Annotated in this window: 56 protein-coding genes, 1 pseudogene and 1 riboswitch (1 of these 58 cut by a window edge); of the genes and pseudogenes, 30 read left to right on the top strand and 27 right to left on the bottom strand. The window is 62.6% G+C overall.

Translation table 11 applies throughout. The features are described from left to right. Positions 1-1,460 carry the 3' portion of a peptidylprolyl isomerase gene (locus AB3X39_RS01040; protein WP_369415499.1) on the top strand. It extends 79 nt beyond the left edge of the window, so 1,460 of the gene's 1,539 nt are visible here — the last part of the coding sequence; its start codon lies beyond the left edge, outside the window; its stop codon occupies positions 1,458-1,460. A 15-nt stretch (positions 1,461-1,475) separates the two neighbouring features. Here the strand turns inward: AB3X39_RS01040 and AB3X39_RS01035 are convergent, their stop codons facing one another. From AB3X39_RS01035 to pmbA, 5 genes are all read right to left on the bottom strand, one after another. Next, entirely contained in the window at positions 1,476-2,123 is a 648-nt protein-coding gene (locus AB3X39_RS01035; RefSeq protein ID WP_369415498.1) for a methyltransferase domain-containing protein, read from the bottom strand. Positions 2,124-2,149: 26 nt separating this feature from the next. After that, positions 2,150-3,061, bottom strand: a complete 912-nt coding sequence (locus AB3X39_RS01030; protein WP_369415497.1) for a DMT family transporter — start codon at positions 3,059-3,061, stop codon at positions 2,150-2,152. A 59-nt stretch (positions 3,062-3,120) separates the two neighbouring features. Beyond that, positions 3,121-4,203, bottom strand: a complete 1,083-nt coding sequence (locus tag AB3X39_RS01025) for a TRAP transporter substrate-binding protein (protein WP_369415496.1) — start codon at positions 4,201-4,203, stop codon at positions 3,121-3,123. 21 nt (positions 4,204-4,224) lie between these two features. Continuing rightward, positions 4,225-5,307, bottom strand: a complete 1,083-nt coding sequence (locus tag AB3X39_RS01020; protein ID WP_369415495.1) for a TRAP transporter substrate-binding protein — start codon at positions 5,305-5,307, stop codon at positions 4,225-4,227. Positions 5,308-5,385: 78 nt separating this feature from the next. Continuing rightward, positions 5,386-6,777, bottom strand: coding sequence for a metalloprotease PmbA (gene pmbA, locus AB3X39_RS01015; protein ID WP_369415494.1), 1,392 nt, complete (start codon positions 6,775-6,777; stop codon positions 5,386-5,388). A 106-nt stretch (positions 6,778-6,883) separates the two neighbouring features. On the opposite strand from pmbA, the gene yjgA reads away from it, so the two are divergent. Beyond that, positions 6,884-7,438 (top strand): ribosome biogenesis factor YjgA, encoded by a 555-nt coding sequence (yjgA, locus tag AB3X39_RS01010; RefSeq protein ID WP_369415493.1) that lies wholly within the window; start codon positions 6,884-6,886, stop codon positions 7,436-7,438. Next, on the top strand, positions 7,431-8,081 hold the full coding sequence (gene mog / locus AB3X39_RS01005) for a molybdopterin adenylyltransferase (RefSeq protein WP_369415492.1): 651 nt from the start codon (positions 7,431-7,433) through the stop codon (positions 8,079-8,081). The genes yjgA and mog overlap by 8 nt, the downstream gene beginning before the upstream one ends. Here the strand turns inward: mog and cysE are convergent. The 13 genes from cysE to AB3X39_RS00940 form a co-directional block, all read right to left on the bottom strand. After that, the gene (cysE, locus tag AB3X39_RS01000) at positions 8,062-8,826 is read right to left on the bottom strand and encodes a serine O-acetyltransferase (RefSeq protein WP_369415491.1); all 765 of its coding nucleotides are present in this window, start codon (positions 8,824-8,826) and stop codon (positions 8,062-8,064) included. The two genes, mog and cysE, sit on opposite strands and share 20 nt — an antisense overlap. Before the next feature lie 68 nt (positions 8,827-8,894). Beyond that, entirely contained in the window at positions 8,895-9,164 is a 270-nt protein-coding gene (locus tag AB3X39_RS00995) for a DUF1161 domain-containing protein (protein ID WP_369415490.1), read from the bottom strand. A 94-nt stretch (positions 9,165-9,258) separates the two neighbouring features. After that, entirely contained in the window at positions 9,259-9,564 is a 306-nt protein-coding gene (locus AB3X39_RS00990; RefSeq protein WP_369415489.1) for a Dabb family protein, read from the bottom strand. After that, positions 9,561-10,358 carry a ParA family protein gene (locus AB3X39_RS00985; protein ID WP_369415488.1) on the bottom strand — a complete coding sequence of 266 codons (798 nt, stop codon included), beginning with the start codon at positions 10,356-10,358 and terminating at the stop codon, positions 9,561-9,563. Before AB3X39_RS00985 ends, AB3X39_RS00990 begins: the two co-directional genes overlap by 4 nt. Positions 10,359-10,416: 58 nt before the next feature. Further along, positions 10,417-12,039, bottom strand: a complete 1,623-nt coding sequence (thiD, locus tag AB3X39_RS00980) for a bifunctional hydroxymethylpyrimidine kinase/phosphomethylpyrimidine kinase (RefSeq protein WP_369415487.1) — start codon at positions 12,037-12,039, stop codon at positions 10,417-10,419. A gap of 8 nt (positions 12,040-12,047) precedes the next feature. After that, complete coding sequence (locus AB3X39_RS00975) at positions 12,048-12,839, bottom strand: thiazole synthase (RefSeq protein WP_369415486.1); 792 nt, start codon at positions 12,837-12,839, stop codon at positions 12,048-12,050. A 35-nt stretch (positions 12,840-12,874) separates the two neighbouring features. After that, positions 12,875-13,096 carry a sulfur carrier protein ThiS gene (gene thiS / locus AB3X39_RS00970; RefSeq protein WP_369415485.1) on the bottom strand — a complete coding sequence of 74 codons (222 nt, stop codon included), beginning with the start codon at positions 13,094-13,096 and terminating at the stop codon, positions 12,875-12,877. Beyond that, on the bottom strand, positions 13,093-14,157 hold the full coding sequence (locus AB3X39_RS00965; RefSeq protein WP_369415484.1) for an FAD-dependent oxidoreductase: 1,065 nt from the start codon (positions 14,155-14,157) through the stop codon (positions 13,093-13,095). The genes thiS and AB3X39_RS00965 overlap by 4 nt, the downstream gene beginning before the upstream one ends. Then, positions 14,154-16,040: a phosphomethylpyrimidine synthase ThiC gene (thiC, locus tag AB3X39_RS00960; RefSeq protein ID WP_369415483.1), complete on the bottom strand. Its 1,887-nt coding sequence runs from the start codon at positions 16,038-16,040 to the stop codon at positions 14,154-14,156. The genes AB3X39_RS00965 and thiC overlap by 4 nt, the downstream gene beginning before the upstream one ends. A 56-nt stretch (positions 16,041-16,096) precedes the next feature. Next, positions 16,097-16,229: riboswitch (TPP riboswitch) on the bottom strand. A 32-nt stretch (positions 16,230-16,261) separates the two neighbouring features. Next, positions 16,262-16,498 (bottom strand): SlyX family protein, encoded by a 237-nt coding sequence (locus tag AB3X39_RS00955; protein WP_407069689.1) that lies wholly within the window; start codon positions 16,496-16,498, stop codon positions 16,262-16,264. 68 nt (positions 16,499-16,566) lie between these two features. Beyond that, positions 16,567-17,460: a succinate--CoA ligase subunit alpha gene (gene sucD, locus AB3X39_RS00950; protein ID WP_369415482.1), complete on the bottom strand. Its 894-nt coding sequence runs from the start codon at positions 17,458-17,460 to the stop codon at positions 16,567-16,569. A 20-nt stretch (positions 17,461-17,480) separates the two neighbouring features. Next, positions 17,481-18,641 carry an ADP-forming succinate--CoA ligase subunit beta gene (gene sucC / locus AB3X39_RS00945; RefSeq protein ID WP_369415481.1) on the bottom strand — a complete coding sequence of 387 codons (1,161 nt, stop codon included), beginning with the start codon at positions 18,639-18,641 and terminating at the stop codon, positions 17,481-17,483. A gap of 125 nt (positions 18,642-18,766) precedes the next feature. Beyond that, a complete protein-coding gene (locus AB3X39_RS00940) occupies positions 18,767-19,417 on the bottom strand; it encodes a GntR family transcriptional regulator (RefSeq protein ID WP_369415480.1) in 651 nt (216 codons plus the stop codon). A gap of 84 nt (positions 19,418-19,501) precedes the next feature. Between AB3X39_RS00940 and scpA the strand changes: the two genes are divergently transcribed. From scpA to tolQ, 16 genes are all read left to right on the top strand, one after another. After that, positions 19,502-21,664 carry a methylmalonyl-CoA mutase gene (gene scpA / locus AB3X39_RS00935; RefSeq protein ID WP_369415479.1) on the top strand — a complete coding sequence of 721 codons (2,163 nt, stop codon included), beginning with the start codon at positions 19,502-19,504 and terminating at the stop codon, positions 21,662-21,664. 30 nt (positions 21,665-21,694) lie between these two features. Beyond that, positions 21,695-22,726, top strand: coding sequence for a methylmalonyl Co-A mutase-associated GTPase MeaB (meaB, locus tag AB3X39_RS00930; RefSeq protein WP_369415478.1), 1,032 nt, complete (start codon positions 21,695-21,697; stop codon positions 22,724-22,726). Positions 22,727-22,770: 44 nt separating this feature from the next. Continuing rightward, positions 22,771-24,303: an acyl-CoA carboxylase subunit beta gene (locus AB3X39_RS00925; protein ID WP_369415477.1), complete on the top strand. Its 1,533-nt coding sequence runs from the start codon at positions 22,771-22,773 to the stop codon at positions 24,301-24,303. A gap of 57 nt (positions 24,304-24,360) precedes the next feature. Continuing rightward, a complete protein-coding gene (locus AB3X39_RS00920; RefSeq protein WP_369415476.1) occupies positions 24,361-25,965 on the top strand; it encodes a sulfatase-like hydrolase/transferase in 1,605 nt (534 codons plus the stop codon). Between the two features lie 79 nt (positions 25,966-26,044). Beyond that, positions 26,045-28,120, top strand: coding sequence for an acetyl-CoA carboxylase biotin carboxylase subunit (locus tag AB3X39_RS00915; RefSeq protein WP_369415475.1), 2,076 nt, complete (start codon positions 26,045-26,047; stop codon positions 28,118-28,120). 9 nt (positions 28,121-28,129) lie between these two features. Continuing rightward, positions 28,130-28,594, top strand: coding sequence for a VOC family protein (locus AB3X39_RS00910; RefSeq protein ID WP_369415474.1), 465 nt, complete (start codon positions 28,130-28,132; stop codon positions 28,592-28,594). A gap of 108 nt (positions 28,595-28,702) precedes the next feature. After that, positions 28,703-30,598 carry a propionate--CoA ligase gene (locus tag AB3X39_RS00905; protein ID WP_369415473.1) on the top strand — a complete coding sequence of 632 codons (1,896 nt, stop codon included), beginning with the start codon at positions 28,703-28,705 and terminating at the stop codon, positions 30,596-30,598. Between the two features lie 36 nt (positions 30,599-30,634). Beyond that, entirely contained in the window at positions 30,635-30,976 is a 342-nt protein-coding gene (locus AB3X39_RS00900; protein ID WP_369415472.1) for a CidA/LrgA family protein, read from the top strand. Next, complete coding sequence (locus tag AB3X39_RS00895; RefSeq protein WP_369415471.1) at positions 30,969-31,688, top strand: LrgB family protein; 720 nt, start codon at positions 30,969-30,971, stop codon at positions 31,686-31,688. Before AB3X39_RS00900 ends, AB3X39_RS00895 begins: the two co-directional genes overlap by 8 nt. Further along, on the top strand, positions 31,685-32,119 hold the full coding sequence (locus AB3X39_RS00890; protein ID WP_369415470.1) for a PaaI family thioesterase: 435 nt from the start codon (positions 31,685-31,687) through the stop codon (positions 32,117-32,119). Before AB3X39_RS00895 ends, AB3X39_RS00890 begins: the two co-directional genes overlap by 4 nt. A 74-nt stretch (positions 32,120-32,193) precedes the next feature. After that, the gene (gene ribBA / locus AB3X39_RS00885) at positions 32,194-33,282 is read left to right on the top strand and encodes a bifunctional 3,4-dihydroxy-2-butanone-4-phosphate synthase/GTP cyclohydrolase II (RefSeq protein WP_369415469.1); all 1,089 of its coding nucleotides are present in this window, start codon (positions 32,194-32,196) and stop codon (positions 33,280-33,282) included. A 41-nt stretch (positions 33,283-33,323) separates the two neighbouring features. Then, entirely contained in the window at positions 33,324-33,788 is a 465-nt protein-coding gene (gene ribH, locus AB3X39_RS00880; RefSeq protein ID WP_369415468.1) for a 6,7-dimethyl-8-ribityllumazine synthase, read from the top strand. After that, complete coding sequence (nusB, locus tag AB3X39_RS00875; RefSeq protein ID WP_369415467.1) at positions 33,785-34,318, top strand: transcription antitermination factor NusB; 534 nt, start codon at positions 33,785-33,787, stop codon at positions 34,316-34,318. The genes ribH and nusB overlap by 4 nt, the downstream gene beginning before the upstream one ends. A 29-nt stretch (positions 34,319-34,347) precedes the next feature. Then, positions 34,348-35,490 (top strand): serine/threonine-protein kinase, encoded by a 1,143-nt coding sequence (locus tag AB3X39_RS00870; RefSeq protein WP_369415466.1) that lies wholly within the window; start codon positions 34,348-34,350, stop codon positions 35,488-35,490. A gap of 16 nt (positions 35,491-35,506) precedes the next feature. Next, positions 35,507-35,977 (top strand): tol-pal system-associated acyl-CoA thioesterase, encoded by a 471-nt coding sequence (gene ybgC / locus AB3X39_RS00865; RefSeq protein ID WP_369415465.1) that lies wholly within the window; start codon positions 35,507-35,509, stop codon positions 35,975-35,977. Continuing rightward, complete coding sequence (tolQ, locus tag AB3X39_RS00860) at positions 35,974-36,684, top strand: protein TolQ (protein ID WP_369415464.1); 711 nt, start codon at positions 35,974-35,976, stop codon at positions 36,682-36,684. The genes ybgC and tolQ overlap by 4 nt, the downstream gene beginning before the upstream one ends. On the opposite strand, the gene rsmI is transcribed toward tolQ, so the two are convergent. Next, the gene (rsmI, locus tag AB3X39_RS00855; RefSeq protein WP_369415463.1) at positions 36,681-37,652 is read right to left on the bottom strand and encodes a 16S rRNA (cytidine(1402)-2'-O)-methyltransferase; all 972 of its coding nucleotides are present in this window, start codon (positions 37,650-37,652) and stop codon (positions 36,681-36,683) included. The two genes, tolQ and rsmI, sit on opposite strands and share 4 nt — an antisense overlap. A 42-nt stretch (positions 37,653-37,694) precedes the next feature. Between rsmI and AB3X39_RS00850 the strand changes: the two genes are divergently transcribed. The 3 genes from AB3X39_RS00850 to AB3X39_RS00840 all read left to right on the top strand — a co-directional run bounded on the left by AB3X39_RS00850 (position 37,695) and on the right by AB3X39_RS00840 (position 39,409). Continuing rightward, positions 37,695-38,075, top strand: coding sequence for a YraN family protein (locus AB3X39_RS00850; RefSeq protein ID WP_369415462.1), 381 nt, complete (start codon positions 37,695-37,697; stop codon positions 38,073-38,075). A 62-nt stretch (positions 38,076-38,137) separates the two neighbouring features. Next, positions 38,138-38,737 (top strand): phosphoheptose isomerase, encoded by a 600-nt coding sequence (locus tag AB3X39_RS00845; RefSeq protein ID WP_369415461.1) that lies wholly within the window; start codon positions 38,138-38,140, stop codon positions 38,735-38,737. Between the two features lie 24 nt (positions 38,738-38,761). Next, positions 38,762-39,409, top strand: coding sequence for a BON domain-containing protein (locus AB3X39_RS00840; protein ID WP_369415460.1), 648 nt, complete (start codon positions 38,762-38,764; stop codon positions 39,407-39,409). Positions 39,410-39,438: 29 nt separating this feature from the next. Here the strand turns inward: AB3X39_RS00840 and AB3X39_RS00835 are convergent, their stop codons facing one another. The 3 genes and pseudogenes from AB3X39_RS00835 to AB3X39_RS00825 form a co-directional block, all read right to left on the bottom strand. Further along, positions 39,439-40,332 carry an NAD(P)-dependent oxidoreductase gene (locus tag AB3X39_RS00835; protein WP_369415459.1) on the bottom strand — a complete coding sequence of 298 codons (894 nt, stop codon included), beginning with the start codon at positions 40,330-40,332 and terminating at the stop codon, positions 39,439-39,441. A 122-nt stretch (positions 40,333-40,454) separates the two neighbouring features. Continuing rightward, positions 40,455-41,540 (bottom strand): annotated as a pseudogene (locus tag AB3X39_RS00830) (PilT/PilU family type 4a pilus ATPase); the annotation flags it as partial. A 63-nt stretch (positions 41,541-41,603) separates the two neighbouring features. Further along, positions 41,604-42,647: a type IV pilus twitching motility protein PilT gene (locus AB3X39_RS00825; RefSeq protein WP_369415457.1), complete on the bottom strand. Its 1,044-nt coding sequence runs from the start codon at positions 42,645-42,647 to the stop codon at positions 41,604-41,606. 69 nt (positions 42,648-42,716) lie between these two features. Here AB3X39_RS00825 and AB3X39_RS00820 point away from each other — a divergent pair, with 69 nt between their 5' ends. From AB3X39_RS00820 to proC, 3 genes are read left to right on the top strand one after another with little or no spacing between them, the layout of a single operon-like run. Next, a complete protein-coding gene (locus tag AB3X39_RS00820; RefSeq protein WP_369415456.1) occupies positions 42,717-43,406 on the top strand; it encodes a YggS family pyridoxal phosphate-dependent enzyme in 690 nt (229 codons plus the stop codon). 34 nt (positions 43,407-43,440) lie between these two features. Continuing rightward, positions 43,441-46,425, top strand: coding sequence for an L-glutamate gamma-semialdehyde dehydrogenase (locus AB3X39_RS00815; RefSeq protein WP_369415455.1), 2,985 nt, complete (start codon positions 43,441-43,443; stop codon positions 46,423-46,425). After that, positions 46,422-47,258: a pyrroline-5-carboxylate reductase gene (gene proC, locus AB3X39_RS00810; RefSeq protein WP_369415454.1), complete on the top strand. Its 837-nt coding sequence runs from the start codon at positions 46,422-46,424 to the stop codon at positions 47,256-47,258. Before AB3X39_RS00815 ends, proC begins: the two co-directional genes overlap by 4 nt. Here proC and AB3X39_RS00805 read toward each other — a convergent pair. Genes AB3X39_RS00805 through AB3X39_RS00790 form a run of 4 tightly spaced genes read right to left on the bottom strand, consistent with a single transcriptional unit; the run spans position 47,234 to position 49,634 of the window. Next, positions 47,234-47,872: a GNA1162 family protein gene (locus AB3X39_RS00805; RefSeq protein ID WP_369415453.1), complete on the bottom strand. Its 639-nt coding sequence runs from the start codon at positions 47,870-47,872 to the stop codon at positions 47,234-47,236. The genes proC and AB3X39_RS00805 overlap by 25 nt on opposite strands. Beyond that, the gene (locus tag AB3X39_RS00800; RefSeq protein WP_369415452.1) at positions 47,869-48,213 is read right to left on the bottom strand and encodes a DUF4810 domain-containing protein; all 345 of its coding nucleotides are present in this window, start codon (positions 48,211-48,213) and stop codon (positions 47,869-47,871) included. The genes AB3X39_RS00805 and AB3X39_RS00800 overlap by 4 nt, the downstream gene beginning before the upstream one ends. A gap of 60 nt (positions 48,214-48,273) precedes the next feature. Next, positions 48,274-48,624 carry a hypothetical protein gene (locus AB3X39_RS00795; protein ID WP_369415451.1) on the bottom strand — a complete coding sequence of 117 codons (351 nt, stop codon included), beginning with the start codon at positions 48,622-48,624 and terminating at the stop codon, positions 48,274-48,276. After that, the gene (locus AB3X39_RS00790) at positions 48,624-49,634 is read right to left on the bottom strand and encodes a CsgG/HfaB family protein (protein WP_369415450.1); all 1,011 of its coding nucleotides are present in this window, start codon (positions 49,632-49,634) and stop codon (positions 48,624-48,626) included. Before AB3X39_RS00790 ends, AB3X39_RS00795 begins: the two co-directional genes overlap by 1 nt. Before the next feature lie 62 nt (positions 49,635-49,696). Here AB3X39_RS00790 and AB3X39_RS00785 point away from each other — a divergent pair, with 62 nt between their 5' ends. From AB3X39_RS00785 to AB3X39_RS00775, 3 genes are read left to right on the top strand one after another with little or no spacing between them, the layout of a single operon-like run. Next, positions 49,697-50,980 (top strand): Glu/Leu/Phe/Val family dehydrogenase, encoded by a 1,284-nt coding sequence (locus AB3X39_RS00785; RefSeq protein WP_369415449.1) that lies wholly within the window; start codon positions 49,697-49,699, stop codon positions 50,978-50,980. 43 nt (positions 50,981-51,023) lie between these two features. Next, positions 51,024-51,440: a hemerythrin domain-containing protein gene (locus tag AB3X39_RS00780; RefSeq protein WP_369415448.1), complete on the top strand. Its 417-nt coding sequence runs from the start codon at positions 51,024-51,026 to the stop codon at positions 51,438-51,440. Continuing rightward, entirely contained in the window at positions 51,437-52,699 is a 1,263-nt protein-coding gene (locus AB3X39_RS00775) for an ATP-binding protein (protein ID WP_369415447.1), read from the top strand. Before AB3X39_RS00780 ends, AB3X39_RS00775 begins: the two co-directional genes overlap by 4 nt. On the opposite strand, the gene AB3X39_RS00770 is transcribed toward AB3X39_RS00775, so the two are convergent. Next, positions 52,686-52,886, bottom strand: a complete 201-nt coding sequence (locus AB3X39_RS00770; protein WP_369415446.1) for a heavy-metal-associated domain-containing protein — start codon at positions 52,884-52,886, stop codon at positions 52,686-52,688. The two genes, AB3X39_RS00775 and AB3X39_RS00770, sit on opposite strands and share 14 nt — an antisense overlap. Positions 52,887-52,957: 71 nt before the next feature. Between AB3X39_RS00770 and AB3X39_RS00765 the strand changes: the two genes are divergently transcribed. Together AB3X39_RS00765 and AB3X39_RS00760 are read left to right on the top strand one after the other, a co-directional pair. Next, positions 52,958-55,234 (top strand): heavy metal translocating P-type ATPase, encoded by a 2,277-nt coding sequence (locus tag AB3X39_RS00765; RefSeq protein ID WP_369415445.1) that lies wholly within the window; start codon positions 52,958-52,960, stop codon positions 55,232-55,234. After that, a partial coding sequence (locus tag AB3X39_RS00760; RefSeq protein ID WP_369415444.1) for a LysR family transcriptional regulator occupies positions 55,231-55,453 on the top strand: 223 nt, incomplete at its 3' end. The genes AB3X39_RS00765 and AB3X39_RS00760, both read left to right, overlap by 4 nt.

Raw genomic sequence — 55,453 nt, 5'->3', positions numbered from 1 at the left:
GGGGTGGCACACCACAAGCCACCACAGCGCCACTACTGAGTCTTGATAAAACGGCACTCAGTTTTGGTCCCACCATGCTGGGCAGCAGCAGTGCCGACCAAATCATTCAGGTCACTAACACCGGCAATGCGGACCTGCACATCAGCGCATTCACCGCCACGAATCCAGCGTTCGTTATCGGAGCCAACACCTGCGCATCCGCCATACCCCCCGCCGGAACATGTACGGTTGCCATGCATTACGTACCAACAGGGGTAGGCACAAATACTGCAACGCTGAGCTTGCCATCAGATGCAACGGGAGCTACAGCTCTGGTCTCGCTGAGCGGCACGGCCATCAACCCGGCACCCGTACTCAATGCCAACACAACAGCACTTAGCTTTGGCTATATCCCCATCAGCACCAGCAGTGCCGATAAAACGATCCAAATCAGCAATACAGGCCAACTAGCCCTGAACGTGGGGCTGGTAAGTAGCAGTGACCCAAGTTTTGCGATCACTGGCAACACATGCACCACGCCTATCGCGCCTACAGGCGTCTGCACCCTGACCGTTCGTTATAACCGGACAGCAACCAGCCCCCTCACCGCCACACTGAGTATCCCGTCGAATGACCCACAAACCCCGAACACCACGATTGGGCTCAACGCAGCGACCATCACCGGCATACAAGCAACCAGTGCGTTGAATTACTACCACTACGGTATGTTCATGGTGACTGGTCAAGGTTTATTGGGTTTGGGGTTAACGATTTCGGATAGCACCGGCAAATGCACCTCGCCCAGCGTGCAAACCGGCACGACGCCCACAGACACCAACGTGTCATTCCAATGCGCCGTGCTGGGCAGCGGGTCTATCACCTTGAACGTGAAGGATGCCACCGGAACGGTCCTCACCACCCAAGCCTTCACCATCCCCGAGCCCAAAGTCCGCATCGCCACCAGCAAGGGCAACATCGACCTTCAGTTGAACCCGACAGCCGCGCCGATCACGGTGCAGAACTTCTTTGGCTACGTCTACGGCACCGCTGCGAGCCCCAATTTCTACGCCAACACCATCTTTCACCGTGTGATCTCGAACTTCATGATCCAAGGCGGTGGGTTCACCACCGGGGTCACTGGCCCCGTGCAAAAAGCACCCCTGTTCAACCCGATCACGCTCGAATCCAACAACGGTTTGAAGAACCTGCGCGGCACGATTGCGATGGCGCGCACCAACGTGGCCAACTCAGCGACCTCGCAGTTCTTCATCAATCACATCAACAACACCAGCTTGGACTACACCTCGGCCGTGACCACGCCCAACGGCTACGCCGTCTTCGGCACCATCTTGGCGGGTGACACCGCGAGCTTTGCAACGCTGGATGCCATCGCGGCCGTGGCAACCCAAACGACGGCCAACGGCTACGCCAACGTTCCCGTCACCGACGTGACGATCACCTCGGTGACGCAGACCCAGTAAGCCGGCGTTCTCCGTTCAGCGGCGTTGCAGGTGCAGCGCCAGCTCGAAGCGGCCGCCCTTGTGATCGACACGCGTGTAGGGCGGCGCAGGCCAGTGCCAATGGCTGGCGGGCAACAAGGCGCGCAGCATGTGGACATCCAAGTGATAGGGCGGACCTTCGATGAAGCCCTCGGCAGCGTTGTCGCGCAACGCTTGCATGGCCATCAGGCACAGGCTGCCGCCCGGGCGAATCCAGCGGTGCAGTTGCGCGGCCCAATCCGACCAGCGGTCTGGATGCAACGCGCACCAGCAAGTTTGGTCATAGACCGCGTCCAGAGGCGCCGGCGGCTGCCATTGCAAGACATCGGCGCAGAACAACTCAGCCGCTGCGGCTTGGGCGGCACTGGAGCCAGCGCCCAGCAGCCGCGCACGGCTCAGGTCCACAGCACCTTGGGCGTAATCAATCCCGACCACATCACAGCCCGCTTGGGCCAGCGCCAGCACCTCATGACCGCTGCCACAGCCGGGCACCGCCACACGCTGAGCCGGTCGAAGCACACCCTCATCCAGCCAGCGCTGCACTTGGGGGCTGACTTGGCCCCGGTCCCAAGGCAGATCACCGCTGTCAAAGCGACTTTGCCAAAACGCCCGGGTCGGGCCAGCGACTTTCTCCATCTCACGCATGACATCCTCTTTCTGATCAACGGTCTTCAACGACTGCGGGCCAAAAGACCCACGCCAAGCAACACCAACAGCGTGCCCGCAGCGATCCAAAGCGTGAAGGGTTCATCCAAGATGAACACGCCCATCAACAAGGTCGCCAGCGGCCCGACCATGCCGGTTTGAGCGGTCATGGAGGCGCCAATGCGCTCAATGGCCATCATGACCATCACCACGGGCAACAAGGTGCAAAGCAGCGCGTTGAGCAGGGACAGGCCGATCACGGCACTGGGCACCAAGGCTGCGGACAGCGGTCGCAGCCACAAAAATTGAAGCACGCACAGCATGCAGGCCACGCTGGTTGCCAACCCGGTCAACCGCAAGGCCCCAAGGCGCTGCACCACATGGCCGCTGCCGGCCAGATAGATGGCGTAGCTGATGGCACTGGCAAACACCAAGCCCGCACCCAAGGCCACATCGTGAAGTCCTGAGTTGCCGCCCGCTCCGCTTTGCGCAGGCTGAAAGCCATGACGCCAGAGTTCATGGCCAAAAACCACCAACACCCCGGCATAACTGACCGCAAAAGCCAGCCACTGACGCGGCTTCACTTTGTGCCCGAGGAAGAACACCCCGATGAAAAGCACCAAGGTTGGATTGAGATAAAGGATCAAGCGCTCGAAGCTAGCGTTGATATAGGCCAGCCCGGCAAAGTCGAGAAAACTCGCCAAGTAGTAACCCGTGAACCCCAAACCCGCCACCACCCACACATCGTGGCGTGTCAAACCGGGCTTGCCCCGCCCCGACCACCAAGCCAGCCCCAGAAAGAACGGCAGGCCAAAGAGCATGCGATACATCAGGAGCGTGACGGCATCCACCCCGTAGCGATACGCCAGCTTGACGATGATGGCTTTGCCGGAGAAGGCGGCGGCCCCCAAAACCGCCAGCCCCAGCCCGAGGGCCAAGGAGCGGTCATCAAGGCTTGCCGCCGACGCAGCAGCATCGGGCGGTTTTTCGGCCGAGCTCAGAGTTTTTGTGCCTGCATAAAGTCGTCGAATCCGGCTTCAGCGAAGCGGAACCACAGGTTTTGGTCAGCGCGGAACTTGGTGTAATCCTCGTAAACCTTCTTCCAGCGCGGGTTCTTGGCCGACAGTTCGCTGTAAAGCGCCATGGATTCTTTGAAAGCCGTCTCCATCACGTCTTTCGGAAAACGGAACAATTTCGTCCCCCCCGCGACCAGCTGCTTGAGCGCCGCAGGATTGCGCGCATCGTACTTGGCTTGCATATCGACGTGCGCCAGTGCGGCGGCGCATTCAACGATGGCCTTGTATTCGACGGACAGCCCGTCATAGGCTTTTTGGTTGAGGAAGAAATCGAGCTGCGGCCCGCCTTCCCACCATCCCGGATAGGCGTAATTCGGCGCCACCTTGTGGAAACCGAGTTTCTGATCGTCGTAGGGGCCGACCCACTCGGCAGCGTCGATGGTGCCTTTTTCGAGCGCTTGATAAATCTCGCCACCAGGAATGTTCTGCGGCACGCCGCCCATGCGCTCAATCACCTTGCCAGCAAAGCCACCGACCCGGAATTTCAAGCCCTTGACATCGGCCAGCCCGGTGATCGGCTTGCGATACCAGCCGCCCATTTGCGCCCCCGTGTTGCCACCGGGAAAGCTGATGATGTTGTAGTTCCGATAGAACTCACGCATCAGCTTCAGGCCGTTGCCCTCCACCATCCAAGCCGTCATCTGCCGGCTGTTCAGGCCAAAGGGAATCGCGCAGCCGATGGCGAAGGTTTCATCCTTGCCGAAGAAGTAGTACGGCGCGGTGTGAGCCATCTCCACCGTGCCGTTCTGCACCCCATCGACCACGCCGAAGGCAGGCATCAACTCGCCCCCGGCATGCACCGAGATCTGGAACTTACCGCCCGAAAGCTCGCCCACTTTTTTGCTGAAAACCTCAGCCGCCCCAAAGATCGTGTCGAGCGATTTGGGAAAGCTGGAGGCCAAGCGCCAACGCAGCACCGCTTGGGCGTTGACCACCGCAGGGGCTATGCCCGCAGCCAACACCCCCGCAAGTCCGGCGTGACGAACAAATGAGCGACGTTCCATGATCGGTTTCCTCGCTCAGCGTCAGAGTTTTTGGGCTTGCATGAAGTCGTCAAAACCAGCTTCAGCAAAGCGGAACCACAGGTTCTGCTCGGCACGGAACTTGGCGTAGTCCTCGTAGACTTTTTTCCAACGCGGGTTCTTGGCCGACAACTCGCTGTAGAGCGCTTGTGACTCCTTGAAGGCGGCCTCCATCACGTCCTTGGGCAAGCGGAACAGCTTGGTGCCCCCCGCCACCAACTGCTTGAGCGCGGGCGGATTCTTGGCGTCGTACTTGGCCTGCATGTCCACATGGGCAAAGGCTGAGGCCGCTTCCACAATGGCTTTGTACTCGGCTGAAAGTCCGGCGTAGGCCTTTTGATTGATGAACAAGTCGATCTGCGGCCCACCTTCCCACCAAGCGGGGTACGCGTAGTGCGGCGCGACCTTGTTGAAGCCGAGCTTTTGATCGTCGTAAGGCCCAATCCACTCCGCCGCATCAATCGTGCCTTTTTCAAGAGCTTGATAGATCTCGCCGCCGGGGATGTTCTGCGGCACGCCACCGATGCGCTCCAACACCTTGCCCGAGAAGCCGCCGATGCGCATCTTCAAACCCTTCACATCGGCCAACGACTGGATCGGCTTGCGATACCAGCCGGCCATCTGCGCGCCGGTGTTGCCGCAAGGGAAGCTCATGATGTTGTAGCCGGCGTAGAACTCGCGCATCAGCTTCAGCCCATTGCCTTCCATCATCCAAGCCGTCATCTGGCGGCTGTTCAGGCCGAAGGGAATGGCCCCTCCGATCGCAAAGGTCTCGTCCTTGCCAAAGAAGTAGTACGGCACGGTGTGCGCGGCCTCGACGGTACCGTTTTGCACCCCATCCACCACCCCAAACGCGGGCATCAGCTCGCCAGCAGCGTGCACCGAAATCTGGAACTTGCCGCCCGACATCTCGCTGACCTTCTTGGCAAACACTTCCGCGCCGCCATAGATGGTGTCAAGGGACTTCGGGAAGCTCGACGCCAAGCGCCAACGCAAGGCCGCTTGGGCGCTAACCACCGCAGGGGCTGCACCAGCAGCCAAAACACCAGCTAGGCCGGCATGACGGACGAATGAACGACGTTGCATGAAAACTCCTGTTCGTAGGCGGTGCATTCTAGGAACCCCCCGGTGATCTGACCGACCGGGGTTTACCCGTGATAGGGATCAGTGACCGGCCACCTTCATGCGATCGATCAAGATCGAACCCACGGTCTTGCTACCCATGGTGTAGGCGTCGCTGCCCAGCGCCACGATGCCTTGGAACATCTCGCGCAAGTTGCCAGCGATGGTGATTTCATGCACCGGGTAGGCGATGCGACCGTTTTCAACCCAAAAGCCCGACGCGCCGCGCGAGTAATCGCCCGTGACGTAGTTGACCCCTTGGCCGAGCAGTTCGACCACAAAAAGGCCGCGATCGAGCTTGCGCAGCATGGCGTCCAGATCATCCCCTGCTTGCGTCAGACGACTGGTCATGCATAGGTTTTGTGAGCCGCCCGCGTGGCCGGTGGTGCGCATGCCCAGCTTGCGCGCCGAATAGCTCGATAAAAAGTAGCCTTGCACCACACCCGCGTCCAAGACGCGCCGTGGGCAAGTGATCACGCCTTCATCGTCAAACGGTGCGCTGCCCTTGGCTTTGAGGATGAAGGGGTCTTCATCGATGTCGAGATGCGCAGCCAACACCTGCTGGCCCAAGCTCTGATTCAAGAAGGTGGTGCGCCGATACAGCGCGCCGCCGCTGGTGGCTTGCACATAAGCGCCCAACAACCCGGCAGCCAGCGGTGACTCGAACAACACCGGCACCTCGCACGTCTTGATCTTGCGCGCCTTCAGGTGCGAGAGCGCCCGCTCAGCCGCATAGCGCCCGACCCGTTCTGGATCGGCCAAATCCTGAGCCGCGCGCATCGAGCTGTACCAGCCATCGCGCTGCATGCCGTTGCCTTTACCCGCAATGGCCGAGACCGAAATCGAGTGCCTGGAGCTGGCGTATCCGCCCCGAAAACCCCGGCTGGTGCCACTCCAGAAATGCGATTGCTGGGCCGACACCGCCGCCCCTTCGGAGTTGGTGATGCGTCGATCGGTCGCCATGGCCGCTTGTTCGCAGCGCAGCGCCAAGGCAGCAGCGCCTTCGGCGTCGATCGACCAAGGGTGGAAAAGGTCCAGATCACGCTCAGCGGCAGCGCCCAAGGCCAGATCTTCGGCATTCGCCAAGCCCGCAGCATCGTCTTCGGCGGTGTAGCGCGCAATGTCATAGGCGGCTTGCACGGTCTGGCGCAAAGCGGCGGCTGAAAAGTCAGACGTGCTGGCGTTACCCCGCCGCTGCCCGACGTACACCGAAACGCCGACCGACTTATCGCGATTGCGCTCGACGTTCTCAAGTTGGTCCATGCGGACCGACACACTCAAGCCCGCGCCTTCGGACACTTCCACGGCCGCATCGCTGGCCCCCAGATCACGGGCGACCCCCAAGGCGTCTTCGACCAGCTGCTGAAATTGCGCCCGGGTGTAGGCAAAACCTTGATGCGGGTCTTGGTGAGAAGGGACGTCAGTTCGGGTCATGGGTGAGGAGCACTCAGATAGGGGAGGAAGAGCGGACTATCATAGCTGCCGAAATCTTCAGTTCCCCATGCGCCCTCACGCTCTTCATACCGACACACGCCCTGATATGGCCGCTGATGACCTCGCTCTGGACACTTCAGACGACCGCCCCAGCAAGACCCAACTCAAGAAAACCATGCAAGATCTGCAAGATCTGGGCAAGGCCTTGATGGAACTCAGCATCCCCCGACTGGAGGCTCTGGACCTGCCCGACCCTTTGTTCCGGGCGCTGCGCGATATGCGCACCGTCCGCAGTCACGAAGGTCGGCGGCGCCACCTGCAACTGATCGGCAAGCTCATGCGGCAAGTCGATCCAGAGCCCTTGCGTGAAGCCGTGGCTCAGCAACGCTTGCCCGGTGCCCGCGAAACGCTGACCCTGCATGAGGCCGAAGCTTGGCGAGATCGACTCATCAACGAAGCGGATGCACTCACTGACTGGCTGGCGGCGCATCCGCAGACGGACGCTCAGGTGCTGCGCACCTTGATTCGCAACGCGCGCAAAGAGGCGCAGCAAACCCCGGATCGCAAGGGTCGGGCTTACCGCGAGATCTTTCAGATCGTCCGCGCAGCCCTGAACCCCACCACGGCCACGGTTGATGAGGACGAGCTGAACCATGAATGACCGCCTTGCTCCCTCGAAAATCCGTCTGGATCCTGTGCGGATCGGCTTGGTCTCCATCAGCGACCGCGCCAGCCAAGGCGTCTACGAGGACCAAGGGCTGCCGGCGTTGCAAGACTGGCTGACCAAGGCCGTGCGCAATCCGATCATCTGGGTGGCACGGTTGATCCCTGACGAACAGGCCCGCATCAGCCAAACCCTGAGAGATTTGGTCGATAGCGAACGCTGCGATTTGGTCCTGACCACCGGCGGTACCGGCCCTGCCCCGCGCGATGTCACGCCTGAGGCCACCTTGGCCGTGGCCGACAAGGTGATGCCGGGTTTTGGCGAGCAAATGCGCGCCATCAGCCTGCGCTTTGTGCCCACAGCGATCCTGTCGCGCCAAGTTGCGGTGATTCGGGGCAAGGCCTTGCTCATCAACCTCCCCGGCCAACCCAAGGCCATCGCCGAAACGCTGGCCGGGTTGCCACAGGCCGTGCCGCCCGCACCCGGCATTTTCACGGCGGTGCCTTACTGCCTGGATCTGATCGGCGGTCCGTACCTCGAAACCGATGCAGACGTCTGCAAGGCCTTTCGCCCGAAGTCCGCCCAACGACCCAGCGGTGACGGTGACCGCGCTGCGGGGACTACTTCACCAGCTGGTTAAGCTTCTCGGCGTCAAACTGCTCAACGGTGTGCGCATCACCGGGCAGATGTTTGGGGGGCTGCCCCTTGATCTGTTCCAAGGCTTGCCACAGCAGCGCGATCTGATGCTCGTGGCCGGCGGCGTTATCGATCAGGCCGCGCAGGGCCTGCGCCACCGGGTCTTCTCCTTGAGAAACCCCGTAGGCCGAAAAGCCCATCTTGGCCGCTGCGGCCTCACGCTTGGCATCGTCTTGCGCCGCGATGATCCGGGCCGGATTACCCACCGCCGTGGCTCCAGCCGGAACAGGTTTGGTCACGACGGCCCCCGAGCCGATCCGTGCACCCGCGCCCACCGTAAAGCCCCCCAGCACACAGGCGTGGGCGCCGACGATCACCCCGTTTTCGAGCGTCGGATGACGTTTGGCGCCCTTGATCAGCGAGGTGCCGCCCAAGGTCACGCCTTGGTAGATGGTGCAGTCGTCACCGATCTCGGCCATCTCACCGATCACCACCCCCATACCGTGGTCGATAAACACACGCCGGCCGAAAGTGGCCCCAGGGTGAATTTCGATGCCGGTGAGAAAACGCCCCCCGTGCGAGATAAAGCGGCCCAACCACTTGAAGCCTCGCACCCAGCAAGCATGGGCCCAACGCTGAATCCACAAGGCATGCAAGCCTGGATAACAGGTCAAAACCTCGAAACGCGAGCGCGCGGCGGGATCACGCTCAAGAATGCAGGCGATGTCTTCGCGTAAACGACTGAACATGGATAGATAAGCTCATGAAGACAACGCGAGACCGGGCCTCGCGTTGCACGCAATGCTGCGTTCTTTGTTCAGTTTTTCTTGTAGATCAGCTTCTTGCTGCCACTGTCACAGGTCCCCACCACCTTGTTCTCCGGCTTGTTCTGGGTGGTGTCATCGACGGCGACCGCCTCAAGGCTGTAGCCCTTGACGCCTTGGGCCTCCAGCTTGGCAGCCAACTCTTTCTTGAGGTCTTCGCACGGTTTAGGGGCTGCGTGTGCGGGCACAGCGGCCAGGCACAACGTTGACGATGCGATCAGGACCGACAGGGCCTGCTTATGCAAGGACAAGGGCAGTTTCATCAGACGCACTCCTTTAACGGCTATCCCGCCTCCAACCTGCGCACGATTGCGCAGATCACGGGAACGCACAGTCTACGAGAGCTTGCGATGCCCGTCAGTCCGCCGCAACACAGTCCACCACCCAACGCTCACTGCGAGCCGCTTTGATGAGCGGAGCCACCCGCAGATGCTCGGGGTGATGGTGATAAGCCGTCAAGGCCGCTTCATCGTCGAATTCAGAGTACAGCACCAGATCGGCCGAATCGGCTTCGCGGCTGATGTCGATGCCGACTTCGATGCAACGCAGGCCCGGAATGCGCCCCGCCAGGCCTTCAAGGGCTTGCTTGATGCCTTGTGAGACGTGAAGGCGCTCAGCCGCCAACTCGGGCTTGAGGCGCCAGAAAACAATGTGTCGAATCATGGGCGAGCGTGGATGGCAGCGTGCAAGGCCACGAAGGCCTGCGTCAGTTTGTGGCGGGCATCAAGGTGAATCATGGGCAAGGCGCGTTCGTGGGACTCGCGGATTTTGACCGAGGCCGGCAGCGAGGGCTGTAACACCGGGTGGCCTTCGTCGATCAGTGCCTGCACCATTTGCTGCGGCAAGGTCGCACGCGGCTGGAATTGGTTGACGATGATGCCGCCCACGCGCAACTGCGGGTTGTGATCGGCCTGCATTTCTTGCACGTTGTCGAGCAAGGTATAGAGCGCCCGGCGTGAGAAGCTGTCGCAATCAAAGGGAATCAGGCAACTTTGAGCGGCGATCAGCGCAGATCGCGTATAAAAATTCAGCGCAGGCGGTGTATCGATCCAGACCGCGTCGTAGTCCTCACTCAGTTCATCCAAGGCTTCGCGCAGCTTGAAGATTTTGTAGCGTGATTCCAACTTGGCTTGCATCTCTTCGAGCACCGGATGCGAAGCCATGACATCCAAGTTCTCAAACGGACTGGTGGTGATGAACTCTGACGTCGCTTTGGGGCGAATGCTGAAACGCAGCGACTGCTCAAACAGACCTGCCACCCCGCTCATCTCGCTCCCTGTGGCTTGGGTCGCCGCGTCTTGGGCGACTGCCCCCAACAAATAGTGGCTCGAATTGCCCTGCGGATCGAGATCGATCACCAGCGTGCGCAGACCTTGGTGGGCGCTGAGGGCGGCCAGATTGCATGTGATGGTGGATTTGCCCACCCCACCTTTTTGATTGAAGACAACACGACGCATACCAAGCCCTTCTGATGACGATGCTTGACATTGTCCCTCGATTTGCTGCAATGCAGCATCAAGCTGTCGTGTTCTCACCACCCCAACGTCCACGCAAACTGGGACGCGGCCAGCGCGGTGCCACCAAAGCGGCCTCAGATCGCCCTCGGCGCAGGGCGTCCTGATACGCCTGCACCGCCGCTTCGGGGTCGGATGCAGCGGTGATGCCGCTCAAGACCGCCAAACCATCCACCCCGGTGCGGGCAGCCGCTTCAAGGCGCTCAGGCGTGAAGCCGCCAATGCCCACCACCGGCAGCGTCGGCAGCATCTGCCGCCACCAGCCGAGGTTATGGACACCTTGAGGCTGCCAAGGCATGTCTTTGGTGGTGGTGGCGTGCACTGGGCCGCAAGCGATGTAGCTCGGTCGCAGCGCCCAAGCCCGGGCCAACTCCCACAGGCTGTGGGTTGAAAGCCCCAGACGCAGACCGGCATGGCGAATCGCCGCCACATCGACCTGATCCAGATCTTCTTGGCCCACGTGGACACCGTAGGCCCCGGCCTCGATGGCCAGCGCCCAGTGATCGTTGACGTAGAACTTCAAATCAAAGCGCTTTTGCAAGGCCACACAGCGCGCGATCTCCACCCGCAAATCCACACCGCGCGCCAAGGCGACGTCGGGCTTGAGGCGCAACTGCACGGTGCGCACACCCGCCCGGGCAAGGCGCTCGACCCACGCAGCGCTATCGACCACGGCGTACAGATCCAAGCCGCGCTCCGGCGCAAAGGCCTCGGGCGGAGCCAGCATCGGGAGTGCATGACGCAGCTCATCGGGTCGAAAGCCCGGCAAGTTCTCGGGGCGCGCCGCAAAGCCGATGTGCGGTGACACCGGTCCAGCCCCGCTGCCTGCGGCGTAGCCATGCCTCAAGGCGTCGGTCACCATCATCTTGGCCAAGACCGTCGCGTCAGCGACCGCAAAACCGTGCGCCAGCGCTGAAGCCAAGGTCGAGGCAAAGACGCAGCCGGTGCCGTGGTTGTGCGGCGCAAGCAGCCGTGGCGCAAAGAGCCACCCGCTGGCTTCGGCGCTGTGCAGCCAATCGCACGCCCACTCTGCATCCGCCCCCAAACCCGTGCCGTCCCCGCCGGTGATCACCACGCTGCTCGGGCCCAACGCGGCCAAATCCTGCGCCAAATCCTGGGCCAAACACTGCGCCATCTCGGGCAAAGGCGATGACCGCCCCAGCAACCACGCCGCTTCGGCGCGATTGGGCGTGATCACCGTGGCCAAAGGCAGCAGCTCGCTGAGCAAGGCTTGGCGCAGGCTCTCTCCTGCCATCGAAGCGCCGGTGCTGGCACGCCAGACCGGGTCGAGCACCAACGCCACGGGTTGATCGGGCACTTGCGCGCGCAAGCGGCGCACCCAGCCGGCCAAGACTTGGACCGCCTCGGCCGAGCCGAGCAAGCCAGTCTTGATCACCCGTGGGCGCAGATCCTCGGCCAGCGCCGCCAGCTGCGCGTCCAGCATCGAAGCACTGACCGCCTCGACGCGCTGCACCGCGCGCGAGTTCTGCGCCGTCAGCGTGGCCACCACCGTGCAGCCATGCACCCCGCAAGCGTCAAACGCGCGCAGATCGGCTTGCAGCCCGGCACCCGCACCGCTGTCGTTGCCCGCAACACTCCAAACCACCGGCCGCACCGTGCTCATCCAAGGACTCACAAGATGAACGGTCGGGCATCGACCGGGGTGCTGGCCACGGCCATGTCCTGCGGGGCGATCATCCCGGCTTCAAAACCGAGCCGACCGGCTTCGATGGCCAGCTTGAAGGCCCGTGCCATGGCGATGGGATCGTGCGCCTGCGCCACCGCTGAATTGAGCAGCACGGCGTCGTAACCCATCTCCAGCGCCTGCGCGGCGTGCGAAGGCTGACCGATGCCCGCGTCCACCACCAGCGGCACGCCGGGCAGGCGCGCGCGCAAGGTGCGCAGCGCAAACGGGTTGATCAGCCCTTGGCCTGAGCCAATCGGCGCACCCCACGGCATCAGGATTTGGCAGCCCACGTCCAGCAAGCGCCGGCAGGTGACAAGGTCATCGGTGCAGTACGGAAAAACGTCAAAACCGTCGCGTACCAACGCTTCAGCCGCCACCACCAGCTCAAACGGATCGGGCTGCAAGGTGTGCTCGTCGCCCACCACTTCGAGCTTGATCCAGGTCGTGCCGAGCAGCTCGCGGGCCATCTGTGCCAAGGTCACGGCCTCTCTGGCGCTGCGGCAACCGGCGGTGTTGGGCAACAAGCGCGCGCCGCTGGCGCGGATCACCTCGATAAAACCGTTATCGACCGCCCCGCCCGCCAGTTGGCGACGCAAACCCATCGTCACCACTTCGGCCCCGGAAGCCTGGATGGCTTGTTGCAGCACCTGCGGACTGGGATAGCCCGCCGTACCGAGGAAAAAGCGGCTACCCAGCGTGGCACCGCCCACGGACCAAAACGTTGTCGGGGATGTCATGACCAAAACCCTTGTTCGAAATCGAAAAACGCGCCTCAGCCGCCGACGATGGGCTGAAAGCCCGTGACGCTGTCGCCGGGCGCAAGCTGCCGCTCAGCCCGGGCATGACGCGGCACAAAGGTGCCGTTGACCGCCGTGGCCACCGCCTGCGGGTCCAAGCCCGCTTGAGCCAGCAGCTCAGCCAGCGTGCCCCCCACCGGCAAGCGGTGAGCGTGGCCGTTCAGGGTCACCAACAAGGTCGAAGTTGCATCGTTCATAAGCTGAGCGCAGCCAAAGCCTGCTCCACCAACGCTGGGCCAATCAGCCAGCCGTGGCGGAACAAACCGTTGATACGGACCAAGCCGTCGCGCGTTTCACGCAACGGCAAGTTGTCGGGCAAGGCCGGGCGCAGATTGGCTTCCGACCAGATCACCCGCGCCTCGGAAAGCTCAGGGATCACGCTGTGCGCCGCCGCGAGCAGCTCAACCGTGGTGCGCAAGCTGACCACCGAGCGGTCTTCGCTCTCGATCTCGCTGGCACCGATGACGATGCGCTCGCCCGGACGCGGCACCATGTAGACCCGGTGGCGCGGATGCAGCAGCCGAAGGGGCCTTTGCAGCAGCACACCGGGCGCATGCAGCCAAAAGACCTCACCGCGCACGCCGCGCACCGGCAGATCGGGCCGCGCACCCGTGCCGCGCACGTCAAACACCCAATCAAAAGCCTCAGCGTCGATGCGACCGGGTTGCACGTCTTGGACGCTGCGGCCCCAGACGAAGTTCACCCCCAACTGCGCCGCACCGCGCGCCAAAGCCGCCAGCACCGCCACGGTGTGGATGTGGCCTTCGCCGTCGAGTTGCCACGCCAGCAAACTGCGCGCCAACGCGGGCTCGGTCTGCGCCAAAGCCGCCGCGTCGAGCGCGCGCGGCACGCGGTCGGGCACCTTGGCGGCGATCAGCGCCAGCAAGCGCTGAGCACTGCCCCGGTCGCCACCGTGCGCCACCAACAAGCTGCCGAGCTGGCTAAAAGCCGCTTCAATCGTGCTCAGTTCGGTATCGCCGGTGCGGCGACCCAGCGCCGCCAGCTCGGCCAAACGCGCCGGCCAAAGGGCCAACGTGCGCCAGCCCAAGCCCGCGACCGCCACGTTGGCGCACTCCAGCTCGGCCAGCGGGCTGAGCATGCCCGCCGCCGTGAAGCCTGCGGCCCGCGCCAGCGTGGTGTCCGCCGACCACCCCGGCCCGAGGGCCGGGTCGAACACCGTGACCGTGTGCCCGGCCGAGCCGAGTTGCCAAGCCAAGAGGCGTCCCAGCACGCCCGCACCGGCGATGCCGATCTTCATGCAGCGCTACCCGCATCCATCGCCACCGGCGTGATGGGCACATAGATCTGACCACCCACCGCACGGAACTCTTCGCTCTTAGCTTGCATGCCGGCCGTTTGTTCGGCTTGCTGGGCGGCGAAATCACGCACGTCTTGGGTGATCTTCATCGAGCAGAACTTGGGGCCGCACATCGAGCAGAAATGCGCCGTCTTGGCCGAGTCCTTGGGCAAGGTCTCGTCGTGGAAGCTCTTGGCGGTGTCCGGGTCCAAGCTCAGGCTGAACTGATCTTGCCAACGGAACTCAAAACGCGCCTTGCTCAAGGCGTCGTCGCGCGAACGCGCGCCCGGGTGGCCCTTGGCGATGTCGGCGGCGTGCGCAGCGATCTTGTAGGCGATCAAGCCTTGCTTGACGTCGTCGCGGTCCGGCAGACCCAAGTGTTCCTTGGGCGTGACGTAGCACAGCATCGAGGTGCCCATCCAGCCGATCATGGCCGCGCCGATGGCCGAGGCGATGTGGTCGTAGCCCGGGGAAATATCGACCGTCAAGGGACCCAAGGTGTAGAACGGCGCTTCGTCGCAATGCTTGAGCTGCTCGTCCATGTTGGCTTGGATCAGGTGCATCGGCACGTGACCCGGGCCTTCGATCATGGTCTGCACATCGTGTTTCCAAGCCAGCTTGGTCAGCTCGCCCAAGGTGCGCAACTCCGCAAACTGCGCTTCATCGTTGGCATCCGACAGCGAGCCCGGACGCAGGCCGTCGCCCAGCGAGAAGCTCACGTCGTAGGCCTTCATGATGTCGCAGATGTCTTCGAAATGCGTATACAGGAAGTTTTCCTTGTGATGCGAGATGCACCACTTGGCCATGATCGAGCCACCGCGCGAAACGATGCCGGTGCGACGCTGGGCCGTCAGGTGGATGTAGGCCAAACGCACGCCAGCATGGATGGTGAAGTAGTCCACGCCCTGCTCGGCTTGCTCGATCAAGGTGTCGCGGAACACCGCCCAGTTGAGGTCCTCGGCCACGCCGCCGACCTTTTCCAGCGCTTGGTAAATCGGCACGGTGCCGATGGGCACGGGCGAGTTACGCACGATCCAGTCCCGGGTGGTGTGGATGTGCTTGCCGGTGGACAGATCCATCACGGTGTCGCCACCCCAACGCATCGACCAGACCAGCTTTTCCACTTCTTCTTCGATGCTCGACGTCACCGCCGAGTTGCCGATGTTGGCGTTGATCTTGACCAAGAAGTTGCGGCCAATCGCCACCGGCTCCAGCTCGGTGTGATTGATGTTGGCCGGGATGATGGCGCGGCCTCGGGCCACTTCGTCACGCACAAATTCCGGGGTGATGAATTCGGGAATGCGGGCCCCGACCGGGTTGCCGCGCAGGCGCGCTTCGCGGGCGGCGTCGGCTTGGTACTCGCGCATCCATTCGCGCTTGCCGTTTTCACGCACCGCCACAAATTCCATTTCGGGCGTGATGATGCCCTTGCGGGCGTAATGCATCTGCGACACGTTGTGCCCGGCCAGCGCGCGCCGGGGCGTGCGTTGCAAGCCCGAGGCTTGCGCCCGCAGCTCGGCCAAACGCTGCGCGTCGCGCCCGCCGTCGTCTTGTTCGGTGATGATGCGGCCGCTGTAGGCCTCGGTATCGCCGCGCGCCAGCACGGCAGCTTCACGCACCGGCGGCAGCCCTTGGGTCACATCGATGGCGACGGCCGGATCGGTGTACGGACCGGAGGTGTCGTAGAGGGTGACGATTTCGCCGTTGGTCAGGCTGACTTCGCGCATCGGCACACGCACACCCGTCAGCGGGCCTTCAACGTGGATCTTGCGCGACGCTGGCAGGGCTTCGCGGCAGGCGGCCAAACGCTCGGCGGCGCTGGGAAGGGAATCGGGTGCGTTCATGGTGCGGGCCTCTCCAAGACTGGGATGAATGCTCCGGAGATGCTGCGCCCCACGCGCCACCTGCACCACGCTCTTCTTCCGCCGGCATGAACCGGATCAAGTTCACGGGTTTGGCTGCACTGTCCATGTCAACACGGGTCAACACACAGCCATCTCAGCGCCACTGCTGGCACACCCCGGAGCGGGGCGGATTGTAGGCCAAGGGCCTGAATCCCCTCCGTTCAGTAGTGCGGTGGCAGCTCGTCGCGCAAGCTCCGAAACCCACCACCACCGCTGTCAGGAGCCTGCTGGCGCAGCAAGGCGACCTCGCGGCTCAGCCGGTCGATCTGCTGCTGTTGGCGCACCACGATCTGGTTCAAGTGATCGACCAAATCTTCCATAAAGCTCGCCTTGATCTCCAGATCCGTGAGCCTGAGCACCATTTCGTTCATCGGGTCCATGTCATGTGAAATCGTCATGGGCGTATTGGACGCGAAAAAAAGCCACCCGAAGGTGGCTTCTCAGCCGATCAACACGCCGGCTGTGATTACAGCAGGCCCTTGAGCAGCTTGCCCATTTCGCTGGGGTTGCGGGTGATGGTGAAACCGCACTCTTCCATGATGGCGAGTTTGGCGTCTGCCGTGTCGGCACCGCCCGAGATCAAGGCGCCGGCGTGACCCATGCGCTTGCCGGCCGGGGCGGTGACGCCCGCGATGAAGCCGACCACGGGCTTTTTCATGTGGTCCTTGACCCAACGAGCCGCTTCGGCTTCGTCAGGGCCACCGATTTCGCCGATCATGATGACGGCGTCGGTGTCGGGATCGTCGTTGAAGGCACGCATCACGTCGATGTGCTTCAAGCCGTTGATCGGATCGCCACCGATACCGACAGCGCTGGACTGGCCCAGACCGATTTCGGTCAGTTGTGCCACGGCTTCATAGGTCAGCGTGCCCGAACGGGACACCACGCCGATGCGGCCCTTGCGGTGAATGTGGCCCGGCATGATGCCGATCTTGATTTCTTCCGGCGTGATCAGACCCGGGCAATTCGGCCCCAGCAGCAAGGTCTTCTTGCCACCCGCAGCTTCCTTGGCCTTCATCTTGTTGCGCACTTCGAGCATGTCGCGCACGGGAATGCCTTCGGTGATGCAGATCGCCAAGTCCAGATCAGCTTCCACCGCTTCCCAGATGGCAGCCGCAGCGCCAGCGGGCGGCACATAGATCACGCTGACCGTGGCCCCTTGGGCAAGAGCAGCTTCCTTGACGGAGGCGTAGATGGGGATGCCTTCGAACTTTTCGCCAGCCTTCTTGGGGTTCACGCCCGCGACGAAACAATTGGCGCCGTTAGCATACGCAGCACAACCCCGGGTGTGGAATTGGCCGGTCTTGCCGGTGATGCCCTGGGTGATGACTTTAGTGTCTTTATTGATGAAGATGGACATGTTCGATGTTCCTTCTGGGCTTACTTGACGGCGGCAACGATGGCGGTAGCCGCTTCGGCCATGGTGTTGGCGGCGATGATGGGCAGGCCCGATTCGGCCAGCATCTTCTTGCCCAGATCTTCGTTGGTGCCCTTCATGCGCACCACCAACGGCACGGACAGGTTCACGGCCTTGCAAGCGGTGATCACGCCTTCGGCGATGGTGTCGCACTTCATGATGCCGCCGAAGATGTTGACCAAGATGCCCTTCACTTCCGGGTTCTTGAGCATGATCTTGAAGGCTTCGGTGACCTTCTCGGCGGTGGCGCCGCCGCCCACGTCGAGGAAGTTGGCCGGCTCGCCGCCAAACAGCTTGATGGTGTCCATGGTGGCCATGGCCAAGCCAGCGCCGTTGACCAAGCAGCCGATGTTGCCGTCGAGGCTGATGTAGGCCAGATCAAACTTGGAGGCTTCGATTTCTGCCGGATCTTCTTCGTCCAGGTCGCGGTAAGCCACGATCTCGGGATGACGGAACAGGGCGTTGGCGTCGAAGTTGAACTTGGCGTCCAGCGCGATCAGGGTGCCCTTGGAATCGCAGTTCAGCGGATTGATTTCCACCAGCGAAGCGTCCGTTTCCATGTAGCAGCGGTACAGGTTCTGGAACAGCGTCACGGCTTGCGCGATCGAGACATCACCCAGACCGATGGCGCGGGCGATTCTCTCGGCTTGCTCGGCACCCAGACCGGTGAGCGGATCGATCACTTCGGTGATGATCTTCTCGGGGGTCGAGTGGGCCACTTCTTCGATGTCCATGCCGCCTTCAGACGAGGCGATGAACGCGACCTTCTGCGATTGACGGTCGGTCACCAAGGAGACGTAGTACTCCTTTTTGATGTCCGCGCCTTCTTCGATGTAGAGGCGACGCACCTTTTGGCCCAAGGGGCCGGTTTGATGCGTGATCAGCTGCATGCCCAGAATCTGGTCAGCCAAGCTCTTGACGTCGTCCAGCGAGCGCGCCAGCTTGACGCCGCCGCCCTTGCCGCGACCGCCTGCATGGATCTGAGCCTTGACAACCCACACCGGGCCGCCGAGTTTTTGAGCGGCCTCAATAGCCTCTTGGACGTTGAACGCCGGGTAGCCGCGCGGCACCGGAACGTCGAACTTGCGCAGAATTTCCTTGCCTTGGTACTCGTGGATTTTCACTGGGGGGCTCCTGGACAGAGAGAGAGGGTCATCGAAGTAAGGTCAACTTCAGACATCAGGTCGGCACGCACTGTGCGGCGCAAAGCTGACCTGAGACTGAGACGATCACGCCGTAGCATGCAGCATCAATCGGCAGCGGCTTCCAGACCGTTGTCGAAATGGGCCCGCATCATTCGGGTCGCGGTACTCGGGTCACGCGCTTCGAGGGCCAGCATCAGATGGCGATGCTCAGCCAACGATTCAAACAAACGTCCTTGCTTGAACAGCGAATGATGGCGATTGAGTTTCATGACTTTGCGCAGATCGGCCACGATCTGCATGCGCCAACGATTGGCATCAATCGCCAGCAGTTGCATGTGGAACTGTTCATTCAGATCAAAGTAGGTTTCACGCTGATTCACCGCCTGCTCCAGCCGATCGTGCAACAAGCGCAAGCCCGAGAGCTGCGCCGCACTGGCCTTGCGGGCCACTTCACCGGCCGCGTCGCTTTCCAGCAAAGCCAGCAAGTGATAGATCTGCTCGACATCCGTCGCCGACATCTCGGTGACGTAAGCACCCCGGCGGACCTTCATGGTCACCAGTCCCTCGGCGGCCAGCACCTTCAGGGCTTCACGCATGGGTGTGCGGCTGATGCCAAATTCAAGCGCTAGGCGCTGCTCATCGATCCAGCTACCGGGCTCCAACACGCGATCAAAGATCTGCTTGCGCAGCCGCTCCGCCACATCTTGATAGAGGGCACGGGGAGCAAGGGCGTTGTCAGGTGCAGTCGCCAACATGAGGGCAGATGGTGATTGAATTCATAATTATGCATCATGTATCATCATCGGCAAGCCCAGCAAGGCCACCCCAAGGAAAGTTCCATGTCCGACGACACCCCCAAGTTCGCCCCGTCCTCTCTCGACCAATGGCACAAGGCTGCCGCCAAATCCGCACCCGGCGGGGACGTCTCGGCGCTGAACTGGATCACTCCGGAAGGCATCACCGTCAAGCCGCTTTACACCGCCGCTGACACCGCCGACCTGCCGTTCGCCAACACCCTGCCCGGCTTCGAGCCCTTCGTGCGTGGCCCGCAAGCGACCATGTACGCCGTGCGCCCCTGGACTATTCGCCAGTACGCTGGTTTCTCGACCGCTGAAGAATCGAACGCCTTCTATCGCAAGGCGCTGGCTGCCGGCGGTCAAGGCGTCTCGGTGGCCTTCGACTTGGCCACGCACCGGGGTTACGACTCGGATCACCCGCGTGTCACGGGCGATGTGGGCAAAGCGGGCGTGGCCATCGACTCGGTCGAGGACATGAAGATCCTCTTCAACGAGATCCCGCTCGACAAGGTTTCGGTCTCGATGACCATGAACGGCGCGGTGCTGCCGGTGCTGGCAGGCTACGTGGTGGCGGCCGAAGAACAAGGGGTGAGCCAAGACAAGCTCTCCGGGACCATTCAGAACGACATTCTGAAAGAGTTCATGGTGCGCAACACATACATCTATGGTCCCGAGCCGTCGATGAAGATCATCGGCGACATCATCGAGTACACGGCGCAGAACATGCCCAAGTTCAACTCGATCTCGATCTCGGGCTATCACATGCAAGAAGCCGGCGCCAACCAAGCGCTGGAACTCGCCTTCACGCTGGCCGACGGCAAGGAATACGTCAAGACCGCGATTGCCAAGGGCATGGACGTCGATGCCTTTGCCGGCCGCCTGAGCTTTTTCTGGGCGATCGGCATGAACTTCTATCTGGAAATCGCCAAGATGCGCGCCGCGCGCCTCTTGTGGACCCGGATCATGAAGGGCTTCAACGCCAAGAACCCCAAGAGCCTGATGCTGCGCACCCACTGCCAAACGTCGGGCTGGAGCTTGACCGAGCAAGACCCGTACAACAACGTGGTGCGCACAACGATTGAAGCGATGGCGGCCGTGTTTGGCGGCACGCAGAGCCTGCACACCAACTCGCTCGACGAAGCCATCGCGCTGCCCACGGCGTTTAGCTCACGCATCGCCCGCAACACCCAGCTCATCATCCAAGAAGAGACCCACATCACCAACGTGGTCGATCCGTGGGCCGGCTCCTACATGATGGAATCGCTGACGCAAGACATGGCCGACAAGGCTTGGGCGATCATCGAAGAAGTCGAAGCCATGGGCGGCATGACCAAGGCGGTCGATTCCGGTTGGGCCAAACTCAAGATCGAAGCCAGCGCCGCTGAAAAGCAAGCGCGTATCGATTCCGGCCGTGACGTGATCGTCGGCGTCAACAAGTACAAGTTGGCCAAAGAAGACCCGGTCGAGATCCTCGAAGTGGACAACGTGGCGGTGCGTGAATCGCAAATCGAGCGCCTCAAGCACATCCGCGCCAGCCGTGACAGCGCGGCGGTGCAAGCCGCCCTCGACGCCCTGACCGCTGCGGCGGCATCCGGCCAAGGCAATTTGCTCGATCTGTCGATCAAGGCGATTCGCCTGCGCGCCACCGTCGGTGAAGTGTCGGATGCGCTCGAAAAAATCTTCGGCCGGCATCGCGCTGACATCCAAAAGGTCACGGGCGTCTACGCCGCTGCGTATGACTCGGCCGAAGGCTGGGACAAGCTCAAGGAAGAAATTGCCGCCTTCGCCGACGAACAAGGCCGCCGGCCGCGCGTCATGATCGCCAAGCTCGGCCAAGACGGTCACGACCGGGGCGCCAAAGTGGTCGCCACCGCCTACGCCGACTTGGGCTTTGACGTGGACATGGGCCCGCTGTTCCAAACCCCCGAAGAATGCGCCCGCCAAGCGATTGAAAACGACGTGCATGCCGTCGGTGTTTCAACCTTGGCGGCCGGTCACAAGACCTTGGTGCCCGCCATCATTGCCGAGCTCAAAAAGCAAGGTGCCGACGACATCATCGTCTTCGCCGGTGGCGTGATCCCGGCGCAAGACTACGGCTTCCTCTATGACGCTGGCGTCAAAGGCATCTTCGGTCCCGGCACCCCGATCCCAGCTTCGGCCAAGACGGTGCTGGATCAGATCCGGGCCAGCGTCGCTGCGGCCTAAAACGGGTTCAGAGGCGCTGTGCGGCCCACCATGCTCCCGCTTGGGGATCAAGCCCTGTGCGACGCCGTGCTGACGGGTGATGCCGCAGCCCAGCGCCGTGCCATGGCCAAGGCGATCACGTTGTTGGAATCGACCCGGGCGGATCATCGTGCTCGGGCCGATGCGTTGCTGACGGCGTTGCTGCCGCACACCGGGCGCTCGTTTCGTTTAGGCATTTCGGGGGTGCCGGGGGTTGGGAAATCGACGTTCATCGAAGCGCTGGGCTTGCACCTGATCGGCCTTGGCCACAAGGTGGCGGTGCTGGCGGTGGACCCTTCGAGCAGCGTCTCAGGGGGCTCGATTCTGGGCGACAAGACGCGCATGGAGCAGCTCTCGGTGCACCCGAGCGCCTACATCCGTCCCAGCCCGTCGAGCGGCACACTGGGTGGTGTGGCTGCAAAGACCCGCGAAGCCATGCTGGTTTGCGAGGCCGCCGGCTATGACGTCGTCATCGTCGAGACCGTGGGCGTGGGCCAGAGCGAAACGGCCGTGCAAAGCATGACCGACATGTACACGCTCTTGCAGTTGCCCAACGCTGGCGACGACCTTCAAGCCCTCAAAAAAGGCGTGATGGAGCTGGCCGATCTGGTGGTGATCAACAAGGCCGATATCGACCCACATGCCGCCACCCGCGCCCAAGCACAAATCGTCTCGTCCCTGCGTCTGCTCGGGATGCACGGCAACCCCGACCATGCCCACGCAGGCACAGCCACCCAACAGCCCAGCTGGCAGCCCCAAGTGATGCAACTCAGCGCCCTCAAAAACGACGGCGTGGATCGCTTTTGGGCCCAAGTGAGCCACTTTCGACACCTGCAAGGCGCCAACGGTCGGCTGGCCACACGACGTCAGCAGCAGTCTTTGGCGTGGATGTGGGACACGATCCACGCCGAGTTACGCCTGCGCTTTGCGCATCACCCGGCCGTGCGTGCTGCGCTGGCCGACACCACCGAACAGGTTCGGTGCGGACATCTGGCCGCTTCGACGGCTGCCCGGCACCTGCTGGGCCTGTCCAGCGCCGCCTGATCTTTCTTTCCTTTTTCAGACGACTCCCCATTCCCGGAGACACCATGCACGACATCAACGTACTGCTCGATAAGAAACGCGCTGCGGCGCGCCTGGGTGGCGGCCAAAGGCGCATCGACGCTCAGCACGCCAAGGGCAAGCTGACCGCACGCGAGCGCCTCGAACTGCTGTTCGACGAAGACACCTTCGAAGAATGGGACATGTTCGTCGAACACCGCTGTGTCGATTTCGGCATGGCCGACACCAAGATTCCGGGCGACGGGGTGGTGACTGGCTACGGCATGATCAACGGCCGCTTGGCCTTTGCCTTCAGCCAAGACTTCACCGTGTTTGGCGGCGCCTTGAGCGAAACCCACGCTGAAAAGATCTGCAAGGTCATGGACCAAGCGATGAAGGTCGGAGCACCCGTGATCGGCCTGAACGACTCGGGCGGTGCACGCATTCAAGAAGGCGTGGCCAGCTTGGGCGGCTACGCCGACGTGTTTCAAAAGAACGTGCTGGCCTCGGGCGTGATCCCGCAGATCTCGATGATCATGGGCCCTTGCGCGGGCGGGGCGGTGTATTCACCGTCCATGACGGACTTCATCTTCATGGTGAAGGATTCGAGCTACATGTTCGTCACCGGCCCCGAAGTGGTGAAGACCGTGACGCACGAAGACGTGACGGCTGAAGAACTGGGCGGCGCTTCCACCCACACCGCCAAGAGCGGCGTGGCCGACTTGGCCTTCGAGAACGACGTCGAAGCCTTGATGATGTTGCGGCGCTTTTTCAACTACCTGCCGCTGAACAACCGCGAAAAGCCCCCGGTGCGCCCGAGCGGGGACCCGGCCAGCCGCATCGACTACTCGCTCGACACCTTGGTGCCAGAGAACCCCAACAAGCCCTACGACATCAAGGAGCTGATCCTCAAGACGGTGGACGACGGCGAGTTCTTTGAGCTGCAACCGGATTACGCCGCCAACATCGTCATCGGCATGGCGCGCATGGAAGGCCAAACGGTCGGCATCGTCGCCAACAACCCGCTGGTGCTGGCCGGCTGCTTGGACATCAAGAGCTCGATCAAGGCCGCGCGCTTTGTGCGCTTTTGCGACGCCTTCAACATCCCCGTGATCACGTTTGTGGACGTCCCCGGCTTCATGCCGGGCACCAGCCAAGAGTACGGCGGCATCATCAAGCACGGCGCCAAGCTGCTCTACGCTTACGCTGAATGCACGGTCCCGAAGGTGACGGTGATCACCCGCAAGGCCTATGGCGGCGCCTATGACGTGATGGCTTCCAAGCACCTGCGCGGCGACGTCAACTTTGCTTGGCCGAACGCCGAAATCGCCGTGATGGGTGCCAAGGGCGCGGTGGAAATCATCTTCCGCGAGGACAAGGGCGACCCGGCCAAGCTCGCGGCCAAGGAAGCCGAATACAAGGCGCGTTTTGCCAACCCGTTTGTGGCGGGCGCACGCGGCTTCATCGACGATGTGATCCAGCCGCACGAGACGCGCAAGCGCATCTGCCGCTCGCTGGCCATGCTCAAGGACAAGAAGCTGGAGAACCCGTGGCGCAAGCATGGGAACATCCCGCTCTGACCTGAGCCGGCACCCCATCGCATGAGACCTTTCTTTCCCTTCCGCCCGAGATCTGCCGTGCAGTCTCTCACCCCGTCGCGCCTGATTTGGCTCTTCACGGTGGTGAACCTGCTGGCCTTCCATCTGCCGCTGCTGAGTTATCTGCGCAGCACCGTGGCGCTGGACAGCACGCTTGGGCTGGGGGTGATGGTCATTTTGGTGTGCTTGTCCACGATGTTGATGTGGCTGGTGCTGGGCGGGGTCAGCCTGCTCTCGCCCCGGCTCATCAAACCCTTGGCGCTGCTCTTCATGTTGATCAACGGCTTGGCGCTCTACGCCATGAACAGCTACCACGTGGTGCTCGACCAAGAGATGATCAGCAATGTCTGGAACACCAACACCGCTGAAGCCACGGCCCTCTTTCACCCCAAGTTGTTGATCTATCTCGCCTTGGCGGGGGTGCTGCCAGCGTGGCTGGCGTGGAAGCTGCCCTTGGCAGCGGAGGGCCGTCTACGACGCTCGATCCACTTGGGGCTGACTTGGGTGGTGGGTGGCTTGGTCGTCTTCAGCCAGTCGAGCGCGTGGTTGTGGATCGATCAAAACGCCAAGGTCGTGGGCGGCTTGATGCTGCCGTGGTCGTATGTCATCAACTCGACCCGGCACCTCTCAGAACAGCACGACGCGCACCGTCAGCTGGAGCCACTGCCCCCGATTGCATGGCAAAGCCCCTCGGCGACCGCCAAGCCCGTCACCGTGGTGCTGGTGATCGGGGAATCGGCCCGCGCAGCGAACTTCTCGCTCTACGGCTACGCCCGCGAAACCAACCCGAAGCTCAAGCAGCGTCAAGCGCAATCACCTGCGCAGCTCCAGGTGCTACCGCTGGCGCAGTCGTGTGCCACCTACACGACCCGCTCGCTGGAGTGCATCCTCGCGCATCAACCCCAAGCCGCCTCGATCACGCACGAAGTGCTGCCCGCTTACTTGAGCCGTTCAGGGCACGTCGATGTGGTCTGGCGCAGCCGCAATTGGGGCGAGCCCCCTATGAGCGGCGTGAACGTGATTCGCGGTGACGCCTTGGCGGCGCTGTGCGTGGCGCCGCAGTGCACGCGGCCCGATCTGGACGACAGCCTGATCGCTGGTCTGGAGCAAGACATGGCACGCGCCGGCCCCAAACGCCAGCTGATCGTGCTGCATCAAGCCGGCAGCCACGGCCCCCAGTACCACAAGAAGTACCCAGCCGACTTTGCCAAGTTCTTGCCCACCTGTGATTCGGTCGATCTGAAGGCATGCAGTGCGGATGCTTTGGTGAACGCCTACGACAACAGCGTGGCCTACACCGACGATCTGCTCGATCGACTGATCAGCACTTTGGAGCGCCAAACCGCGCGCCGCACCGTGCTGATTTACCTCTCCGACCACGGTGAATCTCTGGGCGAAGGCGGCTGGTACTTGCATGGCGCGCCCGACATGCTGGCCCCCAAGGTGCAAAAAGAAATTCCCTTTTTGGTGTGGATGTCGCCGGCGTTTGCCCAAGATTTCCGCGTCAAGCCAGAGCGCTTGAACAGCACGACACCCAACACGCAGGGACGGATCTTTCACAGCGTCTTGGGTGCCTTGGGTGGCCGCAGCCCCGCCTATCTGGCTGAGCAAGACATCTTTGAAGCCCAAGGCTCCCGCCCATGAGCCCCTCCTTTCGAGCCCCCTTTCGAACCCCATTCCGAACCCGAGTTCAAACCTTGCTGACTCCTTTTGAGGCCTGACCATGTTCACGAAAATCCTGATCGCCAATCGCGGCGAAATCGCCTGCCGCGTCATCAAGACCGCTCAGAAAATGGGCATCAAGACCGTCGCGGTCTACTCCGAAGCCGACAAGGACGCCCGTCACGTTGAGCTGGCCGACGAGGCCGTGCTGCTGGGCCCCGCGCCAAGCCGTGAGTCCTACCTTGTGGCCGACAAGATCATTGCAGCAGCCAAGGCCACCGGCGCCCAAGCTGTGCATCCGGGCTACGGCTTTTTGTCGGAGAACGCGACCTTTGCCAAGCGCTGCGAGGACGAGGGCATCGCCTTCATCGGCCCGCGCTACTTCAGCATCGAGGCCATGGGCGACAAGATCGCCTCCAAGAAGCTGGCCAATGAGGCCCAAGTCAGCACCATTCCCGGCTACAACGACGCCATCGACACGCCCGAGCAAGCCGTCGAGATCGCCAAAGGCATCGGCTACCCCGTGATGATCAAGGCCTCGGCTGGCGGCGGTGGCAAGGGCTTGCGCGTGGCGTTCAACGACAAGGAAGCTTTTGAAGGCTTCTCGTCGTGCCGCAACGAAGCGCGCAACAGCTTTGGCGACGACCGCGTCTTCATCGAGAAATACGTGCTGGAGCCGCGCCACATCGAGATCCAAGTGCTGGGCGACAGCTTCGGCAACGTGATCTACCTCAACGAGCGTGAATGCTCGATCCAGCGCCGTCACCAAAAGGTGATTGAGGAAGCGCCCTCGCCCTTCATCTCGGACGCCACCCGCAAAGCCATGGGTGAGCAAGCCGTGGCGCTGGCCAAGGCGGTGAAGTACCAAAGCGCGGGAACGGTGGAATTCGTGGTCGGCAAGGACCAAGACTTCTACTTCCTGGAAATGAACACCCGCTTGCAAGTGGAGCACCCGGTCACCGAATGCATCACCGGCCTGGATCTGGTCGAGCAGATGATCCGTGTGGCTGCGGGCGAAGCGCTGAGCATCAAGCAAGAAGACGTCAAGCGTGAAGGCTGGGCGATCGAGTGCCGCATCAACGCTGAAGACCCGTTCCGCAACTTCCTGCCCTCGACCGGGCGCTTGGTGAAGTACCAACCCCCGGCAGCGGATCTGGAGCAATCGATCCCGACCTTGCAAGGTCCGGCCTATGCGGGCAACAACTTCGGCGGCGTGCGGGTCGATACCGGCGTCTATGAAGGCGGCGAGATCCCGATGTTCTACGACTCGATGATCGCCAAGCTGATCGTCCACGGCCGCGACCGCCATGAAGCGATTGCCAAGATGCGCGAAGCCCTGAACGGCTTTTTGATCCGTGGCATCAGCTCGAACATCCCCTTCCAAGCGGCCTTACTGGCGCACCCGAAGTTTGTGACGGCCGAGTTCAACACCGGCTTCATCGCTGAGCACTACAGCAAGGGCTTCAAGGCCGAAGACGTGCCGCACGACGACCCGCTGTTCTTGGTCGCCCTGGCCGCTTTCGTGCGCCGCAAGGCCAGAGAGCGCGCCGCTGGCATCAGCGGTCAACTGCCGGGTCACGGCGTCAAGAACACGCCTGACTTTGTGGTCGTGGTCTTGGGCGAAGAAGGCAACAACGTCTATCACGACGTCAAGGTCAGCAGCTACGACAACAGCACCGGCTCGGCCAATGTGCTGGTGGGCGACAAGACCTACGCCATCCGCAGCCACACCAAACTGGGCGAAGCCCTGATGACCGGCCTGTGCAACGGCGCCCCCTTCAGCGCCCAAGTCGAACGCGGCCAAGGCAAGCGCGCGCTGGCCCTGCGCGTGGCGCACAACGGCACGCAGATCGAGGCCTTGGTGCTGTCGCCGCGCGCTGGCTCGCTGATGAAGCTCATGCCCTACAAGGCACCGCCCGACACCAGCAAGTCGCTGCTCTCGCCCATGCCGGGCCTGCTGGTCAACATCGCCGTCCAAGTCGGTCAAACCGTCCAAGCCGGCGAACGCTTGGCCGTGATCGAAGCCATGAAGATGGAAAACATCCTCACCGCCCCCCAAGACTGCAAAGTCGCCGAAGTCCTGGCCAAAGTCGGCGAAAGCCTGACCGTGGACCAACCGATCCTGCGTTTCGAGTGAGGCCCCGCCATGCGCAACAAACCTTTCAAGATTTTGGGCATTCAGCAGATCGCCATTGGCGGGCCGGATAAGCAGCGGTTGAAGACGCTGTGGGTGGATATTTTTGGCTTGGCGGTCAAGAGCACTTTTGTGTCGGAGCGCGAGAACGTGGATGAAGACATCTGCGCGCTGGGCCATGGGCCGACGGCGGTGGAAGTGGATTTGATGCAGCCGCTCGACATCGAGAAAAAGCCAGCCGTGCATGCCACCCCGCTCAATCACGTCGGTCTGTGGGTCGATGATTTGGCCAAGGCGGTCGAGTGGATGAGTGCCAACGGCGTGCGTTTTGCGCCGGGCGGCATCCGCAAGGGTGCAGCGGGTTTTGACATTTGCTTCATCCACCCCAAGAGCAACGACGAGTTCCCGATTGGGGGCGAAGGCGTGCTGATTGAGCTGGTGCAAGCGCCAGCGGACGTCATCGCAGCGCTGGGTTGAGGTGGATGACGACGGCCCGTGACAGGGCTTCGTCAGTCCCATCGCATCCAATGACCGGCTCGCCCGAAGAGGCTCGAACCGTCTTTTTTATCCTTTCAGGAGACATCCATGAACTACGCTGAGTTTCACCGTCGCTCGATCGAAGATCGCGACACTTTCTGGGCTGAACAGGCTGCGCTGATCGACTGGCACAAGCCGTTTGATCACGTGTGCGATTACAACAACCCGCCGTTTGCCAAGTGGTTCGCCGGTGGTGAAACCAACCTGTGCCACAACGCGGTGGACCGTCACTTGAAGGACCGCGCGGACCAAAACGCGCTGATCTTTGTTTCGACCGAAACCAACACTGAAAAGACCTACAGCTTTCGCGAACTGCACCAAGAAGTGCAGCGCTTTGCCGCGATCTATCAGTCGCTGGGCGTCAAAAAGGGCGACCGCGTCTTGATTTACATGCCGATGATTGCTGAAGCGTGCTTCGCGATGTTGGCCGCGGTGCGGATCGGCGCGATCCACTCGGTGGTGTTTGGCGGCTTCGCCAGCCACTCGCTGGCCAGCCGCATCGACGACGCTGCGCCCACGGTCATCGTCAGCGCCGACGCTGGCATGCGCGGCGGCAAATCGGTGCCCTACAAGCACTTGCTCGACGAAGCCATCAACCTCTCGACCAGCAAACCGGCCAAGGTGGTGATGGTCAACCGTGGTTTGGCCGAGTTCCCCAAGGTGGAAGGCCGTGATGTCGATTACGCCGAACTGCGCGCCCAGCACATGGACACCGTGGTGCCTTGCGAATGGGTCGATGCCTCGCATCCGAGCTACATCCTGTACACCTCCGGCACCACCGGCAAGCCCAAGGGCGTGCAACGCGATACCGGCGGCTACACCGTGGCGCTGGCGGCGTCGATGAAGCACATCTACATGGGCGAGCCGGGCGAAACCTATTTCTCGACCTCCGACATCGGCTGGGTCGTGGGCCACAGCTACATCATCTACGGTCCCTTGATCGGCGGCATGGCCACGATCATGTACGAAGGCCTGCCGACCCGCCCCGACGCGGGGGTGTGGTGGAGCTTGGTCGAGAAGTACAAGGTCACCGTGATGTTCTCGGCCCCGACGGCGGTGCGCGTCTTGAAAAAGCAAGACCCGGCTTTCCTGACCAAGTACGACCTCTCTAGCCTGAAGGCGCTGTTCTTGGCCGGTGAGCCGCTCGACGAGCCGACCGCCAAGTGGATCGCTGAAGCCTTGGGCAAGCCGATCGTGGACAACTACTGGCAGACCGAAACCGGCTGGCCGATCATGGCGGTCTGCAACGGCGTTGAGAAGGCCCCGAGCAAGTTTGGCTCGCCCGGCAAGGCGGTCTACGGCTACGACGTCAAGCTGATCGACGAGACCACCGGCGAAGCCATCACCGAGCCGAACAAAAAGGGCGTGGTCGCCGTCGAAGGTCCCCTGCCGCCGGGCTGCTTGCAAACCGTGTGGGGCGACGACAAGCGGTTCGTGAGCACCTACTGGACCAGCATCCCCGGCAAGACCATGTACTCGACCTTCGACTGGGGCGTGCGTGACGAAGACGGCTACTTCTACATCTTGGGTCGCACCGATGACGTGATCAACGTCGCCGGTCACCGCTTGGGCACCCGCGAAATCGAGGAAAGCATCTCCAGCCACCCGGCAGTGGCCGAAGTCGCCGTGGTCGGTGTGGCCGATCAACTCAAGGGCCAAGTCGCCATGGCGTTTGCCGTGGTCAAGGACGCCAGCCGCATCGCCACCGCCGACGAAGCCCGCAAGCTCGAAGCGGAAATCTTCAAGGTGGTCGATGGCCAGCTCGGCGCGGTCGCCCGTCCGGCCCGCGTGCGCTTCGTCACCACCCTGCCCAAGACCCGTTCGGGCAAGGTGCTGCGGCGAGCCATCCAAGCGGTCTGCGAAGGCCGTGACGCCGGGGATCTGACCACCATGGAAGATCCGGGCGCGCTCATGCAGATCAAAGATCTGGTGACCCCGAGCTAAGCCGCTCACAGTCGCCCGCGCCTCACCTCTCGCCTCATGCAAGCCCTGCGTGGTTTTGCCCTGCTCTTGGTCTTCCAGACCTTGGGCGAAGTGTTGACCCACGCCTTGGGCTGGCTGATGCCGGGTCCGGTGCTCGGGCTGGTGCTGCTTTTTGCCGCCCTGTTCTGGGCCCCGCTGCGCGAGCCCATCGAAGCGGCGGCGCAGGTGCTGCTGGCGCATCTGTCGCTGCTGTTCGTGCCCGTGGGGGCCGGCGTCATCATGCACACCGGCTTGCTGGCTCAGTACGGCCTGCAACTGGTGTTCACCATCGTGATTTCGACGGCCGTCGGCATCGCAGTCACCGCGTGGGTGCTCCAAGCCCTGTTGCGCCATGAATGAAGTCGCCCAACTCTGGGTCTATCTCGCCTCCAGCCCGCTCTTTGGCCTGAGTGCGACCTTGGTGGCTTATGTGCTGGCGCATGCGCTTTTTGTGCGCTTGGGCTCACCGCCTTGGGCCAACCCGGTGCTGGGTGCGGTGCTGATCCTCAGCGTTGTCCTCAGCCTGACCCACACGCCCTACCGCACCTACTTTGCGGGGGCGCAGTTCGTCCACGTGATGCTGGGCCCGGCTGTGGTGGTGATGGGCTGGCCGCTATGGCAACGGCGCACGGAGCTGCGCCGCCGAGGCTTCTTCCTGCTGATCGCCGCCTTGCTCGGCGGTGCGGCCGCCACGCTCAGCGCGGTGCTGATCGGCAGCTTGTTTGGCCTCGATAGCAGCGTGCTGCGCTCCTTGGCGCCCAAATCGGTCACCGCTTCGGTGGCGATGGGCATTGCCGAGCACATCGGTGGCATCCCCGCCTTGGCCGCAGCGTTTGTGCTGATCACGGGCATCAGCGGCGCGCTGATCGGCAAATATTTGCTCGACGCCATGCACATCCACGACTGGAGCGTGCGCGGTTTCGCCTTGGGCAACGCCGCCCACGGCATCGGCGCCGCCCGCGCCATGCAAGTCCACCCCGACGCCGGGGCCTACGCCGGCCTCGCCCTCAGCCTCCAAGCCCTGCTCTCCTCCATCCTGATGCCGTGGCTGGTGCCGCTGTTGATGCCATGAACTTCCCCGTCCACATTCCCTTCATCGAGTCTCTCGGCTTTGAGTTGCTGCGTTTCGAGGCGGGTGAGGCGGAGATCGGTGTGAACGTGGTTGAAACGCAACTCAATTCTTTTGGGGTGGCGCACGGTGGGTTGTGCATGACGCTGCTGGATGTGGCGATGTCGCACGCAGCGCGCAGCCTGAACCGGGATCAACCGGAAGGGGGCCCCGGCGTGGTGACGGTGGAAATGAAAACCACCTTCATGCGCCCCGGTGAAGGGCGCCTGCAGGCGGTCGCCCGGGTGCTGCATGCCAGCAGCACGCTGGTGTTCACGCAGGGCGATGTTTTCAACAGCAGCGGCGCGCTGTGCGCGCATGCCACCGGCACCTTCAAGTATTTGCGCAAGCTCCCGACCACGGATCGAGCCCTGCGAGCGTTGCAGCGGCGATAAACAGACACCTTTGTTAAGGGCGTGGAGAACGTCTGGGTACGCCTGTGAGTCCACCCCCGCCTACAATTCGCGGCATGTCAATTTCTCCTATCCCAGAACTGGTTGCCGAGCTTGCAGCCGGACGCATGGTCATCCTTGTGGATGAAGAAGATCGTGAAAACGAGGGCGACTTGGTGATGGCGGCCGACCGCGTCACGCCCGAGGCGATCAACTTCATGGCCAAGCATGGCCGAGGCCTGATCTGCCTGACGCTGACGCGTGAGCGCTGTGAGCATCTGCGCCTGCCGCCGATGGCGCCGCGCAACGGCACCAAACATGGCACGGCCTTCACGGTATCCATCGAAGCCGCGACTGGCGTGACCACCGGCATCTCGGCCGCCGACCGGGCGCGCACGATCCAAGTGGCGGTGGACCGCGCCAGCACCGCGGCTGATCTGGTGCAACCGGGTCACATCTTCCCGCTCCAAGCCCAAGACGGCGGCGTGTTGATGCGTGCTGGTCACACCGAAGCGGGTTGTGATTTGTCGCGCATGGCCGGCCTGAAGCCCGCCGCCGTGATCTGCGAAATCATGAGTGACGACGGCACCATGGCTCGCCTGCCCGAGCTGATCGTCTTTGCCAAAACGCACGGCTTGAAGATCGGCACCATCGCCGACTTGATCACCTACCGCAGCCGCAACGAAACGCTCATCGAACGCCTGTCGCAGCAAAGCCTCAGCACGCCCTGGGGCACGTTTGAGTGCCAAAGCTTCCGCGACCGCAGCGGCCAGGTGCATCTGGCCCTGACCCAAGGGACATGGACAGCCGAGGACGACGTTTTGGTGCGCGTCCATGAACCGCTGTCGGTGCTGGATTTGCTCGACACCGCCAGCCACCGCCATTCATGGCCGCTGCCGCAGGCGCTGCAAACCATTCAAAACGAAGGCCGGGGCGTGGCGGTGCTGCTCAACTGTGGCCGCGACGCCGAGGCCCTGCTGGGCCAACTTGCGCCGGCCATGGCAGAACCCCAACGCTCGGGCGTGGACCTACGCACCTACGGTGTGGGTGCCCAGATCCTGCGCGAACTGGGCGTGCGGCGCATGAAGTTGATGAGCAATCAACTGCGCATGCCCAGCATGACGGGCTACGGCTTGGAAGTGACCGGCTTCTTACCTGCGGCCTGAACGCAACACCGACAACAACGATTTGAACTTGGGAGCCTGAAATGTTGAAAGCCGATAAAGGTCAGAGCGTCCATCTGAGCGGCAAGGGCTTGTCGATTGCCGTGGTGCAAGCACGCTTCAATGCCGGCATCACCGATCGCATGACCCAGATCTGCCGCGCTGAACTCATCTTGCTGGGTGTGAAAGAGCGGGACTTCAAGCTGGTCACGGTGCCCGGAGCCTTGGAAGTCCCCATCGCCTTGAAGGCCCTTGCCGACAGCGATGACTACGACGCGCTGATCGCCATCGGCTGCATCATTCGCGGCGAAACCTATCACTTCGAACTGGTTGCCAACGAGAGCGGCTCGGGCGTCACCCGTGTCAGCCTCGACTACGGCATCCCGATCGCCAACGCCATTCTCACCGTCGAAGACATGGTGCAGGCTGAAGCCCGTGTTGAAGAAAAAGCCCGTGACGCGGCTCGCGTGGCCATCGAAATGGCCAATCTGCTGGAAGAACTGACTTGAACGATACCCTCTCCCCCGCCACCAGCGCCACGAACGCCGCTAACACCGCCAACGCCGCCCCTGAGGCCAAGAAACGCCCGGAACGGCCCAAGTCATCGCGTCGGCGCTCGCGCGAGTTCGCCCTGCAAGGCCTATATGAATGGCTCGTGACGCGCTCCGAAACCAGCGTGATCAGTGCCCACATGCGCGAACAAGACGACTTCGGCAAATGCGATGCCGCGCACTTTGACGCGTTGCTTGAAGGCTGCATCGCCCAAGCCCCCGAGCTTGAAGCGCTGATGCGCCGTCACATCGACCGACGTCTCCAAGACCTCTCGCCGGTCGAACACGGCGTGCTTTTGATCGGTTTGTTTGAGCTGCAAAACTTTGTGGCCATTCCATACCGAGTGGCCATCAACGAAGCGGTCGAACTGGCCAAGGCCTTCGGCGGCACCGACGGCCACAAGTACGTCAACGGCGTGCTCGACCGCACCGCTGCCGATCTGCGGCCCGAAGAAGTTCAGGCGCAACGCCAGCAACGCGGCGGCTAAAAACACCCCACCGCTCGCCGCCCTTGGTCATGCTTCAATCCTCCAAGCAACCCTTGCATGATCGTTCCGACGACGATGTGGGGGAATCAACCCTGCCCGGCGATCTTGAGCCGATGCATGGCGTGGAGGCCACCAGCATGGCCGGGACCGAGTCAATCTGGATCGGGCACACCGACAGCGACACGGCCCATGCGCCCGAGCGCGTGGTCGCTCTGCCCACGGTGGGTCACATCGGGCGCTACCAGCTCAAATATCACTTGGGCAAAGGCGGTATCGGCACGGTCTGGGCGGCGTATGACCCTTTGCTTTCGCGCCTGATCGCCATCAAAACGGTACCGCTGGATCTGCCACAACAAGATCTGCGGCGCATCAATCCGCAGTTCTTGGGCGAAGCGCGTGCAGCGGCCAACATGAGCCACAAGCACATCGTGACGGTGTTCGATGCTGGCCTGAGCCCCGAAGGGGCCTACATCGCCATGGAGCTGCTCAACGGCAAGGACTTGGCGCAGATGTTGCGCCTCGGCTGGCGTCCCACGCCGGTGGAGTCGGCGCTGATTGTGCGCCGCATTGCCGACGCCTTGGCCTACGCCCACAGTCGAGGGGTGATTCACCGCGACATCAAGCCGGGCAACATCTTTATGGTTGGGCCTTCCAAACCGCTGGTGCTCGATTTCGGCACCGCCAGCGTGGCGCACCGCAGTGAGGTGGGCGAGCCGGTGTTTGGTTCGCCCTACTACGCATCGCCCGAACAAATCCAAGGCCTGAGCACCGACCCGCGCACCGACGTTTATTCGCTGGGCATCACGTTTTACGAACTCCTCGGCGGCGAAAAACCCTTCACAGGTCGCTCGCTCGACGACATCATCGCCTCGGTGGTTCATGGGCATCCACGGCCTTTACAAACCATCGATCCGAACTTGCCGCATGACTTGATTGCCATCGTCCAAAAGGCGATGGCGCGACACCCGGAGCAACGCCACGAAAGTGCCGCCATGCTTTCGAAAGAAATCCGGCATTGGTTGTCGTCGCACCCCGTGAAAACCGAAGCTCCAGCAGACAAGTCCTCGAAGAAAACAGCGTTCTCGGCGCGTAACTACCTGAGCTTGGCAGCGATGGCTGGGCTCGGTGCGGCGGTTGCAGCGGCCGTGATGGCCTTGATGCAGCGGCATTGAAGAGAGGGTCCCGTCCTTGCCCCATCGCCTGTCCCATCGCCTGCATCCCCGTTTATCGGCGGATTTCAGTTGCCGAATTCGCATTTATTGGGAAGACACCGACGCTGGCGGCGTGGTGTTCTACGCCAACTACCTCAAATTCTTCGAGCGCGCCCGCACCGAGTGGCTGCGCAGTGCTGGTTTCTCGCAAGAAGCCTTGCGCCACGACAGCCAACGCATGTTTGTGGTGTCTTCGACCGAAGTCCGCTACCTCGCCCCGGCACGGCTCGACGATGAAGTCGATGTCAGCGTGCGCGTGGTGGAGATGGGCCGAGCCAGCTTTCTCATCGATCAGCAAGCCCGTCGGGGCGAGACCGTGTTGGCCGAAGGGCGGATTCGGGTCGGCTGTGTCGATGCCCTGAGCTTCCGCCCTGCCCGCATGCCCCGCGCCCTGATCGACGCCCTGCCCCTTTTACCCGACCCCCACGTTCCTCAAAGCGCACCATGAATCAGGACCTGAATATCCTGCACCTCGTCACCCAAGCCAGTTTTGTTGTCCAGCTGGTCATGGGCATCTTGCTCAGTGTCTCCGTGGTCAGCTGGACGGTGATCATCAGCAAATTTGTCGGCCTGAACCGGGTCCGCAACAGCAACGAAAGCTTCGAGCGCGAGTTCTGGGGCGGCAGCAGTCTGCAAGAGCTCTACAGCAGCAGCGAACACAACGCCGAAGAAGGCAAAGGCGCGCCGGTGGAGCGCATCTTCACGGCCGGCATGCGTGAATTCCTCAAGCTGCGTGAGCGGCGCATCAGCGACAGCGGCGCGTTGCTCGACGGGGCACGCCGCGCCATGCGGGCCAGCTTGCAGCGCGAGATGGATGTGGTCGAGTCGCGCTTGTCGTTCCTCGGCACCGTCGGCTCGGTATCACCGTACATCGGCTTGTTTGGCACCGTCTGGGGCATCATGCACGCCTTCACGGGCCTGTCGAACCTGCAACAAGTCACCTTGGCCACCGTCGCTCCGGGCATCGCCGAAGCGCTGGTCGCCACCGCCATCGGCCTGTTTGCCGCCATCCCGGCCGTGATCGCCTACAACCGCTTCGCCCACGACATCGACCGCATCGCCATGCAGATGGACACCTTCATGGAAGAGTTCTCCAACATCTTGGCGCGCAACATCGGTCAAAGCAGCGCAGGCACCGCCTCGGCCCAGCGTTAATCCTCCGCAGCATCCTCGGCTTGGCGCAGCTCAAGGGCGCGGGCGTAGAGCGCCTTGCGCGGCTGAGCACTCAGCTCAGCAGCCAGATCGACCGCTTGGCGCAGGGGCAAAGCCCCCAACAGCGCGCCGAGCAGCTTCTCGGCCGCCGCCTGAGCCGGCAGCTCAGCATCCACCGGGCTTTGGGCATGCAGCACCAGCACAAATTCTCCGCGCCGATGATCCGCATCCTCGGCCAGCCAAGCCGGGCCCTGTGCCGCCGGCAAGGTGTGGATTTGTTCGAACTGCTTGGTCAACTCTCGACACAGCGTGACGCGCCGCTCGGGCATGTGCTCGGCCAAGGCTTGCACGAGGGTCTCGATGCGATGCGGCGCTTCAAAGAGCACCGTGGTCATCGCTTCCAGCTGCAAGCGCTGAATGGCTTGGCTGCGCTCGGCACCCTTGGGCGGCAAAAAGCCCACAAAGCGGAAACCGCCACCGCTCTTTTCGCCCGCTGAGCCGATATCGCCCGCCACCGACAACGCGGTCAAGACACTGCTCGGCCCCGGCAAAGGCACCACGTTGAACCCGGCCTGACGCACCGCCGCCACCAGCCGAGCGCCTGGATCAGACACCGCAGGCGTGCCGGCATCACTGACAAAAGCGACCCGCTCGCCCAAAGCCAGCCGTTCGATGACGCGCTCAGCCGCTTGGCTTTCGTTGTGCTGATGCACCGCCATCAAGGCGGGTGAGACCCCCAGACGATGCAGCATCTGACCCGTCACCCGGGTGTCTTCGCAAGCGACCGCATGCACGGTGGCCAAAACATGGATGGCGCGCAGACTCAAGTCGGCAAAGTTACCAATCGGCGTGGCCACCACGTAGAGCGTTGCCAAGGGGTACTGCTGCCCTCCGGCCGCAAGCTGCGCAGCTTGCAAAAGAACCGATGAGGGCACAGATACGGGCACGGATGAAGGCAACGTTGAAGACATGGCGTGGGTGACTGAGAACAATGCGTGAAAAGGGAGGCCGAAATGCCAACATCAGGAACAACCACCAAAGCTTGGGGCGACGCTGCCGAGACGCGGGCGCTGGCTTATTTGCAAGCCCAAGGCTTGGCACTGGTGGCGCGCAATTATCGAGTCGCGGGCGGCCCTTCAAGGCGCGGCGGTGAAATCGATTTGATCATGCGTGAGCGCGATGGCACCTTGGTCTTCGTCGAAGTCCGCCAACGCCGCTCCAGCGATTGGGGCGGCGCCGCTGCCAGCGTCACCGGTGTCAAACAGCGCCGGCTGATCCGCGCGGCACAGCATTATTTGCTGCGTCTGGCGGTCTGGCCCCCATGTCGCTTTGACGTCATCGCCATGGAAGATGAGACCCTTGAATGGCTCAAAGCGGCCTTTGACGCTCGATGAAAGCCGCGCAAAGAGGGCCAAAGTCAGCGGCAAACCCCTCGGGCTCGAATATCATCGCGCCCATGCTCGAACAACGCATCCAGCAGCAGTTTTTTGACAGTGCTGATCTCAAATACGCCGCCGCCGAAGCCATGACACGGCCTTTGGCTCAAGCGGTTCATGTCATCCTCGAAGCCATCACCAACGGCGGCAAAGTGCTGGCCTGCGGCAACGGCGGCTCGGCCGGCGACGCGCAACACTTCGCAGCCGAGTTTGTCGGCCGCTTCGAACGCGATCGCCCCGGCTTGGCCGCCATCTCGCTGGTCACCGACACCTCGATCCTCACGGCGATTGCCAACGACTACAGCTTTGAGCAGATTTTTGCCAAACAAGTCCACGCTCTCGGCCAACCGGGCGATATCTTGCTGGCCATCAGCACCAGCGGCAACTCGCCCAACGTGCTGGCCGCCATGGACGCCGCCCACGAGAAAGAGATGACCGTGATCGCCCTGACCGGCAAGGGGGGCGGGCACATGGGCGAACGCCTGTTTGAAACCGATATTCATCTGTGTGTGCCCCACCAACGCACCGCCCGCATCCAAGAGGTTCATCTGTTGACCCTGCACTGCCTGTGCGACGGTGTGGATACCTTGTTGCTCGGCGACGAAGACGGCGACGCCTAAGAGAACTCCCTTTCCTCCCACCCCATGCAAAGCTCCCAACCAGCCCACTCTTCCCTGATTCTGGGCATCACTCTTGCGGCAAGTTTCGTGCTTGGCGGATGCACCGCACCGCTGATGCTGGGAACCGCCTTGTTTGGTGGTACCGCGTGGATCATGTCGGACAAGCGCACCCCCGGTGTCCAACTGGAAGACCACACCATCGAGATCAAGGCCTACAACCGAGCGATTGAACTCATCGGTGACAAAGGGCATGTGGTGGTCACCAGCTTCAATCGCCAAGTGCTGTTGACCGGCGAAGTTTTCAACGAATCCGACAAGCGGGCGGTGGAACAAGCCGCTCGACGCGTGGACAACGTGGCCAGTGTCAACAACGAACTTGTCGTCACGTGGCCCAGCTCTTCATCGGAGCGCTCCAACGACATGATGTTGGCCACCAAAGTGCGGGCCACCCTGATCGATGCCAGCAATGTGCCCTCCCAAGCTTTCAAAGTGGTGGTGGAGCGCGGGGTGGTTTATTTGATGGGCCGGGTCAAGGCCGCAGAAGCCAACAAGGCCACCGAGCTGACCCGCAACATTGCGGGTGTACGCAAGGTGGTGCGACTGCTGGACATTGTGGCCCCCGATCCAGCCGATCCGGCCTTGCTACCACCGCGACCCACCGCACCGTACTGATGCGGGGTCTTGAGGTCCCCGGCCAAGGATCAGCGTAAGCGCCGGATCAAGCTCGACGTATCCCAACGTCCTCCGCCCAAGGCTTGGAGGTCGGCGTAAAAACGGTTGACGATCTCGGTCACCGGCAAGGCTGCACCGTTGCGCTGGGCCTCATCGAGCACGATGCCCAGATCCTTGCGCATCCAGTCCACTGCAAAACCAAAATCAAAGCGGTCCGCCAGCATCGACAAGCCCCGGTTGTCCATCTGCCAGCTCTGCGCAGCGCCTTGGCCGATCACGCCCAGCACTTGGGGCATGTCCAGTCCGGCCTTCTCACCAAAAGCCAAGGCTTCTGAGAGCCCTTGCAACAGCCCAGCGATGCAGATTTGGTTGACCATCTTGGCCAACTGCCCACTGCCGCTCGGGCCCACGTGGGTCACTGCCCGGGCGTAACACGCCAACACGGGCTCCACACAAGTAAAGGCCTCGGCCTCGCCACCACACATCAGGGTCAGAAGACCCTTTTCGGCCCCCACTTGCCCGCCCGACATGGGAGCATCCATGAAAGCGATGCCCAAGGTCTGCGCTAGCCCGTGAAGCTCACGCGCCACGTTGGCCGACGCTGTGCTGTGATCAACGATCACGGCCCCGGCTTTCAAACCCGCAAAAGCACCCTCGGGCCCGAGCAAGACCGAGCGCAGATCGTCGTCGTTGCCGACGCACGTCATGAGGACATCGGCGCCCACCGCAGCTTGGCGCGGGGTGTCAGCAACCGTCGCAGGGATCTCACCCACACCCTGATACGCCTGCTGCCAAGCTTGCGCTTTGGACCATGTGCGGTTGTAGGCTTGGACCCGGTAGCCGTGGCGGACCAGATGACCCGCCATCGGGCCACCCATCACACCCAAGCCGATGAAGGCAACAACTTTGTTCTGTCCCGCCATCACACCAACCTCAAGTCGTCCAGACTACGACCACTGCCCGTACTACTGCCACTGCCGGATTTGGTATTGCCGCCGGACGAGCTACCGGAACCACCGCCCCCGCCCTTCGCAAGTTGGGCTCCACGTCCGGTACCCGTCTTCATCATGAGGCTCAAATCCCCCACTGAATCAGCGTTTCGCAAGGCGTCTTCGAGGGAGATTTGATAGCTCTGAAACAAGTCATAAATCGCTTGATCGAAGGTCTGCATACCGATATCGCGGCCCTTCTTCATCACTTCCTTGATTTCAGCCACAGCACCCTTGAAGATCAAGTCGGAAATCAGGGGGGTGTTGATCAGAATTTCAACCGCTGCGGCGCGCCCAGATTCGTTTTCACGCGGGACCAAGCGTTGCGAAATCATCGCCCGCAGATTCAGCGACATGTCCATCAACAACTGCTGACGCCGCTCTTCGGGGAAGAAATTCACCACCCGGTCCAAGGCTTGGTTGGCGTTGTTGGCGTGCAAGGTGCCCATGCACAAGTGGCCCGTCTCGGCAAAGGCCAAGGCGTGCTCCATGGTTTCTTTGTCGCGAATTTCCCCCATCAAGATCACATCGGGCGCTTGGCGCAAGGTGTTGTGGAGGGCAGCCTCCCAGTCATGGGTATCGATGCCGACTTCACGCTGGGTCACGATGCTGTTTTTGTGCGGATGCACAAACTCAATCGGATCCTCGATCGTGATGATGTGATGCTGCGCGTGGGTATTGCGATGATCGATCATCGCCGCCAAGGACGTGCTCTTGCCCGAGCCCGTGGCCCCCACCACGATCACCAAGCCACGCTTTTGCATGGCCACATCCTTCAAGACAGCGGGCAGGGCCAAGCCGTCCATGGTGGGCACCGTGGTCGGGATGGTCCGCAGCACCATCCCCACATGCATTTGCTGCACAAAAGCATTGACGCGAAACCGGCCAATCCCTTGCGGGGAAATGGCGAAATTGCACTCCTTGGTGCGCTCAAATTCCGCCGCTTGCTTGTCGCTCATGATGGCGCGCGCCAAGGCCAAGGTGTGCTGACCCGTCAAGGGTTGGGGAGAAATCTTGGTCACCTTGCCATCGACCTTGATGGCAGGCGGAAAGTCCGCTGTCAGAAACAGATCCGAACCCTTGCGCGAGACCAGCAAGCGCAGCAGGTCATTGATGAACTTCGAGGCTTGATCGCGTTCCATGATGGGCTTGAGCGTAAATGCAGAGCAATGTCGAAAGCATGTTAACCCGGGTTCACCGAGTTGTTAGCCCGGGAAATTCTCGGGCACCTTGGCCTTGGAACGCGCTTCGGCCGGGGTGATCACATTGCGTTTGACCAGATCGGCCAAGGCCTGATCCAAGGTCTGCATGCCCTGAGCTTGGCCGGTCTGAATCACCGAGTACATCTGCGCCACTTTGTTTTCGCGGATCAAATTCCGAATCGCCGGAGTGCCGAGCATGATTTCGTGCGCTGCCGCCCGACCCGTGCCATCACGGGTCTTGCACAGGGACTGGGAAATCACCGCCACGAGCGACTCAGACACCATGGCGCGCACCATTTCTTTCTCAGCCGCTGGGAACACGTCAACGATCCGGTCCACGGTTTTGGCTGCGCTGGAGGTGTGCAAGGTGCCGAACACCAAGTGACCCGTTTCAGCCGCTGACAGCGCCAGCTGAATGGTTTCCAAGTCACGCATTTCACCCACCAAGATCGCGTCCGGATCTTCCCGCAAGGCGGCCTTCAGGGCTGCGGCGAAGGACTTGGTTTGCACATGCACTTCCCGCTGATTGACCAAGCATTTCTTCGATTCGTGGACGAATTCGATCGGGTCTTCGACCGTCAGGATGTGGCCGTATTCCGTTTCATTCAGATGGTTGACCATGGCCGCCAAGGTGGTGCTCTTGCCCGAACCGGTCGGCCCCGTCACCAGCACCATGCCCTTGGTCTTCAGGGCCAACTCGGCAAAGAGCTTGGGCGCCTTCAAATCCTCCAGCGTCAAAATCTTGCTCGGAATGGTCCGAAACACCGCCGCTGCACCCCGGTTTTGCACAAAGGCATTGACCCGGAAACGGGCCAAGCCGGCGATCGGGAACGAAAAGTCAGCTTCCCACGTTTCGTCGTAGGTCTTGCGCTGCTTGTCGTTCATCACGCCATAGATCATTTCCTTGACCTGTTCATGGGTCATCGGATCGACGTTGATGCGGCGCACATCGCCGTGAACACGGATCATCGGCGCCAACCCAGCCGAGATGTGCAAGTCGGAGGCTTTGTTGCGAACAGTGAACTGGAGCAGGGATTCGATGTTCATCGGGCGGTACGATTGAAAAATAAGAGCGAGACACCCCGCAAATGAGGGGCTCGGGTTAATCTGCGAATTATGACCACCCTCTCGACCCGCCTTCAATCCGTTCATCGACACATCCACCACGCTTGTCGGACCGCTGGGCGTGATGTGCGCAGCGTCCACCTGCTGGCGGTGAGCAAAACGCAGCCCGCCGACGCTATCCGAGAAGCCCATGCCGCCGGTCAACAGATGTTTGGCGAGAACTACGTTCAAGAAGCCTTGGACAAGATCAATACCTTGGCCGATTTGCGGCCCAAGATCGAATGGCATTTGATCGGCCCCTTGCAAGCCAACAAAACCCGGGTGGTGGCCGAGGCTTTTGACTGGGTGCACAGCGTCGATCGGCTCAAGATTGCCGAGCGGCTGTCCGATCAGCGGCCCAGCCATCTGCCACCGCTGTCGATCTGTCTACAAGTCAACATCAGCGCTGAAATCAGCAAAAGTGGCCTGAGCCCCGACAACGTGCGCCCCTTGGCGGATGAAATTGCCCGTCTGCCACGCCTGCGGCTGCGTGGCCTGATGGCCATCCCAGAGCCCGCCGCCACGCTCGCAACCCAACGCGAGCCCCACCGAGCCCTACACAGCCTTTTCGAACAGTTACGCGCCGACGGCCTTGATCTGGACACCTTGTCCATGGGCATGAGCGCTGACATGGAGGCCGCCATCCTTGAAGGTGCCACCATGGTGCGCGTCGGCACGGCGATCTTCGGCGCGCGCAGCTGATACCCCCCCCCGAAACCACTCCGACAAAAGCGTCATGCGCAACGAAAGCGGCGAAAGCAACGAAAGCCACCAAGCTCGAACGTTGCATGGACGGCATGGACTGTCCTCGGCGGACTGGGAACACGTGGCCCAACGCGCCCGGCCTTGGATCGAAGCGGTCCGCACCCACCCCGCGCCGTTCTGGGCCTTGGAGTCGCTGCTGCAAAGCTATCCGATCTCCAGCCCCGAGGGCTTGGCCCTGATGCGTCTGGCCGAAGCTTTGTTGCGCATCCCCGACGACGCAACGGCGGCAAGGCTGATGCGCGATCAGCTGGGTCGCACCCCGTTCCCCTTGTGGCTTGGGGGCTGGAGTGCTGAGCGCCTTCAGCATGTCGGCCTGCCGGGGGTGCTCAACATGGCCCGGCACGCGCTGCGACTCTTGGGTGAGCAGTTTGTGTTCGCCCAAGACCTGCCGGCCGCCTTGGCGCGCGCGCACCGAAACCGTCAAGGCCAGCCTCAGCTGCGCTACAGCTTCGACATGCTTGGCGAAGGAGCCCGCACCGCAGCCGACGCCCAAGCGCACCAAACGGCTTATCACCAAGCCATCGAACTCCTCGCCGCACGCGGTGTGCCCTCAAGCCCCGAAGAGGGTGACGGCCTCTCGATCAAGCTCTCGGCCTTGGAGCCGCGCTACGAAGCCCTTCAGCATGCCCGGGTGATGCAGCAACTCGTCCCCCGGGTGACGCAGCTGGTCGATGCCGCCGCCCGCGCCAACCTGAATCTGACCTTGGACGCCGAAGAAAGCGAGCGGCTGCCGCTGTCGCTGGCGGTGTTCGACGCCTTGGCCAGGCATGTCGCCCAGCAACATCCGCACTGGCGTGGGCTGGGGCTGGCGGTTCAGGCCTACCAACGCCGAGCGATCGACACGGTGGACGAGGTGATCGCCATCGCCCGCCGCCAGCGCTTGCGGCTGATGGTGCGACTGGTCAAAGGGGCGTATTGGGATGCAGAGATCAAGCGCGCCCAAGTTTTGGGTCTCGATGACTACCCGGTCTGGACCCACAAAGACCACACCGACCTGGCCTACTTGGCCTGCGCCCGACGCTTGCTGGCAGAGCGCTCGCTGATCTACCCGCAGTTCGCCAGCCACAACGCCAGCAGCATCGCTGCCGTGATGCACATGGGACAGCACATGGGACAGCACATCCCCTTCGAGCTGCAACGCCTGCACGGCATGGGCACGGGCCTGTACCAAGCGATCCGGCAAAGCACGGACGCCACCGCCCCACCGGACCCACCACCCCGACCACCGGTGCGCATCTACGCCCCCGTGGGCGCGCAGCGCGATCTGCTGGCGTACTTGGTGCGCCGTTTGCTTGAAAACGGCGCCAACGCCTCGTTTGTTCATCAGCTGGCTGACCCACAGCAGTCCGTTGAGACCTTGCTGGCGCCGCCGCAGGTCCAGCCCAGCGCCCCGGCCCACCTGCCGCTGCCACGCGATCTGTACGGCCCAGCGCGACGCAACGCGCGCGGGCTGGATCTGTGCTCGCCCACCGATCTGGCCGCCGTGCAGCACGCCCTTCGCACCTTGCCCTCCAGCCCGAAGGTGCCGCCGCATGGGCCGCAAGACGCCACCCGCGCCATGGCAAGCTTGGCCCGTGCCCAACCCCGCTGGAACGCCACCCCCTTGGTCGAGCGCTGCGCCGTGCTGCAACGCACCGCCGATGCGCTTGAAGCCCGCTTGACCGAGTTCTGTGCCCGCTTGGTGCATGAAGGCCGCAAGACGCTGGGTGATGCGCTGGCTGAGGTGCGCGAAACCATCGACCTCTGCCGCTACAACGCGCAACAAGCCATGGCGCAGCTCGCACCCCAAACCCTGCCGGGGCCGACGGGCGAGCACAACGAACTGCGCTTGCACGGACGCGGGGTGTTTGTCTGCATCAGCCCGTGGAACTTTCCGCTGGCGATCTTTGCCGGCCAAGGGGTGGCCGCTTTGGTGGCGGGCAACACCGTGGCAGCCAAACCCGCCGCGCAGACCCCAGCGGTGGCCGACGCCTTTGCCGAGCTGCTGTTCGACGCCGGTCTGCCACGCACGGCCCTGCGGGTGCTGCACGGCCCAGGCCCCACCGTGGGCATGGCCTTGGTCGCGCATCCGCTGTGCGCCGGGGTGAGCTTCACCGGCTCCACCGCCGTGGCCAAGCGAATTCAGCGCCAGCTCGCGGCCAGCGAAGGGCCCATCGTCCCCCTGATCGCCGAAACCGGCGGCCTCAACGCCATGATCGTCGATGCCAGCGCCTTGCCCGAGCAGGTGGTGGACGCGGTGCTGCAAAGCGCCTTCGGCTCAGCCGGTCAGCGCTGCTCGTGCCTGCGCTTGCTGTGCCTGCACACCAGCATCGCCGAAGCCGTTTTGACGATGCTCGCCGGTGCGATGCAAACCTTGGTGCTGGGCGACCCCGCCGATGAAGCCACCGACATCGGCCCCATCGTGGACCGCACCGCGCACGCCCAGCTGTGCCAGCACCTCGAACGCCTAGAGCGCGACGCCAAGCTGGTGGCCCGAACACCCATGCCGCCCAATCTCACCGCCATTCATGGAGCCACCCACATCGCCCCGGTGGTGTTTGAGCTCGGCAGCGTGGCGGAGCTGCGCGAGGAAATCTTCGGCCCCGTGCTGCATGTGGTGCGTTGGTCGGAGAGTGATGCGGGGGATGATGACGGCGTGGATCAGCTGATCGAGCAAATCAACGCGCTGGGCTACGGCCTGACGCTGGGGGTGCAGACCCGACTGGACCAGCGCGCCGAACACATCGCCACCCAAGCCCGCGTGGGCAATGTTTACGTCAATCGCAACATGATCGGCGCGGTGGTCGGTGTGCAGCCTTTTGGCGGCCAAGGCCTGTCGGGTACCGGCCCCAAGGCGGGCGGACCGCATTACCTGCCGCGCTTTTGCGTGGAACAAACCGTCACGCTCAACACCGCCGCTGCCGGCGGCAACGCAACGCTGCTGAGCGCTGCTCATCAGTACACTGCCGGCCCATGAGCTCACACCCTACCCTTGCATTCATCGGCGGCGGCAACATGGCCAGCGCCATCCTCGGCGGCCTGATCGCCAGCGGCACCCCGGCCCAACACCTCGTGGTCGTTGAACCCTTCGAAGCCCAGCGCTTGGTGCTGACCGAGAAGTTCGGCGTTCAAACCTTCGCCAGCGCCGAGGCCGCCTCCACCGCCTTGACGCAAGCCACGATGGTAGTCTGGGCGGTCAAGCCGCAAAGCTTTGCCGAAGCGGCGGCCCCTTGCGCGGCCTGGGTTCACCAAGCCGTGCAGGTGTCCGTGATGGCGGGCATCCGCAGCGACGCCATCGCCCGCGCCACCGGCTCAGACCGGGTGGTGCGCGCCATGCCCAACACCCCGGCGCTGATCGGTGAAGGCATCGCCGGCCTTTTTGCCCGCGCCTCGGTAAGCAGCACTGAGCGCCAACAGGTCGAAGCCCTGCTCGCCCCCACGGGCGCGCTGCTTTGGGTCGCGCAAGAAAGCGATCTCGACGCCGTGACCGCGCTGTCCGGCTCGGGCCCGGCCTACATCTTTTATTTCATCGAAGCCATGATGACGGCGGCTGAGCGCATGGGCCTGAGCGCGGAGCAAGGCAAGGCCCTGGCGCTGGCGACCTTCTCTGGGGCGACCGAGTTGGCACGCCGCTCGGACGAGTCGCCCGCCGTGCTGCGCGAGCGCGTCACCTCCAAGGGCGGCACCACCTACGCCGCCCTGAGCGCCATGAACACCGCTCACGTGGACACCGCCTTCATCGACGCCATGCAAGCCGCCCGCCAACGCGCCAGCGAACTGGGCGATCAGTTCGGTTCAGCCGGCCGATAAGGGCCACGCGGTAACGCGGTCGCCCCTTGCCAGAACACCTGCTCGTGGGCCTGTCGGGCCAAGGGCATGTAGTTCGGCGCGGCGCGCGCCATGGCTGCCGCGATCACCGCACCCAACAAGCCGTTGTTGTTGTTTTGCGGCTGGTACTGCTGCACTTGGTGTGCCTTCCACAGCTCCTGTCCGTCCTTGCTGACGATGCGGTAGTCGAACTCCACCGATACCGTCGTCTGCAAGACCACATAGCGCGCTTCCCAGCGCTTGATGGTCACGTACAGGATGGCATCCGCGCCAAACAGCTTGGCCAAAGCCTGCGGCGGCTGCTTGTGGATCTGCTCGCCCTCGTAAAAGCCCTCCTGCTCCAACACCAGCTTGGTGGTGTGCACCGGGAAGACGTAGTAGCCCTTCTCAGCCAGCGGTGCCGCCAACGTCGCCAGCAGGTAGTTGGGGGCATCGACATCAAGCGACTGATTGACCACCGGCACCACCAAGATGGAGCGCGGCACGGCCTTGGTGATCAAAGCGGGCTCAGCGGGGGGCGGGGGCGTGGCGCAACCGCCCAAAGCCAAGGCCGTCAAAACACCCAAGCACGCCCAAGAGGTACGCAACATCGTCATGGCTTGCTCCCGGCAGCACGGCGCTCAATGGCGCCAATCATCGCAGTCATGAGCGCGCTGCTCTCCGGCCAAGCCTGCTGCTCCTTGCGGTAGTAGCTCACGGCCGTGTCGCTCTTGCCCGACTGAAAGTAAAGCGTCCCCAGCTCGGCGTACAAGCCCGGGGCGACCTTGCCCTTGGCCTCTTCTTGGGCCGTGATGTGTTCTTCGAGCTTGAGGCGCATCTCGACCGCTTTTTCCGGCTGCTTGTAGCTGCGGTACAGCAAACCCTCGTAATCGCCCCAGGCATAAAGCGGCTGGCGCTGCGCGCAACCGCCGATCAAAAGCAGCGTCAATGGCAGCATCAACAGAGGCGACCGACGTGACCAACGTGATAGACGTGACATGAACCCTCCCCAAAAACATCAAGGCAGGATCAAGGTGCGGCTGGTGCCATCACCGAGATACACCTGCTCGTCCAGCAAGACCCGTGCGCCATCGCGCACCTGAAGGCGATGCGTGCCCGGCAAGACCCGCAGGGTCCCTTGGCCTTCGATGGCCTCCAGCACCGATCCAGCGTCCAGACCATCGACCCACACCCGTGCAGCACCGGGGAAAACACCCCCGGCGGCCTTGAAAGCGATCTGCGGGCGCAGATCAGCCACGCTTTGCTTTTCGGTCGGAAACTGCACGCAGCCGCTCAAGCTCACCAAGCAACTGCCTGAAGCCCCCACCAACACGGCCATCGACATGGCCTTGATCATTGCGCGTTTCATCATTGACCCCCTTGCTGCCGCACCACCAAGTCGGTGAGTTTGTGGCCCGCCAAGGAGCCACTCACCACACTGACCACCGAGCCTTCGGTCGCTTCCGAATCGCCAAAGAGCGCATCCACCCGCACCTTGGCCACTTCTTGGCCCGGCAGCGTGATGTCAAAGCCGGTCTGGGGTGATTTGATCTTTTTGCCCACGGTCAACACGGCCAACACCATGCCGGGCGTCAGGCCTTGGGCTTTGCCGCCCGCGAGAAAGATCTGGCCCTGCTCGGCGGCAAGAAAAGCCGTCTGCCAAGGCCGAGCACTCAGCTCCGTCCCCAAGCGGCTGACCACATCGGACACCGCTTGGCGGATGGCCGCGTCGTTGAGCGTGCCGTCATAGCTGGCTGTGGAGCCAAAACCCAGGGTCGAAGCCGATTCCACCGAAGCCTCGCCCGCCCCTGACGTGGCAAAGAACACGTGGGCGGTGCTGGTATCGACCAAGCGCACGTCGATCTTGGCAAAGGCCACTTGGCGCTTGCTGTCTGAGAGAAAGCCGGTTTGGCCGATGTTCTTGCGGCCAAATTCGGTCAGCGAGCCGACGATCAACGCATCCACGCCGATCACATTGAGCTGCGCGCCAGTGAGCTTGCCTTCTTCTTTGACGCGGCCCAGATCGGGGCGCTCAAAAACCAAGTAGCGCCCGGACGCCGTCAGCGCCTTGCTGAGCATGTCGGTGACTTGCTTGCCCAGCGGATCGTCTTGCGCGTCGCGCAGCAACGACTGGCCGTAGTGGGTTTCGTTGGAAATCCGCCCCAGCGCGATCTTGCGCTTGAGCTGCGGCACCGCTGGCGCCGTGTTCAGCACGGCTTGCTGCGCTTGGCGCTGCGCCGCTGGCGACGGCAGGGACTCGCGCTGGCTCACGGGCGGGGTTTGCACCGCACAACCCGCCAAAAGGACCAAAGGCACCCAAATCGTCGCGAGCGGCACCGCGAGCACCCCGTGCTTGTTGATCACCATCCTGTAACGCATGAAACGCCCTCCGTTGAAAAGCATTGAAATTCAGCTCACAAGCCTACGGCATGATGCACATCATGAATACCCTCATGAACACCTTGTCCTATGTTCAACCCACCACCACCAGTCCTTGGGGCGTTTATTTGGCGCAAGTGGACCGGGTGTTGCCCTACTTGGGCGAGCTGGCGCGCTGGGCCGAGACCCTCAAGCGGCCCAAGCGCGCCTTGATCGTCGATGTGCCCATCGAGATGGACGACGGCACGGTGCAGCACTTCGAGGGCTACCGCGTGCAGCACAACCTGAGCCGGGGCCCCGGTAAAGGCGGGGTGCGCTATCACCCGCAGGTCAATCTGGAAGAAGTGATGGCGCTGGCCGCGTGGATGACGGTCAAAAACGCCGCCTTGAACCTGCCCTATGGCGGCGCCAAGGGCGGCATCCGCGTCGATCCGAAGCAGCTTTCTTTGAAGGAGCTGGAACGCCTGACACGACGCTACACCAGCGAGATCGGCATCATCATTGGCCCGAATCAGGACATCCCGGCACCCGACGTGAACACCAACCCGCAGATCATGGCGTGGATGATGGACACCTATTCGATGAACACCGGCACCACCGCCACCGGCGTCGTCACCGGCAAACCGATCCACTTGGGCGGCTCGCTCGGGCGGGTCAAAGCCACCGGCCGGGGGGTGTTTGTCACCGGCCGTGAAGCGGCGCGGCGCCTCCATCTCGACTTGAACGGCGCACGCGTGGCGGTGCAAGGCTTTGGCAATGTCGGCTCAGCGGCGGCCGAGCTCTTCCAGCAAGCCGGCGCCAAGATCGTGGCGATCCAAGACCATTCGGGCACGATCACCCACCCCAAGGGCTTTGACTTTGCCGAGCTCATGCCTTACGTCCAGCGCCACGGCGGGGTCCAAGGCTTTGCCCAAGGCGAAGCGGCCGACCACGAATCGTTTTGGGATACCGACTGCGAAATTCTGATTCCGGCCGCCTTGGAAGGTCAGATCAACGTGGACCGCGCCGGCCGCATCAAGGCACGTTTGGTGCTTGAAGGGGCCAATGGCCCGACACATCCGGACGCGGACGACGTGCTGCATGAGCGCGGCATTTTGGTGGTGCCCGACGTGATCTGCAACGCCGGCGGCGTGACGGTGTCGTACTTCGAGTGGGTGCAGGACTTTTCGAGCTTTTTCTGGACCGAAGACGAGATCAACCTGCGTCTCGACAAAATCATCGTGGACGCGCTGCGCCGCGTCTGGGACACCGCTGATCACCATCACATCACCTTGCGCACCGCTGCATTCACCGTGGCTTGTGGACGCATCCTTGCGGCACGTCAGGAACGCGGTTTGTACCCTTGATACGCTCGGCAGCGTCTTTTTGGGTTTGTTTTGGAGTTTGACCATGTCCCACCCCTACGTCTGGTCCGAGGATCTGAACCTTCAGCATCCGCGCCTGGATGCCATCCACCAAGCCTTCATCGACCACTTGGCCTCAACCTACGTGGCCTTGGGGGCTGACCACGCCACGCTGTTGGAGCGCTTTGACGCCATGGTGGCGCACACCGTCGAGCACTTCGAGATCGAAGACCGCTGGATGGTCGCCACCGGCTATCCCATCGAGAACTGCCACAGCTCGCAGCACCGCCAAGTGCTCGATCTGCTGCAAGACATCCGCCGGAAAGTGCTGGAGAACGGCAGCGGCGAGCTGATCGGCCGCTTGTTGCCCGAACTGGTCGAATGGTTCAGCCAACACGCCCAAGGGGCCGATGCCGCCTTGGCGTTTCACATGAGCTCGGTCGGCTACAACACCGAAGCATGAAGATCGACCACCTGATGCAACGTATTCGCTTGGGCGAAGACTCGACGTTGGAGCTGAAAAAACTGCTCGTGCGTGACGACGGGAAAACCATCGAACCGCATCCCGATGGGCTTTCGGACGAGCTGGCTGCCTTGGCCAATGCCAAAGGCGGGCTGATCATCTTGGGGGTGGATGACAAGAGCCGGACGATCACCGGCATTGCTTTGGCCCACCTTGACCGCGTCGAAGCTTGGTTAACGGCCCTTTGCAACGACCGCATCAAACCACCGCTGGATGTGGTCACCCACCACGTAGAACTTCCCGATGGTCACGGTGCCATGCAGCCGGTGATCGTGGTGGAAGTGCCGCAAAGCCTATGGGTACATCAAAGTGCCAACGGTTATTTTCGGCGTGTCGGACACGCCAAACGTGAACTGCCGCCTGACGCCCTGGCCCGGTTGTTTCAGCAACGCAGTCAGGCCCGCATCATCCGTTTCGAAGAACAAGCCGTTCCTCGCTGCCACTTTGATGATCTCGACGCGCTGTTGTTGCGGCGTTTCATCAAACCCGATCAGGGCGATGTCTTGACACAGCTGGGGCGGCTGCATTTGCTGGAACAGAGCGACGGCGAACCCCATCCCACGGTGGCGGGGGTGTTGCTGTGTACGCCTCAGCCGGCACGCTGGCTACCAAGTGTCGAAATCCTCGCGGTCGCTTATGCCGGCACCCGCAATCACCCCAACGAACAGATCGATGCGCAGGATATCCAAGGCCCCCTGGATCGACAGATCCTGGATGCTTTCCATTTTGTACGGCGCAATATGCAAACGGTGGCCCGCAAGCCTTTGGGACGCGTGGATTACCCGCAATACCACTTGGGGGCCGTGTTTGAAGCCATCGTCAATGCGGTGGCGCACCGCGATTACTCGATGCACGCCCAGCGGATTCGGCTATTCATGTTCCGCGACCGGCTAGAGATTCATTCACCCGGCGTTTTGCCCAACACGCTGTCGCTGGATTCCATGAGCCGCCTCTCCGTACCGCGCAACGAAATTCTGGCCAGTTTGCTGTCGCGCTATTACCCGGTCGATGACCCCAGTTTGGGCAAAGGCTATCTGATGGATCGCCGGGGCTTCGGCGTTGAGATGATCTTGCGCGAAAGTGAAGCCTTGTCCGGCCAACGACCGCTTTACGAGGTCATCAGCGATCTCGAACTGTGTCTGACGCTCTACGCCCAAGACCTCTCTGCCCTCACGGAAGCCGTGTCTAAGCCGGCGTAAAGCCTTCGTCGTCGAGCAAGCTGCGCAGGCTGGCCTCGCTGAGCTGGGTGGTGAAACGCACCCGCTTGGTGGTGAGGTCCGGCTCGATGCGGGCTTCGGGGTCTTGTTCGGTCAGCACGCGGGTGATGGTGGCGACACAGTGGCCGCAGTTCATGTCCGGCAACGTGAGTTCGATCAACGCAGTCATGGTGAGTTTCCTGGAAATACCCTCGGGGGCTTCTTGAACAGCATAAACGCAAAGATGCGATGATCGCCGACATGAACGCTGCCACCCCCTCTCATGCCCTGAGTTGCACCCTCGCCATCGACGGCATGAGCTGCGCTTCGTGCGTGCGGCGCGTTGAAAAAACCTTGCTCAAGCAAGCCGGCGTGACGCTGGCTGAAGTCAATCTGGCCACCGAAAGTGCGCGCATCGAATGGCGCGCCGACGGCCCCGTGCCCGACACGGAGCAGCTGAGTGCGGCCATCCGCAAGGCTGGTTTTGACGCCCATGTGCTGCAAGAAGATTCCAACGAAGACGTCGGCGACAACTCCGATCCAAACCGTCACCCCACGCCTTGGCTGAGCGAAGGCCAGCAAGTGGCGCTGGCCGCCCTGCTCTCGCTGCCGCTGCTGTTGCCCATGCTGGCCGCGCCTTGGGGTGTGGACTGGATGCTGCCGGGCGGCTGGCAGTTGCTCTTGGCCACCCCGGTGCAGTTTGTGCTGGGCGCGCGTTTTTACCGCGCCGGCTGGCACGCGCTGCGCGCCGGCAGCGGCAACATGGATTTGTTGGTCGCCATCGGCACCAGCGCCGCCTTTGGCTTGTCGCTCGGGTTGTGGCTGAGCAACCACCATGACAGCCACCCTCCGCACCTTTACTTCGAAAGCGCCGCCGTCGTCATCACCTTGGTGCGGCTGGGCAAGTGGCTCGAAGCGCGCGCCAAGCACCGCACCTTGGCCGCCATCACCGCCCTGCGCGCCCTGAGCCCCGACGTGGCTCAAGTGCTGGGGCCCGATGGTCAGGAAAGCACGGTGGCGCTGCGCCAGCTGCGCGTTGGCAACCGCGTGGTGGTGCGTCCGGGCGAGCGCGTGCCGGTGGACGGGGTGATTTTGGAAGGTCGCAGTCATCTGGACGAGTCGCTGCTGAGCGGCGAGAGCCTGCCGGTGGCGCGCCAAGAAGGCGATGCAGTCACGGGCGGGGCGGTGAACGGCGAAGGTCGGCTGGTGCTGCGGGTTCGGGCCGTGGGCACCGAGACCACCTTGGCGCGCATCATCCGGCTGGTCGAATCGGCCCAAGCCAAGAAAGCCCCGATCCAACACCGTGTCGATGCCATCAGCGCGGTCTTTGTGCCGGTGGTGATCGTGCTGGCGCTGCTCACTTTGCTGGCTTGGGGCTTGGGCTGGGGGGGCCTGCATGCTGACTGGACCCAAGCCCTGCTCAACGCCGTGGCCGTGCTGGTCATCGCCTGCCCCTGCGCCTTGGGCCTGGCCACGCCGGCAGCAATGATGGTTGGCACCGGCGCTGCCGCCCGCCACGGCATCCTCATCAAGGACGCCCAAGCGCTGGAGCTGGCACGGCGCATCGATTGGGTGGTGTTCGACAAAACCGGCACCCTGACCTTGGGCCAACCGAGCCTTGAAGCGATGGACGTGCAGCCCGGCAGCGGCCTCGATGCTGCGCAGCTCTTGCGCATGGCCAGCGCCTTGCAGCGCGGCAGCGAACATCCCTTGGCCCGGGCGGTGCTCAAAGCGACGCAAGGTTTGGCGGAGCTCAGCGCCGAACAATGGCACGCCGTCCCCGGTCGTGGCATCGAAGCCCAAGTCGCCGGTCAGGCCCTGAAGATGGGCAGCCAGCGCTGGATGACGGAGCTGGGTGTTGATCTGAGCGCCCTCCACCCCCGCGCCACCGATCTTCAAGCCCAAGGCCTGACGGTGGCGTGGCTCTGCGCCGCACCCACCGCTGCGACCACCCATCTCCTCGGCCTGCTGGCGTTTGGCGATCAGCTCAAACCGGGGGCCAAGGCGGCGGTGGCGCAGTTGCATGCGCTGGGGGTCAAAACCATGCTGCTCAGCGGCGACCACCTGAGCGCCGTGCAAGGCATCGCCGCCCAGCTCGGCATCGACGCGGTGCGTGCCGAGGTCCTGCCCGCTGACAAGGCCGAGGCCATCCGCGCCCTGCAAGCCCAAGGACACATCGTGGCCATGGTGGGTGATGGCCTGAACGACGCGCCGGCGCTGGCTGCGGCGGACGTGGGCATCGCCATGGCCAGCGGCACCGATGTGGCGATGCACAGCGCCGGCATCACCTTGGTGCGCAGCGACCCAAGCAGCGTGGCCGACGCCATCGAGCTGTCGCGCCGCACCACCCGCACCCTGCACCAAAACCTGTTCTGGGCGTTCCTCTACAACGTGATCGGCATCCCGCTGGCCGCCATGGGCCTGCTCAACCCCGTCATCGCCGGTGCCGCCATGGCCGCCAGCAGCGTCAGCGTGATCGGCAACGCGCTGCGACTGGCGCGCTGGCGGCCTGCTTTGAAGCACACTCCCGGGCCATGACCCTTACTGAACTTCGTTACATCGTGGCCGTGGCGCGGGAGCGGCATTTTGGGCGGGCGGCGGAAGCTTGTTTTGTCTCGCAGCCGACCTTATCGGTGGCGGTGCGCAAGCTTGAAGACGAGCTGGCCTTGAAACTGTTTGAGCGTGGCGGCAACGAGGTGAGCGTGACGCCCTTGGGCGCGGTGATCGTGCGCCAAGCGCAGGTGACGCTGGACAACG

Source organism: Leptothrix ochracea, from assembly GCF_041083635.1.
GTDB classification, from domain to species: domain Bacteria; phylum Pseudomonadota; class Gammaproteobacteria; order Burkholderiales; family Burkholderiaceae_C; genus Sphaerotilus; species Sphaerotilus ochraceus.
Note: the sequence above shows the minus strand (reverse complement) of the source record. Positions and strands in the feature narration are given on the sequence as shown.

What these genes read in the sequence shown, in the direction of transcription:
- AB3X39_RS00975 (WP_369415486.1), bottom strand. Translation starts at nt 12,839, where the DNA reads ATGACATCCCCGACAACGTTTTGGTCCGTGGGCGGTGCCACGCTGGGT.
- meaB (WP_369415478.1), top strand. Translation starts at nt 21,695, where the DNA reads ATGCTCCCGCTTGGGGATCAAGCCCTGTGCGACGCCGTGCTGACGGGT.
- AB3X39_RS00965 (WP_369415484.1), bottom strand. Translation starts at nt 14,157, where the DNA reads ATGAAGATCGGCATCGCCGGTGCGGGCGTGCTGGGACGCCTCTTGGCT.
- AB3X39_RS00900 (WP_369415472.1), top strand. Translation starts at nt 30,635, where the DNA reads ATGCAAGCCCTGCGTGGTTTTGCCCTGCTCTTGGTCTTCCAGACCTTG.
- AB3X39_RS00995 (WP_369415490.1), bottom strand. Translation starts at nt 9,164, where the DNA reads ATGAAACTGCCCTTGTCCTTGCATAAGCAGGCCCTGTCGGTCCTGATC.
- ribBA (WP_369415469.1), top strand. Translation starts at nt 32,194, where the DNA reads ATGTCAATTTCTCCTATCCCAGAACTGGTTGCCGAGCTTGCAGCCGGA.
- AB3X39_RS00770 (WP_369415446.1), bottom strand. Translation starts at nt 52,886, where the DNA reads ATGACTGCGTTGATCGAACTCACGTTGCCGGACATGAACTGCGGCCAC.
- AB3X39_RS00990 (WP_369415489.1), bottom strand. Translation starts at nt 9,564, where the DNA reads ATGATTCGACACATTGTTTTCTGGCGCCTCAAGCCCGAGTTGGCGGCT.
- thiD (WP_369415487.1), bottom strand. Translation starts at nt 12,039, where the DNA reads ATGAGCACGGTGCGGCCGGTGGTTTGGAGTGTTGCGGGCAACGACAGC.
- ribH (WP_369415468.1), top strand. Translation starts at nt 33,324, where the DNA reads ATGTTGAAAGCCGATAAAGGTCAGAGCGTCCATCTGAGCGGCAAGGGC.
- AB3X39_RS00925 (WP_369415477.1), top strand. Translation starts at nt 22,771, where the DNA reads ATGCACGACATCAACGTACTGCTCGATAAGAAACGCGCTGCGGCGCGC.
- AB3X39_RS00870 (WP_369415466.1), top strand. Translation starts at nt 34,348, where the DNA reads ATGCTTCAATCCTCCAAGCAACCCTTGCATGATCGTTCCGACGACGAT.
- AB3X39_RS00815 (WP_369415455.1), top strand. Translation starts at nt 43,441, where the DNA reads ATGCGCAACGAAAGCGGCGAAAGCAACGAAAGCCACCAAGCTCGAACG.
- mog (WP_369415492.1), top strand. Translation starts at nt 7,431, where the DNA reads ATGAATGACCGCCTTGCTCCCTCGAAAATCCGTCTGGATCCTGTGCGG.
- thiC (WP_369415483.1), bottom strand. Translation starts at nt 16,040, where the DNA reads ATGAACGCACCCGATTCCCTTCCCAGCGCCGCCGAGCGTTTGGCCGCC.
- AB3X39_RS01035 (WP_369415498.1), bottom strand. Translation starts at nt 2,123, where the DNA reads ATGCGTGAGATGGAGAAAGTCGCTGGCCCGACCCGGGCGTTTTGGCAA.
- sucD (WP_369415482.1), bottom strand. Translation starts at nt 17,460, where the DNA reads ATGTCCATCTTCATCAATAAAGACACTAAAGTCATCACCCAGGGCATC.
- AB3X39_RS00940 (WP_369415480.1), bottom strand. Translation starts at nt 19,417, where the DNA reads ATGTTGGCGACTGCACCTGACAACGCCCTTGCTCCCCGTGCCCTCTAT.
- AB3X39_RS00785 (WP_369415449.1), top strand. Translation starts at nt 49,697, where the DNA reads ATGAATACCCTCATGAACACCTTGTCCTATGTTCAACCCACCACCACC.
- AB3X39_RS00850 (WP_369415462.1), top strand. Translation starts at nt 37,695, where the DNA reads ATGCCAACATCAGGAACAACCACCAAAGCTTGGGGCGACGCTGCCGAG.
- tolQ (WP_369415464.1), top strand. Translation starts at nt 35,974, where the DNA reads ATGAATCAGGACCTGAATATCCTGCACCTCGTCACCCAAGCCAGTTTT.
- thiS (WP_369415485.1), bottom strand. Translation starts at nt 13,096, where the DNA reads ATGAACGATGCAACTTCGACCTTGTTGGTGACCCTGAACGGCCACGCT.
- AB3X39_RS00985 (WP_369415488.1), bottom strand. Translation starts at nt 10,358, where the DNA reads ATGCGTCGTGTTGTCTTCAATCAAAAAGGTGGGGTGGGCAAATCCACC.
- AB3X39_RS00840 (WP_369415460.1), top strand. Translation starts at nt 38,762, where the DNA reads ATGCAAAGCTCCCAACCAGCCCACTCTTCCCTGATTCTGGGCATCACT.
- AB3X39_RS00820 (WP_369415456.1), top strand. Translation starts at nt 42,717, where the DNA reads ATGACCACCCTCTCGACCCGCCTTCAATCCGTTCATCGACACATCCAC.
- AB3X39_RS00805 (WP_369415453.1), bottom strand. Translation starts at nt 47,872, where the DNA reads ATGACGATGTTGCGTACCTCTTGGGCGTGCTTGGGTGTTTTGACGGCC.
- AB3X39_RS00890 (WP_369415470.1), top strand. Translation starts at nt 31,685, where the DNA reads ATGAACTTCCCCGTCCACATTCCCTTCATCGAGTCTCTCGGCTTTGAG.
- AB3X39_RS00780 (WP_369415448.1), top strand. Translation starts at nt 51,024, where the DNA reads ATGTCCCACCCCTACGTCTGGTCCGAGGATCTGAACCTTCAGCATCCG.
- scpA (WP_369415479.1), top strand. Translation starts at nt 19,502, where the DNA reads ATGTCCGACGACACCCCCAAGTTCGCCCCGTCCTCTCTCGACCAATGG.
- cysE (WP_369415491.1), bottom strand. Translation starts at nt 8,826, where the DNA reads ATGTTCAGTCGTTTACGCGAAGACATCGCCTGCATTCTTGAGCGTGAT.
- yjgA (WP_369415493.1), top strand. Translation starts at nt 6,884, where the DNA reads ATGGCCGCTGATGACCTCGCTCTGGACACTTCAGACGACCGCCCCAGC.
- proC (WP_369415454.1), top strand. Translation starts at nt 46,422, where the DNA reads ATGAGCTCACACCCTACCCTTGCATTCATCGGCGGCGGCAACATGGCC.
- AB3X39_RS00835 (WP_369415459.1), bottom strand. Translation starts at nt 40,332, where the DNA reads ATGGCGGGACAGAACAAAGTTGTTGCCTTCATCGGCTTGGGTGTGATG.
- AB3X39_RS00765 (WP_369415445.1), top strand. Translation starts at nt 52,958, where the DNA reads ATGAACGCTGCCACCCCCTCTCATGCCCTGAGTTGCACCCTCGCCATC.
- AB3X39_RS00795 (WP_369415451.1), bottom strand. Translation starts at nt 48,624, where the DNA reads ATGAAACGCGCAATGATCAAGGCCATGTCGATGGCCGTGTTGGTGGGG.
- AB3X39_RS00800 (WP_369415452.1), bottom strand. Translation starts at nt 48,213, where the DNA reads ATGCTGCCATTGACGCTGCTTTTGATCGGCGGTTGCGCGCAGCGCCAG.
- AB3X39_RS00905 (WP_369415473.1), top strand. Translation starts at nt 28,703, where the DNA reads ATGAACTACGCTGAGTTTCACCGTCGCTCGATCGAAGATCGCGACACT.
- AB3X39_RS00825 (WP_369415457.1), bottom strand. Translation starts at nt 42,647, where the DNA reads ATGAACATCGAATCCCTGCTCCAGTTCACTGTTCGCAACAAAGCCTCC.
- AB3X39_RS00915 (WP_369415475.1), top strand. Translation starts at nt 26,045, where the DNA reads ATGTTCACGAAAATCCTGATCGCCAATCGCGGCGAAATCGCCTGCCGC.
- AB3X39_RS00910 (WP_369415474.1), top strand. Translation starts at nt 28,130, where the DNA reads ATGCGCAACAAACCTTTCAAGATTTTGGGCATTCAGCAGATCGCCATT.
- AB3X39_RS01020 (WP_369415495.1), bottom strand. Translation starts at nt 5,307, where the DNA reads ATGCAACGTCGTTCATTCGTCCGTCATGCCGGCCTAGCTGGTGTTTTG.
- AB3X39_RS00895 (WP_369415471.1), top strand. Translation starts at nt 30,969, where the DNA reads ATGAATGAAGTCGCCCAACTCTGGGTCTATCTCGCCTCCAGCCCGCTC.
- AB3X39_RS01025 (WP_369415496.1), bottom strand. Translation starts at nt 4,203, where the DNA reads ATGGAACGTCGCTCATTTGTTCGTCACGCCGGACTTGCGGGGGTGTTG.
- AB3X39_RS00845 (WP_369415461.1), top strand. Translation starts at nt 38,138, where the DNA reads ATGCTCGAACAACGCATCCAGCAGCAGTTTTTTGACAGTGCTGATCTC.
- pmbA (WP_369415494.1), bottom strand. Translation starts at nt 6,777, where the DNA reads ATGACCCGAACTGACGTCCCTTCTCACCAAGACCCGCATCAAGGTTTT.
- AB3X39_RS00790 (WP_369415450.1), bottom strand. Translation starts at nt 49,634, where the DNA reads ATGCGTTACAGGATGGTGATCAACAAGCACGGGGTGCTCGCGGTGCCG.
- rsmI (WP_369415463.1), bottom strand. Translation starts at nt 37,652, where the DNA reads ATGTCTTCAACGTTGCCTTCATCCGTGCCCGTATCTGTGCCCTCATCG.
- AB3X39_RS00955 (WP_407069689.1), bottom strand. Translation starts at nt 16,498, where the DNA reads ATGACGATTTCACATGACATGGACCCGATGAACGAAATGGTGCTCAGG.
- AB3X39_RS00775 (WP_369415447.1), top strand. Translation starts at nt 51,437, where the DNA reads ATGAAGATCGACCACCTGATGCAACGTATTCGCTTGGGCGAAGACTCG.